This window comes from Mesorhizobium sp. J428, from assembly GCF_024699925.1.
Lineage (GTDB): Bacteria > Pseudomonadota > Alphaproteobacteria > Rhizobiales > Rhizobiaceae > Mesorhizobium_A.
Window position 1 is genome coordinate 4256528 of the sequence record NZ_JAJOMX010000001.1, and the last position, 56226, is coordinate 4312753.

48 protein-coding genes, 2 tRNA genes and 6 pseudogenes (1 of these 56 running past the window's edge) are annotated in these 56226 nt (G+C 64.6%); 24 read left to right on the forward strand and 32 right to left on the reverse strand.

Translation table 11 applies throughout. The annotated features are described in order from the left end of the window. The 3 genes and pseudogenes from pgsA to LRS09_RS21380 all read right to left on the reverse strand — a co-directional run. Nucleotides 1-437 (reverse strand): annotated as a pseudogene (gene pgsA, locus LRS09_RS21370) (CDP-diacylglycerol--glycerol-3-phosphate 3-phosphatidyltransferase); it reaches 155 nt to the left of the window's first position. A gap of 142 nt (nt 438-579) precedes the next feature. Then, nucleotides 580-2623: pseudogene (gene uvrC / locus LRS09_RS21375) on the reverse strand (excinuclease ABC subunit UvrC). Further along, nucleotides 2620-3384, reverse strand: a complete 765-nt coding sequence (locus tag LRS09_RS21380) for an SDR family oxidoreductase (protein WP_257808921.1) — start codon at nt 3382-3384, stop codon at nt 2620-2622. The pseudogene uvrC and the gene LRS09_RS21380 overlap by 4 nt, the downstream one beginning before the upstream one ends. Nucleotides 3385-3803: 419 nt before the next feature. On the opposite strand from LRS09_RS21380, the gene LRS09_RS21385 reads away from it, so the two are divergent. Beyond that, nucleotides 3804-4466, forward strand: coding sequence for an outer membrane protein (locus LRS09_RS21385; RefSeq protein WP_257808922.1), 663 nt, complete (start codon nt 3804-3806; stop codon nt 4464-4466). 78 nt (nt 4467-4544) lie between these two features. On the opposite strand, the gene LRS09_RS21390 is transcribed toward LRS09_RS21385, so the two are convergent. The 4 genes and pseudogenes from LRS09_RS21390 to LRS09_RS21405 form a co-directional block, all read right to left on the reverse strand. After that, nucleotides 4545-5141, reverse strand: a complete 597-nt coding sequence (locus LRS09_RS21390; RefSeq protein WP_257808923.1) for a glutathione S-transferase — start codon at nt 5139-5141, stop codon at nt 4545-4547. A gap of 79 nt (nt 5142-5220) precedes the next feature. Next, on the reverse strand, nt 5221-5904 hold the full coding sequence (locus LRS09_RS21395) for a ribonuclease (RefSeq protein WP_308240324.1): 684 nt from the start codon (nt 5902-5904) through the stop codon (nt 5221-5223). A gap of 50 nt (nt 5905-5954) precedes the next feature. Further along, nucleotides 5955-6380 carry a hypothetical protein gene (locus LRS09_RS21400; protein ID WP_257808924.1) on the reverse strand — a complete coding sequence of 142 codons (426 nt, stop codon included), beginning with the start codon at nt 6378-6380 and terminating at the stop codon, nt 5955-5957. A gap of 58 nt (nt 6381-6438) precedes the next feature. Next, nucleotides 6439-7304 (reverse strand): annotated as a pseudogene (locus LRS09_RS21405) (23S rRNA (adenine(2030)-N(6))-methyltransferase RlmJ). A 66-nt stretch (nt 7305-7370) separates the two neighbouring features. On the opposite strand from LRS09_RS21405, the gene LRS09_RS21410 reads away from it, so the two are divergent. Beyond that, complete coding sequence (locus LRS09_RS21410; RefSeq protein WP_257808925.1) at nt 7371-9500, forward strand: molybdopterin-dependent oxidoreductase; 2130 nt, start codon at nt 7371-7373, stop codon at nt 9498-9500. Between the two features lie 150 nt (nt 9501-9650). Here LRS09_RS21410 and purN read toward each other — a convergent pair whose 3' ends face one another. Together purN and purM are read right to left on the reverse strand one after the other, a co-directional pair. Beyond that, complete coding sequence (gene purN / locus LRS09_RS21415; RefSeq protein ID WP_257808926.1) at nt 9651-10352, reverse strand: phosphoribosylglycinamide formyltransferase; 702 nt, start codon at nt 10350-10352, stop codon at nt 9651-9653. After that, the gene (purM, locus tag LRS09_RS21420; RefSeq protein WP_257808927.1) at nt 10352-11416 is read right to left on the reverse strand and encodes a phosphoribosylformylglycinamidine cyclo-ligase; all 1065 of its coding nucleotides are present in this window, start codon (nt 11414-11416) and stop codon (nt 10352-10354) included. The genes purN and purM overlap by 1 nt, the downstream gene beginning before the upstream one ends. 176 nt (nt 11417-11592) lie before the next feature. Between purM and LRS09_RS21425 the strand changes: the two genes are divergently transcribed. The 3 genes and pseudogenes from LRS09_RS21425 (at nt 11593) to hdaA (ending at nt 14029) form a co-directional block, all read left to right on the forward strand. Next, nucleotides 11593-12147 (forward strand): CDP-alcohol phosphatidyltransferase family protein, encoded by a 555-nt coding sequence (locus tag LRS09_RS21425; protein WP_257808928.1) that lies wholly within the window; start codon nt 11593-11595, stop codon nt 12145-12147. Between the two features lie 34 nt (nt 12148-12181). Continuing rightward, a complete protein-coding gene (locus LRS09_RS21430; RefSeq protein WP_257808929.1) occupies nt 12182-13318 on the forward strand; it encodes an AI-2E family transporter in 1137 nt (378 codons plus the stop codon). Nucleotides 13319-13328: 10 nt separating this feature from the next. Further along, nucleotides 13329-14029, forward strand: a pseudogene (gene hdaA, locus LRS09_RS21435) (DnaA regulatory inactivator HdaA). A gap of 114 nt (nt 14030-14143) precedes the next feature. Here the strand turns inward: hdaA and LRS09_RS21440 are convergent. Next, nucleotides 14144-14713: a hypothetical protein gene (locus LRS09_RS21440; RefSeq protein WP_257808930.1), complete on the reverse strand. Its 570-nt coding sequence runs from the start codon at nt 14711-14713 to the stop codon at nt 14144-14146. 69 nt (nt 14714-14782) lie between these two features. Next, a tRNA-Pro gene (locus LRS09_RS21445) sits at nt 14783-14859 on the reverse strand. A 107-nt stretch (nt 14860-14966) separates the two neighbouring features. Here LRS09_RS21445 and LRS09_RS21450 point away from each other — a divergent pair. After that, nucleotides 14967-15272: an ETC complex I subunit gene (locus LRS09_RS21450; RefSeq protein WP_257808931.1), complete on the forward strand. Its 306-nt coding sequence runs from the start codon at nt 14967-14969 to the stop codon at nt 15270-15272. A 16-nt stretch (nt 15273-15288) separates the two neighbouring features. Next, nucleotides 15289-15365 (forward strand) — tRNA-Arg (locus LRS09_RS21455). 171 nt (nt 15366-15536) lie between these two features. On the opposite strand, the gene LRS09_RS21460 is transcribed toward LRS09_RS21455, so the two are convergent. Further along, nucleotides 15537-16706, reverse strand: a complete 1170-nt coding sequence (locus LRS09_RS21460; RefSeq protein WP_257808932.1) for a cystathionine beta-lyase — start codon at nt 16704-16706, stop codon at nt 15537-15539. 348 nt (nt 16707-17054) lie between these two features. Here LRS09_RS21460 and LRS09_RS21465 point away from each other — a divergent pair. The 5 genes and pseudogenes from LRS09_RS21465 (at nt 17055) to LRS09_RS21485 (ending at nt 22006) form a co-directional block, all read left to right on the forward strand. Continuing rightward, a pseudogene (locus tag LRS09_RS21465) lies at nt 17055-18085 on the forward strand (amino acid ABC transporter substrate-binding protein). Nucleotides 18086-18149: 64 nt separating this feature from the next. Then, nucleotides 18150-19340, forward strand: a complete 1191-nt coding sequence (locus LRS09_RS21470; RefSeq protein WP_257808934.1) for an amino acid ABC transporter permease — start codon at nt 18150-18152, stop codon at nt 19338-19340. A gap of 10 nt (nt 19341-19350) precedes the next feature. Continuing rightward, on the forward strand, nt 19351-20508 hold the full coding sequence (locus LRS09_RS21475) for an amino acid ABC transporter permease (RefSeq protein WP_257808935.1): 1158 nt from the start codon (nt 19351-19353) through the stop codon (nt 20506-20508). Between the two features lie 10 nt (nt 20509-20518). Then, nucleotides 20519-21322: an amino acid ABC transporter ATP-binding protein gene (locus tag LRS09_RS21480; RefSeq protein ID WP_308240325.1), complete on the forward strand. Its 804-nt coding sequence runs from the start codon at nt 20519-20521 to the stop codon at nt 21320-21322. 9 nt (nt 21323-21331) lie between these two features. Beyond that, nucleotides 21332-22006 carry a TIGR02117 family protein gene (locus tag LRS09_RS21485; protein ID WP_257808936.1) on the forward strand — a complete coding sequence of 225 codons (675 nt, stop codon included), beginning with the start codon at nt 21332-21334 and terminating at the stop codon, nt 22004-22006. On the opposite strand, the gene LRS09_RS21490 is transcribed toward LRS09_RS21485, so the two are convergent. Together LRS09_RS21490 and LRS09_RS21495 are read right to left on the reverse strand one after the other, a co-directional pair. Continuing rightward, nucleotides 21961-23250, reverse strand: a complete 1290-nt coding sequence (locus tag LRS09_RS21490; protein ID WP_257808937.1) for an FAD-dependent monooxygenase — start codon at nt 23248-23250, stop codon at nt 21961-21963. The two genes, LRS09_RS21485 and LRS09_RS21490, sit on opposite strands and share 46 nt — an antisense overlap. Before the next feature lie 10 nt (nt 23251-23260). Continuing rightward, complete coding sequence (locus LRS09_RS21495) at nt 23261-23506, reverse strand: zinc-finger domain-containing protein (protein ID WP_257808938.1); 246 nt, start codon at nt 23504-23506, stop codon at nt 23261-23263. 152 nt (nt 23507-23658) lie between these two features. On the opposite strand from LRS09_RS21495, the gene LRS09_RS21500 reads away from it, so the two are divergent. Together LRS09_RS21500 and ppx are read left to right on the forward strand one after the other, a co-directional pair. Beyond that, the gene (locus tag LRS09_RS21500; RefSeq protein WP_257808939.1) at nt 23659-25869 is read left to right on the forward strand and encodes an RNA degradosome polyphosphate kinase; all 2211 of its coding nucleotides are present in this window, start codon (nt 23659-23661) and stop codon (nt 25867-25869) included. After that, nucleotides 25866-27380, forward strand: a complete 1515-nt coding sequence (gene ppx, locus LRS09_RS21505; RefSeq protein ID WP_257808940.1) for an exopolyphosphatase — start codon at nt 25866-25868, stop codon at nt 27378-27380. The genes LRS09_RS21500 and ppx overlap by 4 nt, the downstream gene beginning before the upstream one ends. 3 nt (nt 27381-27383) lie before the next feature. On the opposite strand, the gene rnd is transcribed toward ppx, so the two are convergent. The 3 genes from rnd to LRS09_RS21520 form a co-directional block, all read right to left on the reverse strand. Then, nucleotides 27384-28541, reverse strand: coding sequence for a ribonuclease D (gene rnd, locus LRS09_RS21510; RefSeq protein ID WP_257808941.1), 1158 nt, complete (start codon nt 28539-28541; stop codon nt 27384-27386). A gap of 65 nt (nt 28542-28606) precedes the next feature. After that, entirely contained in the window at nt 28607-29848 is a 1242-nt protein-coding gene (locus LRS09_RS21515; RefSeq protein ID WP_257808942.1) for an MFS transporter, read from the reverse strand. A 101-nt stretch (nt 29849-29949) separates the two neighbouring features. Continuing rightward, on the reverse strand, nt 29950-30720 hold the full coding sequence (locus LRS09_RS21520) for an NAD(P)-binding domain-containing protein (RefSeq protein WP_257808943.1): 771 nt from the start codon (nt 30718-30720) through the stop codon (nt 29950-29952). Nucleotides 30721-31179: 459 nt separating this feature from the next. On the opposite strand from LRS09_RS21520, the gene aspS reads away from it, so the two are divergent. Next, the gene (aspS, locus tag LRS09_RS21525) at nt 31180-32967 is read left to right on the forward strand and encodes an aspartate--tRNA ligase (protein WP_257808944.1); all 1788 of its coding nucleotides are present in this window, start codon (nt 31180-31182) and stop codon (nt 32965-32967) included. Nucleotides 32968-33016: 49 nt separating this feature from the next. Here aspS and LRS09_RS21530 read toward each other — a convergent pair whose 3' ends face one another. Next, complete coding sequence (locus tag LRS09_RS21530) at nt 33017-33385, reverse strand: DsrE family protein (protein ID WP_257808945.1); 369 nt, start codon at nt 33383-33385, stop codon at nt 33017-33019. Nucleotides 33386-33562: 177 nt separating this feature from the next. Between LRS09_RS21530 and LRS09_RS21535 the strand changes: the two genes are divergently transcribed. Continuing rightward, on the forward strand, nt 33563-34435 hold the full coding sequence (locus LRS09_RS21535) for an AraC family transcriptional regulator (RefSeq protein ID WP_308240326.1): 873 nt from the start codon (nt 33563-33565) through the stop codon (nt 34433-34435). A 9-nt stretch (nt 34436-34444) separates the two neighbouring features. Here LRS09_RS21535 and LRS09_RS21540 read toward each other — a convergent pair. Further along, nucleotides 34445-36419, reverse strand: a pseudogene (locus LRS09_RS21540) (heavy metal translocating P-type ATPase). Nucleotides 36420-36550: 131 nt separating this feature from the next. Between LRS09_RS21540 and LRS09_RS21545 the strand changes: the two are divergent. Further along, nucleotides 36551-37840: an MgtC/SapB family protein gene (locus LRS09_RS21545; RefSeq protein ID WP_257808946.1), complete on the forward strand. Its 1290-nt coding sequence runs from the start codon at nt 36551-36553 to the stop codon at nt 37838-37840. A 12-nt stretch (nt 37841-37852) separates the two neighbouring features. Here the strand turns inward: LRS09_RS21545 and LRS09_RS21550 are convergent, their stop codons facing one another. Then, entirely contained in the window at nt 37853-38299 is a 447-nt protein-coding gene (locus LRS09_RS21550; RefSeq protein WP_257808947.1) for a MarR family winged helix-turn-helix transcriptional regulator, read from the reverse strand. 100 nt (nt 38300-38399) lie between these two features. On the opposite strand from LRS09_RS21550, the gene LRS09_RS21555 reads away from it, so the two are divergent. Further along, a complete protein-coding gene (locus LRS09_RS21555) occupies nt 38400-38828 on the forward strand; it encodes an organic hydroperoxide resistance protein (protein WP_257808948.1) in 429 nt (142 codons plus the stop codon). 203 nt (nt 38829-39031) lie between these two features. Here the strand turns inward: LRS09_RS21555 and LRS09_RS21560 are convergent, their stop codons facing one another. After that, the gene (locus LRS09_RS21560; RefSeq protein ID WP_257808949.1) at nt 39032-40231 is read right to left on the reverse strand and encodes a hypothetical protein; all 1200 of its coding nucleotides are present in this window, start codon (nt 40229-40231) and stop codon (nt 39032-39034) included. 198 nt (nt 40232-40429) lie between these two features. Here LRS09_RS21560 and parC point away from each other — a divergent pair, with 198 nt between their 5' ends. Next, nucleotides 40430-42709 (forward strand): DNA topoisomerase IV subunit A, encoded by a 2280-nt coding sequence (parC, locus tag LRS09_RS21565; RefSeq protein ID WP_257808950.1) that lies wholly within the window; start codon nt 40430-40432, stop codon nt 42707-42709. Here parC and LRS09_RS21570 read toward each other — a convergent pair. The 7 genes from LRS09_RS21570 to LRS09_RS21600 form a co-directional block, all read right to left on the reverse strand. Then, nucleotides 42706-43194, reverse strand: coding sequence for a Rid family hydrolase (locus tag LRS09_RS21570; RefSeq protein WP_257808951.1), 489 nt, complete (start codon nt 43192-43194; stop codon nt 42706-42708). The genes parC and LRS09_RS21570 overlap by 4 nt on opposite strands. Before the next feature lie 272 nt (nt 43195-43466). Beyond that, on the reverse strand, nt 43467-44360 hold the full coding sequence (locus tag LRS09_RS21575; protein WP_257808952.1) for a DMT family transporter: 894 nt from the start codon (nt 44358-44360) through the stop codon (nt 43467-43469). A gap of 30 nt (nt 44361-44390) precedes the next feature. Next, complete coding sequence (locus LRS09_RS21580) at nt 44391-45149, reverse strand: arginyltransferase (protein ID WP_257808953.1); 759 nt, start codon at nt 45147-45149, stop codon at nt 44391-44393. 115 nt (nt 45150-45264) lie between these two features. After that, nucleotides 45265-46389, reverse strand: a complete 1125-nt coding sequence (locus LRS09_RS21585; RefSeq protein ID WP_257808954.1) for a hypothetical protein — start codon at nt 46387-46389, stop codon at nt 45265-45267. After that, nucleotides 46386-47372: a hypothetical protein gene (locus LRS09_RS21590; protein ID WP_257808955.1), complete on the reverse strand. Its 987-nt coding sequence runs from the start codon at nt 47370-47372 to the stop codon at nt 46386-46388. The genes LRS09_RS21585 and LRS09_RS21590 overlap by 4 nt, the downstream gene beginning before the upstream one ends. 10 nt (nt 47373-47382) lie before the next feature. Next, a complete protein-coding gene (locus tag LRS09_RS21595) occupies nt 47383-48429 on the reverse strand; it encodes a zinc dependent phospholipase C family protein (protein ID WP_257808956.1) in 1047 nt (348 codons plus the stop codon). 107 nt (nt 48430-48536) lie between these two features. Beyond that, the gene (locus LRS09_RS21600) at nt 48537-49007 is read right to left on the reverse strand and encodes an RDD family protein (protein ID WP_257808957.1); all 471 of its coding nucleotides are present in this window, start codon (nt 49005-49007) and stop codon (nt 48537-48539) included. 156 nt (nt 49008-49163) lie between these two features. Here LRS09_RS21600 and sthA point away from each other — a divergent pair, with 156 nt between their 5' ends. From sthA to LRS09_RS21615, 4 genes are all read left to right on the forward strand, one after another. Next, entirely contained in the window at nt 49164-50555 is a 1392-nt protein-coding gene (gene sthA / locus LRS09_RS21605; RefSeq protein ID WP_257808958.1) for a Si-specific NAD(P)(+) transhydrogenase, read from the forward strand. A gap of 13 nt (nt 50556-50568) precedes the next feature. Beyond that, nucleotides 50569-51453 carry an NAD(P)-dependent oxidoreductase gene (locus LRS09_RS21610; RefSeq protein ID WP_257808959.1) on the forward strand — a complete coding sequence of 295 codons (885 nt, stop codon included), beginning with the start codon at nt 50569-50571 and terminating at the stop codon, nt 51451-51453. A gap of 76 nt (nt 51454-51529) precedes the next feature. Then, nucleotides 51530-51742, forward strand: coding sequence for a VOC family protein (locus LRS09_RS30410; protein WP_374684869.1), 213 nt, complete (start codon nt 51530-51532; stop codon nt 51740-51742). Further along, nucleotides 51705-51911, forward strand: coding sequence for a VOC family protein (locus LRS09_RS21615; RefSeq protein ID WP_257808960.1), 207 nt, complete (start codon nt 51705-51707; stop codon nt 51909-51911). Before LRS09_RS30410 ends, LRS09_RS21615 begins: the two co-directional genes overlap by 38 nt. A 4-nt stretch (nt 51912-51915) precedes the next feature. On the opposite strand, the gene LRS09_RS21620 is transcribed toward LRS09_RS21615, so the two are convergent. Further along, complete coding sequence (locus LRS09_RS21620) at nt 51916-52263, reverse strand: DUF423 domain-containing protein (protein ID WP_257808961.1); 348 nt, start codon at nt 52261-52263, stop codon at nt 51916-51918. A 3-nt stretch (nt 52264-52266) separates the two neighbouring features. Continuing rightward, nucleotides 52267-53481 carry a polyhydroxyalkanoate depolymerase gene (locus LRS09_RS21625; protein WP_257808963.1) on the reverse strand — a complete coding sequence of 405 codons (1215 nt, stop codon included), beginning with the start codon at nt 53479-53481 and terminating at the stop codon, nt 52267-52269. 105 nt (nt 53482-53586) lie between these two features. Between LRS09_RS21625 and LRS09_RS21630 the strand changes: the two genes are divergently transcribed. After that, nucleotides 53587-54240, forward strand: coding sequence for a glutathione S-transferase (locus LRS09_RS21630; protein ID WP_257810283.1), 654 nt, complete (start codon nt 53587-53589; stop codon nt 54238-54240). Between the two features lie 3 nt (nt 54241-54243). Here LRS09_RS21630 and hemB read toward each other — a convergent pair whose 3' ends face one another. Together hemB and LRS09_RS21640 are read right to left on the reverse strand one after the other, a co-directional pair. Further along, nucleotides 54244-55275 carry a porphobilinogen synthase gene (hemB, locus tag LRS09_RS21635; RefSeq protein WP_257808964.1) on the reverse strand — a complete coding sequence of 344 codons (1032 nt, stop codon included), beginning with the start codon at nt 55273-55275 and terminating at the stop codon, nt 54244-54246. Nucleotides 55276-55336: 61 nt separating this feature from the next. After that, nucleotides 55337-56215, reverse strand: coding sequence for a DUF2066 domain-containing protein (locus LRS09_RS21640; RefSeq protein WP_257808965.1), 879 nt, complete (start codon nt 56213-56215; stop codon nt 55337-55339). Nucleotides 56216-56226: the final 11 nt, after the last annotated feature.

Sequence of the window (56226 nt, forward strand, 5' to 3'; positions counted from 1 at the left end):
CCACCATCTGGATAGCCGTCTTCCACTTGGCGAGCCGGGTGACGGGCAGGCTGACCTTCAGTTCGGCGAGATATTCGCGCAGGCCCGAGACCAGGATCTCGCGGCACAGGATGACGATGGCCGCCCACAGCGACCAGCCGTGGATTGTCTCGACGGGATCGGCGGCAAGCAGCATGAGGCACGTGGAGACCAGGAGCTTGTCGGCGATCGGGTCGAGCATGCGGCCGATGTTCGACGTCTGTTTCCAGATGCGCGCGAGATAGCCGTCGAGATAGTCGGTGACGCTCGCCAGCACGAAGAGGAACAGGGCCAACCAGCGAGCGAAGTCGCTCGATCTCGAGTCGTCCCTCCAGATAGAAGCAGACGACGATCAGCGGCACCGCGAGGATGCGCCCGTAAGTCAGCAGATTCGGAATATTGTACGCCTTGCTAGCCATCCGCCGTCTTTTCGCTTCTCATCTCTGACTGTCAACAGATGCGGCCTCTTCCGGTCAACCGCAAGGGCCGGTTCCGCCGGCGCGCCGAACTATCGGTTGCGCCAGAGCCGATTCGCCCCTCCCGGCTCACTAATGGGATGAATCAGCCATTGTCGTGGAAGTGGTCGTAAATCTGTTTCGCGAGCGATTCCGACACACCCTCGACCGCCCTCAGATCGGCAAGTGCCGCGCGGCTTACGGCCTTGGCGGTGCCGAAGTGATGCAGCAGCGCGCGCTTGCGCGTTGGGCCGATGCCGGCGATCTCGTCGAGCGGGTTGCGCGTCATCTCCTTCTTGCGGCGCGCGCGGTGCGAGCCGATCGCAAAGCGATGCGCCTCGTCGCGCAGCCGCTGGATGAAGTAAAGCATCGGATCGCGCGGCGGCAGCATGAACGGGTCTCGTCCCCTGGCGAAGAAGCGCTCGCGCCCGGCGTCGCGATCAACGCCCTTGGCGACGCCCACCGCCGCCACTTTGTCGGAAATGCCGAGTTCGTCGAGGATCGCACGCACCGCCGACATCTGGCCCTGGCCACCGTCGATCAGGATCAGGTCCGGCCATGCAGGCATGGCATCGTCGTGCTCGGTCGGCGGCGTAGGTTCCTCGCCATGCTCTTTCACCAGCCGCGAGAAGCGCCGCTCCATCACCTCACGCATCATGCCGAAATCGTCGCCGGGCGTGATCGTCTCTGAGCGGATGTTGAACTTGCGGTACTGGTTCTTTGCGAAGCCCTCCGGCCCGGCGACGATCATCGCACCGACCGCATTGGTGCCCATGATGTGCGAGTTGTCGTAGACCTCTATGCGCCGCGGCGTATTGGCGAGGCCGAAGGTCTTGGCGAGGCCTTCGCAGCAGTGCGGCCTGGGTAGAGGTCTCGGCCAGCCGGCGGCCGAGCGCCTCGCGGGCGTTCTGGATGGCATGCGCCACAAGGTCCTTCTTCTCGCCGCGCGACGGCACGGAGATCGTCACCTTGCGGCCGGCCCGCGTGGCAAGCGCCTCGGCCAGGAGGTCCTGGTCCTCGACCGCGTGCGAGAGCAGAATCAGGCGCGGGCAGGGCTTGTCGTCGTAGAACTGTGCCAGGAACGCCCCCAGCACCTCGGCCGGCTCAAGCGCCGGATCGGCCTTGGGAAAATAGGCGCGGTTGCCCCAATTCTGGCCGGTGCGGAAGAAGAACACCTCGATGCAGCTCTGGCCGCCGTCCTGGTGAATGGCGAAGACGTCGGCCTCCTCGACAGATTGCGGGTTGATGCCCTGGTGTGACTGGACGTGCGAGAGAGCGGCGAGGCGGTCGCGGTAGATCGCGGCACGCTCGAAGTCGAGCTGCGCGGAGGCGTCCTGCATGGCGGCCGAGATTTCGCCCTTCACCTTCTGGCTGCGGCCGGAGAGGAAATCCGTCGCTTCCGAGACCAGCTCGGCATAGCCTTCGGCGGAGATTTCGCCGGTGCACGGACCGGAGCAGCGCTTGATCTGGTAGAGCAGGCACGGGCGCGTGCGGGTCTCAAACATGGAATCGGTGCAGCTTCTGAGCAGGAAGGCGCGCTGCAGCGCGTTGATGGTGCGGCCGACCGCTCCAGCAGAGGCGAAGGGGCCGAAATAGTCGCCCTTGCGCGAGCGCGCGCCGCGATGCTTGAAGATGCCCGGTGCCAGCCCGTCATTGGTGATCAGGATGTAGGGGAACGACTTGTCGTCCCGCATCAACACATTGAAGCGCGGCCGCAACCGCTTGATCAGATCCGCTTCGAGCAGAAGCGCTTCGATCTCGGTGCGGGTGACGACGAACTCCATCGACGCCGTCTCGCGCACCATCCGGCCGATGCGGTTGGTGTGGAAGCGACCCTGCGCGTAGTTGGTGACGCGCTTCTTGAGGCTGCGCGCCTTGCCGACGTAGAGCACGTCGCCGGCCTCGTTCATCATTCGGTAGACTCCGGGCGAATTGGGCAGGCGCTTCACCAGCGCCTGGATCAACTCCGCGCCGGCGAGACCTTCCGTATCGCGGCCGCCGCGGTCCCACAGCGCCGCCATCTCCGGCGCGGCGACATCCTCGACGATGGCGGCATCGTCGTCCTCCTGCTCGTCAGCGGCGAACAGGGCGACCTCATCGTCCGCGTCGGGCGCGGTCGGGTCTTCGATCTGGGCTTTGCGGGGACTCATTCCCTCATGCCTGTCACATCCGGCGTTTCCCACGCAAGATGCTGACCGCCGTCGATGGCGATCATTTGGCCGGTTACTGACATCGTCTCGAACAGGTAGCGCACCGTTGCGCCGAATTCGGGCAGCCTAGGCCCACGCTCGAGCAGCAGGCCGGCGATCTGCCGTTCGAAATCGCCGGGCTGCTGGCGGATGTTTGGCAGCGTCGGGCCCGGGCCGATGGCGTTGACGCGAATGCGTGGGGCGAGCGCCTGCGCCATGGTGCGCGTCGCGTCCCACAGCGCCGACTTCGACAGCGTATAGGAGAAGAACTGCGGATTCGGTCGCCAGACGCGTTCGTCGATGATGTTGACCACCAGCCCGGCCGTGTCGGGCGGCAGCGACTCAGCGAACCGTCGCGCCAGAAGCACCGGAGCCTTCACGTGCACGGCGAAATGCGCGTCCCACAGCTCCCAGCCGAAATTGCCGATCTCGTCGGGCTCGAAGATGGAGGCGCTGTTGACGAGGAGGCCCAGCGGGCCGACCTGCGCCGTGGCGCGGGCAACGAGGTCGTCGGCCTGGTCGGCCTTGGTGAGGTCGGCCGTGACCACGGCCGCCCTGCCGCCGTCACCAACAATATCAGCGGCGAGCGCCTCAGCCTCCGTGCGCGAGCGATTGCAGTGGATTGCCACGGCGAAGCCGTTCCTCGCCAGATCGCGGACGATCGCAGCGCCGATCCTGCGCGCGCCTCCGGTGACCAGCGCGACTCTTGGTTGATGAATCATGTAGGACGGTCCCCCGGGGCTACTTTTCGGAAATATATGGGGCGAAACGGAGGCCGCCAGTGCGGCCGCCGCCGGTTGCAGCCAATCCCTGACGCAGAAGGAGACAGCCGGATGGCGTTGCGTAAGCCGGCTCGATGATCTGGAAAATTAACCTAAAAATTTCAGTATCTTGCTAGGTGTTGTCCTAGCCGCGCGGCAGAGCGCATTCGGGGCCGGACGGCCTTCGGAATGACGCGTGTTGCCTTCGTGCAACGCCTTTTTCTCGCCGCACCGTCGCCCGCCAATGACCCGATTGGCGGTGCGGTCGCGCCGCATTTGGCTCCCATCTTCCGGCTCAGACCGAAGGGCGCTCCGTCTCCTCCCGATGGAACGTCGACCCTCGGCCAGCGTTTCGAGTTCCTGAGGCTAAGGAGACACCAATGAAAGCCAATCTCAAATTCGCCCGCCCGCTCGCCGCGGCAGCGGCTCTCGCCATCCTCGCATCGGCTCCGGCTTTCGCCGCCGACGCGATCATGGAGCAGGCTCCCGAGCCGGCGCCGGTCGACATCGTCCCGTCGGCTTCGACGGGTTGGGCCGGCCCCTACGCCGGTGTGCAGGCCGGTTACACCTTCGGCCGCGCCGACCTTCCGGGTGTGGGCCGTCATGACCATGACGGCTTCAACGGTGGCGCGTTCGCCGGTATACAGGGCCAGAACGGCAGCATCGTCTATGGCGTCGAGGGTGACGTCGGTTACAGCGGAGCCAAGGGCTCGAACGCCGGCATCGAAACCAAGTCCGGGGTAGAGGGCTCGCTGCGCGCCCGTCTCGGCTATGCCGTCAACGACCGTGTGCTGCTCTATGGCACCGGCGGCGGTGCTGCTGAAAACCTGAAGGCCAGCGACGCTTTCGGCTCCGACCGCAAGACGATGCTCGGCTATACGGTCGGCGCGGGTGCCGACGTGAAGGTCACCGAGCAGGTGTTCGTCCGTGGCGAGTATCGCTTCACGGACTACGGCAAGGAGACGTTCAATCTCGGTGGCGCCGCACAGGAGATCGATACCCACTCCAATAAGGTTCAGCTCGGTCTCGGCGTGAAGTTCTGAGACCAGCGCGTAGCCGCGTAACAGCAAAGGCCGGGGAGGCGACTCCCCGGCCTTTCTGTTTGATATATAGGGCCACTGCTAGCTCGGGATGTAGGCTGCGAGTTCGGGAAACTTTTCGTCGAACTTCTTCGCCCAGCGGACCAGCTTCGAGCGGCCTTTTTCCCACTGGCCGGCGAAACGCAGCGCGAGGTAGCCGATGAGGGCGCGCAGCGCGATGTGGCCAGCGGTGATCTTGGCCGGGATTTTCGGCGTGTTCGCGACCAGATGATCGAGCGAGCGCTCGACCTTCGACCACTGCCGTTCGAGCCAGGGCTGGTGAATCCTCTCTTCCGGGCGGAAGCGGCGCTCATAGACATGGGCGAGCAGGCAGTCGGCGATGCCGTCGGCGAGCGCTTCGAGCCGCTCGGCTTCCAGCCGTTTCGCGGCGTTGCGCGGAAACAGCGTATTGCCGGAGAGCCGGTTGAGGTATTGCGTGATGACACGGCTGTCGAACACTGCCTCGCCATCGTCGGTGATGAGCACCGGGATCTTGCCGAGCGGATTGGCGTCGATGAGCAGAGCCGGATCGGCATTCGTGTCGACCGTCACCGCCTCGCAGACGATGCCCGCATAAGCGGCCGCCATCCGGACCTTGGCGCTGTAGGGAGAGGCGGAGGAGTAGAGGATGCGCGGCATCTGTGTTCCCGGGTGAGGTTGAGGGCGGCGCGACACTATCCAGCCCCGGGCCGTCGCGGAAGCCCCGCCGCGCGCTGGTTCAGCCACCCCGGACAGGTGGCATCACGGCCTTGTCGAGACGGCAGTGGCGGCGGTCGATCTCGGGGCAGGCGCGGAACTCAAGGCCCTTGGTAAAGCAGATCCGGACCTCGCGCAGGTAGCGCCGATCGCAGGTGACGGCGACGCCGTCCGGCTTCAAACGGTCGTTGGCGGACAGGAACGACGCCTCGACCTCGTCGGGTCGGATGGTGCGGTAGGCGGAGAGCCGCTCGAACTCCTTCGGGATCTCAATCCGCGCGCGGGCAGCGCGCACGACGTCGAAATAGTCGCGCTGCGACAGGCCGGCGCAGGAGCCGTGCTTTCGCCACTGGTGACGGATCAGTCCGGCGGACGGCATCAGCGGCAGCATGCCGGAGACGATGCCGGGGGCGACGTCGCTCTCGCCCACCGGGCAGTCGGCCGGGTATCCGCGCTCGAACTGCGGCCACAGACCGTGGACAACGAAAGCATAGGGCCGGCCCGACGCACATTGCTGGCGGTTGGCGTCCGCGCCCTCTGCCTCGCAATAGCTCGGTGACCACGACAGCGACAGGACGTAGAAATCGAAGCCTTTTCCGGATTTTACGGGCGTCTGCGGATTCGATGCCGGAGCTGTCGGTGCAGGGCGGGCAATTGGCGTGTTCGGGGCGCTCGTAGGTTCTTCGCTGCAGGCAGCGAGAAGCACCGACAGGAGCAGGGCGGGAAGACCCGTCCGGCGAAGCGGAAGCAGGATCGTTACCTCAGCACCCGGCAGCGGCCGTTATAGACGTTCCAGCGATCGAAGCCCGAGACGCAGAATTCGACATTGTCGCCGATCGAAGCGAAGCCCATGCCTTCCTCGATGAGATACCAGATCGAGCGGGACTTGCCGTCGGACAGCTCCACGGTGGCGCCACAGTAGCGCCGCCCGATCGGCCATTGTTCCGAAGTCTGATTGTAGCGGTGCTGGTGAATGTCGTGGAACGCGACGATGCCGACATCGGGCAGGTTCGGCACATGCGTCACCTGATGCCGGAAGCGATGCGAGATCTTGCCGAGAAAACGCTGATCGGCGCACACACCCGGATCCGCGTAGTCGCGCACCATGTCCGCAGCCCTGGCCGTGCCGGATAGCGAGGCCAGTGCCACGACCATCGAGAGAAGCAATCCGAATCGCGCCATGGTACCCGCACTCCGCCTGTTTATCAGCGTCGGACACTCCTGCAACTTGCCTTCGCCGTCAACCGGGCTCGGCCTCTCCGGCAAGCCAATCGACCGACCAGGCGGCGCCGTCGTCCTGTGCCAGCACGTCGGCAAGCACGGGCAGAAGCAGCCTGAGCTCGTCCTCGATTAGATAGGGCGGATTGACGATGACCATGCCGGTGCCGTCGAGCCGAGGGTAATGGAGAGGCGCGCGGATGGTCAGCGTCGCGTCGAGGATGCGCGGGATTCCAAGCGTGGCGAGTTCTCCGCGGAAGCGCTGCACCTCCTGGCGGTCTTTCACCGGATACCAGAAGGCGTAGATCCCGCCCGGCCAGCGCCGGTGCGCCGTCCGCAGGCCGTCGAGGATACGGCCGAACTCGTCGTCGATCTCGAAGGGGGGTCGACCAGCACGAGGCCGCGCTTCTCCTTCGGGGGCACATGCGCGCCGAGCGCCAGCCAGCCATCGAGCTCGATGACGCGCGTGGCGAAATCGCCCGCGAAACGATTTTTCAGTTCGAAGGCCGCGTCGGGATGAAGCTCGATCGCCGTCAGCCTGTCCCGGCCGCGCAGCAGGCGGCGGACGAGCACCGGCGATCCCGGATAGACCGTGATTCCTCCGCCGGGATTGAGGTCGGCAATGCAGTCGAGATAGGGCCCAAGGAGGCCGCGGACGGCCGCTGGGAGATCACCCTGTCGCTCGACCAGCCTGCCGATGCCCGCCCGCCATTCGCCGGTCTTCTGCGCCCGTTCGGCCGTCAGATCGTAGAGGCCGCTGCCGGCATGCGTGTCGATGACGCGGAACGGCTTGTCCTTGCGCTTCAGATATTCGACGATGCGCACGACCAGCGCATGCTTGACCACATCCGCGAAATTGCCGGCATGATAGGCATGGTCGTAGTTCATGGATGTTCGGCCCGGAGCATGGAGGGGCCTCTACACCCGCCTTCGAAAAACCGCTAGGGAAGGGCCATGAACACGCACGCCACGTTCGGCCAAACGGCCACATCGAAGACGGGCATCGCCCATTCCGTCTGTCCGCACGATTGCCCCTCGGCCTGTGCGCTCGACGTCGAGATCGTCGGGCCGAACCGGATCGGCCGCGTGCACGGCGCGAAGGACAACACCTACACGGCAGGCGTGATCTGCGCCAAGGTCGCGCGCTATGCCGACAGGATCCACCATCCCGACCGGCTGATGAAGCCGCTGATCCGCGCCGGTGCCAAAGGCGATGGCGTATGGAGAGAGGCATCGTGGGACGCCGCGCTCGACCTGGTGGCGGAAGAACTCCTAAAGGCGGAGGCGAAGCACGGCAGCGAGACAGTTTGGCCTTATTTCTATGCCGGCACGATGGGCCATGTGCAGCGCGACGGCATCGACCGGTTGCGCAACGCCAAGAAATATTCGGGCTTCTTCGATTCGATCTGCACCAACCTCGCCTGGACCGGCTACACGATGGGGACGGGCCGATTGGCAGGCGCGGACCCGCGCGAAATCGCCAAGTCCGACTGCGTCGTGATCTGGGGCACCAACGCGGTCGTCACGCAGGTCAACGTGATGACGCACGCGGTAAAGGCCCGCAAGGAGCGCGGCGCCAAGATCGTCGCGATCGACATCTACGAGAATGCGACCGTGAAGCAGGCCGACATGGGGCTGGTTCTGAGGCCGGGAACGGACGGCGCACTTGCCTGCGCGGTGATGCACGTGCTGTTCCGCGACAACCTCGCCGACCGGGCCTATCTCGAAAAATACTCGGATGACCCCAAGGGTCTGGAAGAGCATCTGCGGACCCGGACACCCGAATGGGCAGCGACGATCACGGGACTGTCGGTGGAGGAGATCGAGGCCTTCGCAAAGCTCGTCGGCACGACGAAGCGCACCTTCTTCCGACTCGGCTATGGCTTCGCGCGCCAGCGCAACGGCGCGGCGAACATGCATGCCGCGCTGTCGGTCTCCGTGGTCGCTGGCCACTGGCAGTACGAGGGCGGCGGTGCGTTCCACTCCAACTCCGGCATCTTCAAGTTCGACAAGACGGTGCTGGAGGGACTGAAGTTCATCGACCCGAAGATCCGGCATCTCGATCACTCGCGCATCGGCCCGATCCTGGTCGGCGAGCCGGACGCGCTGTTCGGCGGCCCGCCGGTGACGGCCTTGCTGATCCAGAACACCAACCCCGTCAATGTCGCCCCGGAGCAACGCAAAGTGGTGCGGGGCTTCCTGCGCGATGACCTGTTCACCTGCGTGCACGAGCAGTTCATGACCGACACGGCGAAGCTCGCCGATGTCGTGCTGCCGGCGACGATGTTCCTGGAGCACGACGACATCTATACCGGCGGCGGCAACCAGCACATCACGCTGGGACCGAAGGCGATCGAGCCGCCGGAGACGGTGCGCACCAATCATTTCGTCATCGAGGAACTGGCGAAACGCCTCGGCGTGTCGCACATGCCGGGATTCGGCCTGACCGAGCGCGAGCATATCGACATCATCCTGGGCAAGCGCGGGCTGGGCGGATTCGACGCACTCAAGGAGGCACGTTGGGCCGACATGCAGCCGCCCTTCGAGCGCGCGCACTTTCTCGACGGCTTCGGCCATCGCGACGGCAAGTTCCATTTCCGCCCGGACTGGACGACCTATGCCGCGCCGAACAAGCCGCCGAAATCGATGGGCGTGTTCGGTGACGTGGCGCGGCTGCCGGTGTTTCCCGACCACGTCGACCTGATCGAGGTTGCGGACGAGACGCATCCGTTCCGACTGGCGACCTCGCCGGCGCGCAACTTCCTCAACTCGACCTTCGCCGAAACGCCAGTGTCGCGTCAGAAGGAAGGGCGCCCGGAACTGTTACTCAACCCCGAGGACGCCGAGGCGCTCGGTATCGCGGAAGGCAGCCGGGTCGAAGTGGGCAATGCGCGCGGCGAAGTCGTCCTGCACGCGAAGCTGTTCGACGGGATCAAGCGTGGCGTCGTCATCGCGGAAGGCATCTGGCCGAACTCGGCGCATGAGCGCGGCGAAGGGATCAACGTGCTCACCGGCGCGGACGCCGGCCCGCCTTACGGCGGAGCTGCGTTCCACGACAACAAGGTGTGGGTGCGGGCGTTGTAGCAGGGCGGGAAGGTCGCGTGAGCGGACGATGCGGCGATCAGCACGGATCCGCATATATGGTTGGTGGATCAAACAGTTCGAGCTCGACGGGCGCGCAGACTAAGCACGACTTCCAGCCGTTCGGTATCGGGTGCGTAATACTGCTTCCGCCTACGGCGTGAACCGCGCCAGGCTCTCGATGTCGGGCGTCTTCGGGCGCGGGGCGGGGGCGGAAACGAGGCGGCCGGCGCCCGTCTCCTCGCTGAACTCGGCGAAGACCGTGCGGCCGCCTTCCATCCTGGCCTTGCCCTCTGCGACGAGCGCGAGGCCGAGCGGATAGATGTGGTGCTCGGCGGCGAGCACGCGGGCGCCGAGCATCTCGGCATCGTCCGAGGCGAGCACAGGCACGGCCGCCTGTGCGATAATCGGGCCGTCGTCCATTTCAGGCGTCACGAAATGCACCGTGCAGCCGTGGATTCGCATGCCGGCCTTCAAGGCCTGCTCATGTGTGTCGAGGCCCTTGAACAACGGCAGGAGGGCAGGGTGGATGTTGATCATCCGTCCGCTCCATTTCGTCACGAAGCCGCTGGTCAGCAGGCGCAGATAGCCGGCGAGGCAGACGATTTCGGCTTTCATGCCGGCGAGTGCCTTGTCGAGCGCTGCGTCGTGATCTTCGCGCGAGATGCCCTTGGACGGGATGACCGAGGTCGACACGCCCTTGGCGGCGGCGATCGCGAGGCCCTTAGCGTCGGGGCGGTTCGAGATCACGCCGACGATCTCGGCCGGGAAGTCGGGCGAGGCGGCCGCGTTGATCAGCGCGGCCATGTTGGAGCCGCGGCCGGAGATCAGGATGGCGACGCGCTTCTTCGTCATTACAGCGCAATCCTCCCGCGATAAATGACCGGGTCGTCGCGCCGGGGCACGATACGGCCGATCGGCGTGACCGTCTCGCCCTCGCTCTGCAGCACGGCGGCGACCTGCGCGGCCTGGCCGGCGGCGACCACGATCACCATGCCGATGCCGCAGTTGAACGTGCGCATCATTTCGTTGGCCTCGACGCCGCCGGTCTTCGACAGCCAGTCGAACACGGGCTGTACGTCGATCGCGCCGAGGTCGAGTTCGGCCGCCCAGTCCTTCGGGAGCACCCGCGGGATGTTGTCCGGATAGCCGCCGCCGGTGATGTGGGCCAGCGCCTTGATGCCGTGCGTGCCGCGGATCGCGGCGAGGATCGGCTTCACATAGATTCGTGTGGGCTCCAGCAACGCCTCGCCAAGGCTGCGGGAAGGATCGAACGGCGCCGGATCAGTCCATTTAAGACCCGAGAGCGCGACGATCCTGCGCACCAGCGAAAAGCCGTTGGAATGAACGCCGGAGGAGGCGAGGCCGAGCAGCACATCGCCTTCCATGATGTCATCGGTGGGCAAGAGCGCGCCACGCTCGGCTGCCCCCACGGCGAAACCGGCGAGGTCGTAGTCGTCGCCGTGATACATGCCGGGCATCTCGGCGGTCTCGCCGCCGATCAGTGCGCAGCCGGCCATGCGGCAGCCATCGGCGATGCCCGAGACGATCGCAGCACCCTGGTCGGGGTCGAGCTTGCCGGTGGCGAAATAGTCGAGGAAGAACAGCGGCTCCGCGCCCTGTACGACGAGATCGTTGACGCACATGGCGACGAGGTCGATGCCGATCGTGTCGTGCTTGCCCGCCTCGATCGCGATGCGGAGCTTGGTGCCCACTCCGTCATTGGCGGCGACGAGGATAGGGTCGGTGAAGCCGGCCGCCTTGAGGTCGAACAGGCCGCCGAAGCCGCCGATCTCCCCGTCGGCACCGACACGGCGCGTCGAGCGCACGATCGGCTTGATCTTTTCGACCATTGCATTGCCAGCATCGATGTCCACGCCGGCCTGCGCATAGGTGAGGCTGTTCCTGCCCGCGGTCATGGGGTCTCCCGTCGACTTCCGAAGCGGCTATTCGCATGAACCCCGCCGTGTCGCAAGCAGCGTGCCGGACCCGTCCTGGGGAAAGCGCGACCCGACCCCGCCGACGCGACGCCTTGCGGCCGGCGACGCGACGGGCCATTTATCGGGTAGGCGGGCGATGGAGGAGGCTCGACGCATTGACGATCCCGAACATCATCACGATCCTGCGGCTCTTCCTGGTGCCGGCCGTCATCTGGGCGCTCATAGACCGGCAGGTCGGCTGGGCGCTCGGCCTGTTCGTGCTCGCCGGCGTTTCGGACGGGGTCGATGGTTTCATTGCGCGGCATTTCAACCAGCGCTCCAAGCTCGGCGCCTATCTCGACCCGGTAGCGGACAAATTGCTCCTGGTCTCGGTCTTCGTGGTGCTCGGCTACATGGGCGAACTGCCACTGTGGCTGGTGATTGCGGCGGTATCGCGGGATGGGCTGATCATCTCGGCCGTGATGCTGTCGACGGTGATGGGGCATCCTGTCGAAGTGAAGCCGCTCTACGTGTCGAAGGCGAACACCGCGGTGCAGATTCTGCTCGCCGCGCTGGTGCTCGCCGATCTCGCCTTCAGCCTCGGGCTGGGCATCGTGCGCGACGGCTTCGTGATCCTGTCCGGCCTCTTGACCGTGGCTTCCGCGGCGGCCTATCTCGTCGCTTGGCTCACGCATATGGGTGGTTATGCCGAAACGGATAAAACAGGCTGAACACCCGGCTGCGGACGCGGATTCGACGCCGCAGATGCCGGCTGCGGCGCAGCTCGTGGTGAACGAGGAGATCGCGGACGCGGTGCTGGCAGGCGCGTTCCGCCGTCAGGTCGCCTTCTGGGCCGGCGCCTTCGTGTTGCTGGTCGTCTTCCTCTATATGTTCTCCTCGATCCTGCTGCCTTTTGCGGCCGGAATGGTGCTGGCCTATTTTCTGGATCCTGTCGCGGACCGGCTGGAGGCCTGGTTCGGATCGCGGTTGGTGGCGGCGATCGTCATTCTGCTCGGCTTCATCATTGCGCTCGTGCTGGCACTGATGGTGATCGTGCCGATCCTGGCCACGCAGGGCGCGGACCTGATCGCCAGGATGCCGGAATATCTGGCGCGGCTCCAGGCGCTGATCACCAGCATCGACCCGGAATGGCTGAAGGAGCGCTTCGGGGTCGACGCGGGCAACCTGCGCAGTGCGCTGTCCTCACTTGTCTCCCAAGGCGCGGGCTTCGTCACCACGATCTTCGAATCGATCCTGAGTTCAGGCCTGGCCCTGGTGAACGTCGCCGGCCTGGTGGTCATCACCCCGGTCGTCGCCTTTTACATGCTGGTCGACTGGGATCGTATGGTCGCCACGGTGGACGGTTGGGTGCCACGCGACCATGTCGCGACTGTTCGTGCCATCGCCAACGACATCAACGCTTCGACCGCCGGCTTCGTGCGCGGGCAGGGCACGCTCTGCCTGGTCCTGGGCATCATGTATGCCGTGGGGCTGACCATCGCCGGGCTGAACTTCGGCCTGCTGATCGGCCTGTTCGCCGGGTTGATCTCTTTCATCCCCTACGTTGGTTCGCTCGTCGGGCTGGTCCTGGCGGTCGGCGTCGCTCTGGTGCAGTTCTGGCCGGACTGGGTCATGGTCGCGGCGGTGGCCGGCGTCTTCTTCCTCGGCCAGTTCATCGAAGGCAACATCCTGCAGCCGAAGCTGGTGGGCGACAGCGTCGGGCTGCATCCGGTATGGCTCATGTTCGCCCTGCTCGCCTTCGGCTCGCTGTTCGGCTTCGTCGGCCTGCTGATCGCGGTACCGGCGGCGGCCGCCGTCGCCGTCCTCGTTCGCTTCGCGCTCGGCCGCTACCTCGAGTCCCCGCTCTACCGGGGTCACGGGCCGGACGCGCCGCTGGCCTGAGGCGACGTAGATGCAGGACCAGCGCCCCCCCGCACAGATTCCGCTCGACCTCACGAGCGGCCCCGGCCTGTCCCGCGACGAACTCGTCGTTACAGGCGCGAACGCTGCGGCGACGGCGCTGGTCGACCGCTGGCCGGACTGGCCGACGCCCGTTGTGGTGTTGGCAGGGCCCGCGGGAGCCGGAAAGTCGCATCTCGCCGCGATCTGGTCGGAGACCGCGCAGGCGCACTCTGCCGAACCTGGCCGGATCGATCCCGATGTCATTTCCTTCGCCGCCTCCGGCGGCGCGGTGCTGATTGATGGTGTCGAGGGGGATGTCGACGAGACCGGTCTCTTCCATCTGATCAACGCCGCGCGGGAGGGGGAGGGCACGTTCTCCTGACCTCGCGCCGGTTTCCCGCCGCTTGGGGCGTTCGCCTGCCGGACCTTGCATCGCGGCTGAAAGCGGCGACGATCGTCGAGATCGAGGAGCCGGACGACCTGCTGCTGACGGCAGTGGTGACCAAACTGTTCGCCGACCGACAGGTGCAGGTCGAGCCGCATGTCGTGACCTATATCGTCAACCGCATCGAGCGGTCGCTCTCGACCGCCATGGGCGTGGTGGAGCGGCTCGACCAAGCCGCCCTTTCGCGCAAGACCCGGATCACGCGGGCTCTGGCGGCCGACATCATCGGTGCCGCCGACAGCGGGCAGGAAAAGCTGGATTTATGATCCCGGAACGAAAGCGAGCCGCCTCCAAGCATGGCATCGCGCATCGGCTCGAGCGTTCAGGCGGAAACGTTCTCCAACGGCACGTGAGGGCGACGATCCACGCCGTCGCCAGCCCTAGAGCTCGGGTTCCGGCGGCGGAGACCCGTCTTCAGGTGGTGGCATCTCTTGGGGAGGAGGTGGCACGTTCTGCGCGGGATCGATCACCTGGCCGCCGAGCCCGGCGGCGCCTTGGCCGCCTTCGCCCGTCTCCATCCAGGTGACGCCTCCGTTCGGCTGCATCGAGTTCATGCTGGGGTCCAACGGCGCTGATCCTTCTGGACTGCGTTCGGAAAGTACGAGCTTCGCCGGCCTGCCACCTTCATAGACGATGAGAAAGCCGTTCGCGGGCAGGATGGCCGCCAGGACGTCGCCAAGGTCGCCGCGAAAGCGGCCGTTCACGAGCTGGTCGTCACCGACCTGGCCGGTAACCTTGAAGCCGAAGCGCTGCGCCATCGCCGCCATGACCTCGCCCCGCTGCACCTCGGAGATCGTGACAGTCATGGCCTTGGGGTCGCCATTGATCGCCATCTCGGCCGAGGCATTCCGGCTGCCTGCAAGGAGCAGCGCCGCTGCGGCAAGCAGAGCGGCGCACGCCGCGTGGGCTTTCCACCCAGGTTCAGCGATTTGGCTGTCGCGCGCAAACATATCTCGTTCCCGGCACGCGACAGCTCTGGACCCGACCTTTGTCAGCATGATGGCATGCCGCTCGGCGGCTGGTCGGAGTGGCAGGATTCGAACCTGCGACCCCCTGATCCCAAATCAGGTGCGCTACCAGGCTGCGCTACACTCCGGACGGCCACTCCCGTAGTCGATCGCGCCCGCGAGGGCAAGGGCATCTGCTCTTGACGGGACGACGGCTCTGCGCGATGCAGCAGCGTTACGTGACGACGAGGCGCTCATGTCTGCGAGAATCTACAGCCCCGCGAAAACCGCGATGCAATCCGGCAAGGCCAAGACCGGCTATTGGGTGCTGGACTTCGATCCTGAACAGCCGCGCAAGATCGACCCTTTGATGGGCTACACCACGTCCGGCGACATGAAGAGCCAGATCCGGCTGACTTTCGAGACGAAGGAAGAAGCGATCGCCTATGCCGAGAAGCACGGCATCGACTACCGCGTACAGGAACCGAAGGACGCCAAGCGCCGGCAGATTTCCTATTCCGACAATTTCCGCTATGACCGCAAGGTGCCGTGGACGCACTAACGCTCGCACATTGCCCGGTCCCGTAGCTCAGCTGGATAGAGCACCGGCCTTCTAAGCCGATGGTCGCAGGTTCGAATCCTGCCGGGATCGCCATTTCTCCAGCAGTTCGAAACGACGATGCCTCGGATGTACCGCAGGCGTTCCGCAAGTTCTGCGGCTTAGACGAATCTCTCTTTACCGGTTCGTTTCAGGATCGCGAAGATCCTAAGCTTTCTGATCAGGCCGGTGGCGGAAAGCAAGATTTCCGCCGATGTGTCGTGCCGCTCAGGCGGTCGCTGCCGCCGCGAGGCCGCGGGAAAGGTCGGCCTTGAGATCCTCGACGTCTTCGAGGCCGATTTGCAGGCGTATGACCGGGCCTTCGTAGGGGCCTTTGGCGATGATCCTGTCACCAAGGAAGACCGGAACGGCGAGGCTTTCGTAGCCGCCCCAAGAATAGCCGAGCCCAAAAACCTTCAGAGCGTCGAGGAAGGCATGCGCCTGCTTCTCGCCGCCGCCCGCGAGAACGACCGAGAAGATACCGCTCGAACCAGAGAAATCGCGCTTCCAGAGCGCATGGCCCGGAAAGCTCTCGAGCGCGGGGTGCAACACACGCGCGACGCCGTCCCGCCCCTCGAGCCACCGGGCGATCTCGAGCGCGCTGTGCTGGTGATGCGCAAGCCGGACGCCCATCGTGCGCAGGCCGCGTAGCACCTGGTAGACGTCGTCAGGGCCGGGGCAGCAACCAAGCGTGTTGAAGGCCTCCGAAAGCTTCGGCCAGCAAGCCGTGTTCGCCGACACGGTTCCGAGCAGCACGTCGGAATGGCCGGCGGGATATTTTGTGGCGGCGTGGATTGAGATGTCGACACCATGGTCTAGTGGGCGCAGATAGAGCGGGGTCGCCCAAGTGTTGTCCATCATCACGAGGGCACCGCCCGCATGCGCGGCCTTGGCTATGGCTGGGATGTCCTGGATCTCGAACGTGTTCGAGCCGGGGGATTCGGTGAAGACGACCTTTGTGTTCGGCCTCATAAGGGCCGAGAGACCGGCTCCAACCAGCGGGTCGTAATATTCAACCTCGACGCCGAGGCGCTTGAGCATCGTATCGGCGAAATGCCGGGTCGGCCGGTAGACGGAATCAGTGATGAGCACGTGGTCGCCGGCCGCGACAAAGCCCAGCAGCGGCACGGTCACCGCCGCGAGGCCTGACGGCACGACGATCGTGCCGGCGGAGCCTTCGAGCTGGTCGATTGCCGTCGCGAGCGCGTCCGTTGTCGGGGTGCCCCGGGTGCCGTAGGTGTATTTCTGGCCGCGTGTCGCCATCGTGCGGGCGTCTGGAAACAGGACCGTGGAAGCGTGGACCACCGGCGGGTTGACGAAACCGTGGAAGTCGCGCGGGTCGTTGCCGATATGCGCCAGCGTCGTGTTGACGCCGAATCCGTCGATCTTGCCTGCCATGTCCGTGTGGTTCCCGATGTGAAACCCGCTGCATATAAGCTGCGCATCGCGAGCGCAATTAGATGGCAATGTGGCGCGCGGACGATCAGGCGGCAGCGCGTAGCTGCGGAAAAGGCAGAAGTCTCAAGGCATCTTCGATGAAAAAGTCTTGCGGAACATGCGCTCTGTCATAGGAGACTTGACCTCGCTGGAATAATCGCCTTCGATAAACTCCGTGAACGGGAAGGTGCGGGAAACGGACAGAAAATGGCGTTTCCGAAAGCGTGGGGAACGCAGCGCATCCTATCCATGGGAAGGCGTACGGGGCGGCACAGCCCTGCACCTATAACAAACAAGGGGTTCAGCATGATGACTAGCAAGATTCTCCTGGGACTCGCCGGCGCGGCTGTCTTCGCGCTGTCGGCAGCCGGTGCATCCGCCGCCACGCTCGATGACGTGAAGGCCCGCGGTGTGCTGAAATGCGGCGTCAACACCGGCCTCGCCGGCTTTGCCGCGCCGAACGACAAGGGCGAGTATTCCGGCTTCGACGTCGACTACTGCAAGGCGATCGCCGCGGCGATCTTCAACGATACCTCTAAAGTCGAATATACCGGGACGAGCGCCAAGGACCGTTTCGAAGTGCTGGCGAACGGCACCGTCGACATACTGGTGCGCAACACCACCTGGACGCTGAGCCGCGACACCTCGCTGAAGTTCAACTTCGCGGGCGTCAACTACTATGACGGCCAGGGCTTCATGATCAACACGAAGAAGGTGCCAGGGGTGAACTCGGCGCTGCAGCTCTCGGGCGCCGCGGTCTGCGTGCAGACAGGCACGACGACGGAGCTGAACCTCGCCGACTACTTCCGCGCCAACAAGATGGAATACAATCCGGTCGTCTTCGAGAAGCTCGAAGAGGTCAACGCGGCGGCGATTCCGGCCGTTGCGACGTCTACACGACCGACCAGTCCGGCCTCTACGCGATCCGCCTGCAGCTGAGCGCCCCCGGCGACCACATGGTGCTGCCCGAGATCATCTCGAAGGAGCCGCTTGGCCCGCTGGTGCGCCAAGGCGACGACCAATGGTTCGACCTCGTGAAGTGGGTCTCGAACGCGCTGGTTATCGCGGAAGAGCTCGGCATCACCCAGGCAAACGTCGAGGAGATGAAGGGCTCTGACAATCCCGAAATCAAGCGCGTGCTGGGCATGGAAGCCAACGCCAAGTTCGGCGCCGATCTCGGCCTCGGTGAGGACTGGGTGGTCAACATCGTCAAGGGCGTGGGCAATTACGGCGAGATTTTCGAGAAGAACATCGGCACTGAGAGCCCGCTCAAGATCCAGCGCGGCCTGAACGCTCTCTGGTCGAAGGGCGGCCTCCAGTACGCACCGCCCATCCGCTGACCTTCTGGCAGGCAGACCGGGGACGGCATCCGCCGCCCCCGGAACGTCGCAACAGGAGGCCGGTATGGCGAACGAACAGGTATTGCGCAGCGATGGTGCGCCACGGGTACCGTTAATCTACAATCCCGTCGTCCGCGGGATAGCCTTCCAGATCCTCGCCTTCGTCGCGCTGTTCGCGCTGATCGTGTGGATCGTCAACAACACGCAGGAAAACCTGCGCCGCATCGGCCGCACCATCTCGTTCGATTTCCTCAACGAGCGCGCCGGTTTCGATATCGGTCAGTCGCTCATCGCCTATACGGCGGATTCGAGCTATTCGACCGCGCTTGTCGTTGGCTTCCTGAACACGATCCTCATCGCCCTGGTGGGCATAGTCACCGCGACGCTGGTCGGCTTTCTGATCGGCATCGGCCGCCTGTCGCGCAACTGGCTGATCCGCAGCCTGTGCACGGTCTATGTCGAGGTATTCCGCAACATACCGCCGCTGCTCGTCATCTTCTTCTGGTATCTCGGCGTTCTGGCAATCCTGCCGCAGCCGCGCGACGCGTTTAACCTGCCGTTCGGTGCGCTGCTTTCCAATCGCGGCCTCACCATCCCCACGGTCGTTTGGGGACAGGGGGCATGGCTTGTCGGTGTTGCCTTCCTGGTCGCGATCGCGATGTGTTTTTTCGTCGCCAACCGCGCGAAGGCGCGGCAGATGGCGACCGGCCAACGCTTCCCGGTATTCTGGACCTCTGTTGGACTGCTGATCGGTCTGCCGCTGATCGCGCTCGCCGCGGCAGGCTTTCCGATCTCCTTCGACGTGCCGGTGCAGGGTGCCTTTCAGGCACGCGGCGGCATGATGATCGGGCCGGAATTTCTCGCGCTCTATCTGTCGCTGTCGCTCTATACCGCTTCGTTCATCGCCGAGATCGTGCGTGCGGGCATCAAGGGTGTCGGACGCGGCCAGACGGAGGCGGCGCATGCGCTCGGCCTGCGGCCCGGCACAACGACCCGGCTCGTCGTCATCCCGCAGGCGATGCGCATCATCGTTCCGCCGCTGACCAGCCAGTATCTCAACCTGACGAAGAACTCGTCGCTGGCGATCGCCGTCGGCTATCCGGACCTCGTCTCGGTCGGCGGAACGATCCTGAACAAGAGCGGCAATTCGATCCAGATCGTGGCGATCTGGATGGTGGTCTATCTCACCATCAGCCTTGCCATGTCGTTCTTCATGAACTGGTTCAATGCCCGCGTGCGGCTGGTCGAGCGCTGAGGAGGCCGTCATGCAGGAAAACCAGATCGCCTATGTGCGTCAGGACATGGAACTGCCCCAGGCCGCTCCCGCCGGCCAGAAGGGCATCGTTCACTGGGCACGCACCAACCTGTTCGCCACGCCCAGCGACACCGTGCTGACGCTGATTGCGCTCGCGGTTCTCGCCTGGTTCATGCCACCAGTGATTCGCTGGCTGTTCATCGACGCCCAGTGGACGGGCGACAACCGGAGCTTCTGCGCCACGGTCTCGCAGGGCGGCATCCAGCCTGACGGCTGGTCGGGCGCCTGCTGGAACTTCGTGGTGAACAAGTTCGGGCAGTTCATGTTCAACACCTACCCGATCGACGAACGCTGGCGGCCGACCCTGTGCGCCGTGCTGCTGGTGGCGCTTTTGGTGCCGTTCCTGATGCCGCGCGCGCCCTACAAGACCGCCAACGCCATCGCCCTCTTCGTCGTGCTGCCGATCATCGGATACATCCTTTTGCCCGGCGGCTGGTTCGGCCTGCGCTACGTGCCGACCCGCGAATGGGGCGGGTTCATGGTAACGATCATCCTGTCCTATGTTGGCATCGTGGTGTCGCTGCCGGTGGGCGTGCTGCTCGCGCTCGGTCGACGGTCCACCCTGCCGGTCATCAAGGCATTTTGCGTCGTCTTTATCGAGGTGGTGCGCGGCGTCCCGCTGATCACGGTTCTGTTCATGGCCACGAAGATGCTGCCGCTCTTCATGCCGAACAACGCCAAGATCGACGACTTTCTGTGCGTGCTGATCGGCGTGGCGGTCTTCGCATCCGCCTACATGGCCGAGGTGATCCGCGGCGGCCTGCAGGCGATCCCGAAGGGCCAGTTCGAGGGCGCGGATTCGCTCGGGCTGTCCTATCCGCAGAAGATGCGGCTCATCATCCTGCCGCAGGCGCTGAAGCTGGTGATCCCGGGCATCGTCAACACCTTCATCGGCCTCTTCAAGGACACCAGCCTGGTCTACATCGTCAACATGTTCGACCTGTTGGGCGCGGTGCGCCGCAACTTCTCCGATGCAAACTGGATCACGCCGCAGACGCCGCTCACGGGCCTCATCTTTGCGGGCTTCGTGTTCTGGATCTTCTGCTTCGGCATGTCGCGCTATTCGATCTACATGGAACGCCGGCTCGACACCGGCTACAGAAGATAGGGGAACCACCATGGCCACCGAGAACGCCGTTTCGGCAGAAGAACTCGAGGTCGACCGCTCCAAGATGCAGGTCTCCTCGACGGAAGTCGCCGTCGAGATCGTCGGCATGCACAAGTGGTATGGCGACTTCCACGTGCTCAAGGACATCAACCTCAAGGTCATGCGCGGCGAGCGCATCGTCATCTGCGGTCCGTCCGGCTCAGGCAAGTCGACCCTCATCCGCTGCATCAACCGGCTGGAGGAGCACCAGAAGGGCAAGATCGTCGTCGACGGCAAGGAACTGACCAACGACCTGAAGAAGATCGACGAGGTCCGGCGCGAGGTCGGGATGGTGTTCCAGCACTTCAACCTGTTTCCACACCTGACCATCCTGGAGAACTGCACCCTGGCGCCTATCTGGGTCCGCAAAATCCCAAAAAAGCAGGCCGAGGAGACGGCCATGCATTTCCTGCGCCGCGTGAAGATCCCCGAGCAGGCGAACAAGTATCCGGGACAGTTGTCGGGCGGCCAGCAACAGCGCGTAGCAATCGCCCGTTCACTCTGTATGAACCCGCGCATCATGCTGTTTGATGAGCCGACCTCGGCGCTCGATCCGGAAATGATCAAGGAAGTGCTGGAGACGATGGTTGGCCTCGCCGAAGAAGGGATGACAATGCTGTGCGTGACCCACGAAATGGGCTTCGCGCGCAAGGTCGCCAACCGTGTGATCTTCATGGACCAGGGCCAGATCGTCGAGCAGAACACACCGGCCGAGTTCTTCGACCATCCGCGCCACGAGCGGACGAAGCTGTTCCTCAGCCAGATCCTGCATTGACGCAGACAGATGTGGCGACGCGTCTTCGTCGCTCTATTGGTGGTATTGATCGTTGCGCCGCTTGCCGGTGCAATGGTGCCGCGGCCGCTGCTGCCGCAGGCATCCGCCGGCAGCGATAATTCTCGCCGCATCCTTGTCCTCTCGAATCCGATCCATACGGACATCGCGCTGCCGACGCACCCGGACGTGCTGGAACGGCTCGGATTTCTCGGCTCTTCCGGACTTCCAATCTACGACCCGGCGGCTGAATGGCTTGTCGTTGGATGGGGCGGTCGATCCTTCTATCTCGAGACTCCGACCTGGTCCGACCTGAAGCCGCTTCCGGTGTTGCGCGCGCTGACGGCGGACAGTTCAGCAATGCACGTCGCAGTCGCCGGCGCGATAAATCAGACCGCTGACGGCGTACTGGCGATCGACCTCAGCGAAGCCGAGTTCGCCGCCATGCTGAGCGCCATGCTGGAAGGGTTCGCAAAGGACGCCAGCGGCGAGCCGATCCTGATCGCGGGGCGCTCCTATGGCCCGTTCGATCGCTTCTACGAGGGGGTGGGCGCGTTCAACGCGGTTGTCGGGTGCAATACATGGACAAGCGCAGTGTTAAGGAGGGCCGGGCTCAGGACCGGCTTCTGGAATCCGCTGCCTCAGAGTCTCGTCTGGTCGCTTCGCGCTTTCAACGAACTGCCTTGACCAGGTGGCGCCTCCACCAGCGCCTTGTCCGCGTCCCAACCATAGAGCCAGTCAAGGTCAGCGGCGAGCTTCGCGGCAGGCAGAAGGCCGAGCACGAGGTCGCGGCCGAAGCCGATTGGGCCGCCGGCATGCCAGGCGAAGGCGTTGAATGCGCCGCGTCGGGCAACCGCGGCGACGCGCGGGCGGCGGATTTCCTCGTAGCGTCGCAGCGCGGCACCGATGTGGTCGGGCTCATCGGCGACCGTCGCAGCAAGCACATAGGCATCCTCGATCGCGGCGGCGGCACCCTGGGCGGCAAAAGGCGTCATCGCATGCGCCGCGTCGCCGATCAGCACCGCGCCGCCGGGATTGACCCAGGGAGAGTTCGGATCGACCGTGTGGATCGGCCAGACCGTCCAGGATGCGATCGCTTCCAGGAAGGCTATGAGCGACCCGGCAGCGCCATGCAAAGCCTGCATGAGAGGGCGGCCGTCGCTCGACCGCGACCATGAGATGTCGGGGCTCGCGCCGCGGGTGAAGGCGGCGAGATTGATCGCACTGCCGCCGCGGACCGGATAGGCAATCAAATGCGCGCGCGGATGCAGGAAGGCGCTGACGCTGTCGCGCCGAAGGTGCTCCGCCAACATGGCGACAGCGTCGCCGTCGGCGCGGATCGTCGCGCGCCACGCGATCCTGCCCGAAAAGGCGCTTGCGCCGACACCGCCAACAAGGCGGCGCAGGCCAGACCAGACGCCATCCGCCGCGACGAGCAGAAGCGCATCGACCTCCCGCAGGCCGCCCGCCTGCTCGACGGCGACCGTGACGCCGCGCGCATGGATCGCGGTGTCGACGACGGTGGAGCCCGTGGCGATCTCGATGTCCGGCATGTGCGAAGCGACCGCGTGGAGCGCGGCGTGGAGATCGGCCCGGTGGAGCACGAGATAGGGACTTTTCCAGCGCGCCGTCGCCCTTTCGCCGAGCGGGACACGCGCGATCTCGCGCAGATCCGCCGCGCGACGCAAGATGACAGCTTCCGGCCGGATGGAGGCGCCGCGCAGCCGGTCCAGCACGCCGAAGCGGGAGAGGATGCGTGTGGCGTTCGGGGAAAGCTGCAGCCCGGCGCCGACCTCCTGCAACTCGGCGGCGCGCTCGAAAAGCCTTACCGAAAATCCCCTGGACGCGAAGGCGATCGCCGCAGTCAGGCCGGCGATGCCGCCGCCTGCGATGACGACCTGCCGCGAGCGCGGCGTCGCGCCGGGGGCCATTGCCGTGGGATCAGGCCGCGCGCGGCACGTAGAGGCAGCCGGCCGGGCTGGTCTCGGTCTCTTTCAGCGTCGGATCGAGCCGGTAGAGTGTCGAGCAGTAGGGGCAGACCTTTTCGATGTCGTCGCCCATGTCGAGAAAGACATGCGGATGATCGAAGGGAGGATTGGCGCCGACGCACATGAACTCGGTGACGCCGATTGCGATCGTCGGGTATCCGGCGTCATTCTGGAAATGAGGGATGCCGTGGCCAGCCATCGCGATCTCCGTTCGGTTATTGAAGCCTTTGGCGCAACTCTTTGCGCTTTGCAAGGCGCGTGCAATCAAAGTGTCGCAAATGCCTGTCAGGAAAGAACAAAGCCGTCTACTGTGTGGGCGGCGCTGGAGAGGCACGCGTCTAGGGCAGGATGATGAACGAGATCACCGCGGTTTCACACGAATTCACCATCGCGCCGGAGGTGGCCGCGGCGACGGATGCCGGAGATCCCGACCGCTACGTCAATCGCGAATTCTCCTGGCTCCAGTTCAATCGCCGCGTGCTGGAGGAATCGCAGAACACCAGCCACCCGCTGCTGGAGCGAGTGCGCTTCCTGTCGATCTCGGCCGCCAACCTGGACGAGTTCTTCATGGTGCGCGTGGCTGGTCTGGCGGGACAGGTCCGCGAGGGGATCACGACCAAGAGCGCGGACGGACGCACGCCCGAGCAGCAGCTCGAGCAGCTCCTGCGCGAGGTGAGCCGCCTGCAGCACGACCAGCAGGTGAGCCTCTCACTGCTCTTCGGCCTGCTCGAAAACGCCCGCATCGAGGTGGTCCGCGGCGAAAACCTCAACAAGGAAGAGCGCGCCTGGCTGGAAGCGCATTTCCTGGAGACGATCTTCCCGGTGCTGACGCCGCTGTCGATCGATCCGGCGCATCCGTTCCCGTTCATCCCGAATCTCGGCTTCTCCATCGCGCTGCAGTTGAAGCACAAGCGCGAGCCGGAGACGATGATCGCGCTCCTGCGCCTGCCGACGGCGCTGCGCCGCTTCATCCGACTGCCGGACCATCGCGACTGCGTCCGCTTCGTGCGGCTGGAGGACGCGGTGTCGATGTTCATCGGCCAGCTCTTCCCGGGCTACGAGGTGCAGGGGTCCGGCACGTTCCGCCTCATCCGCGATTCCGATATCGAGATCGAGGAAGAGGCCGAGGACCTCGTCCGCTTCTTCGAGAGCGCGCTGAAGCGGCGGCGCCGCGGTTCGGTGATCCGCATCGAGTTCGACCACGAGATGCCGGAGCCCCTGCGCGATTTCGTCTCGACGGAACTCGGCGTGCCGGCCAATCGAGTCTCGATCATCGATGGGCTGCTGGCGGTCAACCAGATCTCGGAGATCGTGTCCGTCGCCCGCGACGATTTGAAGTTCAAGCCGTACAATCCTCGCTTCCCCGAGCGTATCCGCGAACATGGCGGTGATTGCTTCGCAGCGATCCGCGAGAAGGACATCGTCGTCCACCATCCGCACGAGTCGTTCGACGTGGTGGTGCAGTTCCTGCGCCAGGCAGCGTTCGATCCTGAGGTCGTCGCGATCAAGCAGACGCTCTACCGCACCTCGAACGACAGCCCGATCGTGCGCGCGCTGATCGACGCCGCCGAGGCGGGCAAGTCGGTGACGGCGCTGGTGGAGCTCAAGGCGCGCTTCGACGAGGAGGCCAACATCCGCTGGGCGCGCGACCTGGAGCGCGCGGGCGTGCAGGTCGTGTTCGGCTTCATGGAGCTGAAGACCCATGCCAAGATGTCGCTTGTGGTGCGCCGCGAGGACAACAAGCTGCGCAGCTATGTGCATCTCGGCACGGGCAACTACCACCCGATCACGGCGCGTATCTACACCGACCTGTCCTATTTCACCGTCGATCCGGTGATCGCGCGCGACGTGGCGCAGCTTTTCAACTTCATCACCGGCTATGCCGAGCCCGCCGAAGAGATGACGATCGCGGTCTCGCCCTTCACGCTGCGCAAGCGCATCCTCAAGCACATCGCCGACGAGATCGCGCATGCCAAGGCGGGCCGTCCGGCGCAGATCTGGATGAAGATGAACTCGCTGGTCGACCCGCAGGTGATCGACGCGCTGTACGAGGCGAGCCAGGCAGGCGTCGACATCGACCTGATCGTGCGCGGCATCTGCTGCCTGCGCCCGCAGGTGCCGGGCCTGTCGGACAACATCCGCGCCAAATCGATCATCGGCCGCTTCCTGGAGCACAGCCGAATCTACTGTTTCGGCAATGGCAAGGGCCTGCCGTCCAACGAGGCGATCATCTATATCGGCTCGGCCGACATGATGCCGCGCAACCTCGACCGGCGCGTCGAGCTGATCGTGCCGCTGACCAACCAGACTGTGCATGAACAGGTGCTTGGCCAGATCATGCTCGGAAACATCATGGACAACCAGCAAAGTTTCGAAGTATTGGCTGACGGCACCTCCCGGCGGGTCTTGCTTGAGGAGGGCGAGGAACCCTTCAACGCGCAGGAATATTTCATGACGAATCCGAGCCTGTCCGGCCGAGGTGACGCCCTGAAATCGCACGCTCCGAAGCGGATCGCGCAGCACAAGCGTCGCTCGAAGACGAAAGTGTCCGCGCCCGCATGATAGGCGCTTCCCAGGGGCGGTTGCAGGACCGCCGCCCGGTGTCGATCATCGACATTGGTTCGAACTCAATCCGCCTCGTCATCTATGAGGGGATCGCGCGCTCGCCGACGGTCCTTTTCAATGAAAAGATGCTCGCCGGCCTCGGCCGGGGGATCGTGTCGACTGGACGCCTTGATCCGGACGCGATGCTGCGTGCGATGGAGGAGTTCCGCCGGTTCCGGGCACTCTCCGAGCAGGCTGGTGCCGAGCAGCTCTACGTCATAGCCACCGCGGCCGCGCGCGAGGCGGTCAACGGGCCCGAATTCATCGAGCGCGCCGAAGACATCCTCGGCGTCGACATCCGGGTGCTGACCGGCAAGGAAGAGGCTTATTACTCTGCGCTTGGCGTGATTTCCGGCTTCCACCACGCTGACGGCATCGCCGGCGACCTCGGTGGCGGCAGCCTCGAAGTGGTCGACGTGAAGGGCGAGGAGATCGGCGGTGGGATCACCCTGCCGCTCGGCGGCCTGCGGCTCGACGACATGTCGAAGGGCTCGATCGAAGCGGCCACCAAGATCATCCGCAACGAGCTGAAGAAGGCGGAGGTGCTGAAGAGCGGGGAGGGACGCACCTTCTACTGCGTCGGCGGCACCTGGCGAAACCTGGCGCGGTTGCATATGGCGGCGACAAACTATCCGCTCTCGGTGATGCACCATTACGAGATGAGCGTCGAGGGCTCGATCAACTTCCTCAAACAGGTCGCGCGCGGCGAGATCGAAAAGATGAAGGGCATCGAGCGGGTCTCCAAGAGCCGCCGCGCCCTGCTCGCCTACGGCGCGGTGGTGCTGCAAGAGATCATCCGGGTGATGAAGCCCGGCCGGATCGTCGTCTCGGCGCTCGGAGTGCGCGAGGGCTTCCTCTATTCGCTGCTCTCTCCGACCGAGCAGAGGGCCGACCCGCTGATCTCGGCGTCAGAAGAGCTTGCCCTGCTGCGGGCGCGCTCGGTGACGCATGCGCACGAACTCGCCGAATGGACCAACCATTCCTTCGCCGCCTTCGGCATCGACGAGACCGAAGACGAGGCGCGCTATCGCCGCGCGGCCTGCCTGCTCGCCGACATCGGCTGGCGCGCACATCCCGAATATCGCGGCGTGCAATCGCTCAACATCATCGCGCACGCTTCCTTCATCGGCGTCGACCATCCGGGCCGCGTCTTCATCGCGCTGACCAATCTCTACCGCCACGAGGGGCTGATCGACGACGGTGCCGCACCCGAGATCATCCAGCTCGCTCCGCCGCGCTATGTCGAGCGGGCGCGTTTCCTTGGTGCCATGCTGCGCGTCGTCTATCTGCTCTCGGCCTCGATGCCGGGCATCATCCCGCGGTTGCGCTGGGAAAAAGGCGAGGACGGTTCGCTGACGCTGGTGGTGCCGAAGTCGCATGCCGACCTGATCGGGGAGCGGCCGATCGGCCGGCTGGCGCAGCTCGGCCGCATCACGAACAGGAGCCTGCGGATGGTCGCGGACGGCTAAGCGTCAGGCGCCGATCTCGAAGACGTTGATGCGCCGGTTCTGGAAGCGGATGCCGAGCTCGCCGCGGATCAGCCGCAGCGCCTTCTCGCCGAACACCTCGCGCCGCCAGCCGGTCAATGCCTCGACCTCTGCCTTCTCGCCCTCGGCGGCGATGCGGTCGATGTCGTCACCGCTGGCAATGATCTTTGGCGCCACCCCTTCCTTCTCGGCGATGATGCGTAGCAGAACCTTGAGGATTTCGGCCGCCGCATTGGCGCCCTCGCTCGGCTGCGCCTGACGGGGAACCTTGGGGAGGTCCTCCTTCGGGATCGCAAGCGCCGCATTGACGGCGGCGAGCAGGGCTGCCGCGCTCGACGAGCGCTCCCAGCCCTTGGGCGTAGTGCGCAGCCGTCCGAGAGCGGTGGCGTCGCGCGGTTGCTGCTGGGCGATCTCGTAAATCGCATCGTCCTTGAGCACGCGCCCGCGCGGCACGTTGCGCTCGCGCGCCTCGCGTTCGCGCCAGGCGGCAACGTGCTGCAGCACCGCCAACTCGATCGGCTTTCGCACGCGCATCTTGAGCCGCGTCCAGGCGTTTTCCGGATGCAGGTCGTAGGTGTCGCGAGAGGTCAGCACGTCCATCTCTTCCTTCACCCAGTTAGAGCGCTGACGCGCGTCCAGCCGGCCCTGCAGGTCGAGATAGACGTCGCGCAGCCAGGTGACGTCGGCCAGCGCATATTCAAGCTGTTTGTCGGACAGCGGCCGGTGGCGCCAGTCGGTGAAGCGCGAGGACTTGTCGAGCTGCGTGCCGGTGATGCGTTGCACGAGCTGGTCGTAGGAGACGCTGTCGCCGAAGCCGCAGACCATGGCAGCGATCTGTGTATCGAAGACCGGGTGCGGGATCAGGTCGCCGAGGTGGAAGATGATTTCTATGTCCTGGCGCGCTGCATGGAAGACCTTCAGCACCTTCTCGTCCGCCATCAGCTCGAAGAACGGCTTGAGGTCGATTCCGGGCGCCAGCGGGTCGATCAGCGCTGTGGTGTCCGGCGAGGCGATCTGGATGAGGCAGAGTTCCGGCCAGAAGGTGGTCTCGCGAATGAATTCGGTGTCGACGGTGACGAACTCGGACTTCGCCAGCTGCGCGATGGCGGTTTCGAGGTCGTTCTGCTTGGTGATGAGATGCATGGACAGGCTCTGGAAGGAAGGTGCCCCGTCCTTTCAGCCCGGGGCCGTTTCGTCAAGCATGGCGGTCAGTCCTCGTCCCTTTTGCGCCGCTGCGGCCGGCCGGCGAGGCGCGCAAAGATGGTCGAGGTGCGCAGCAGAGCGATGAAGCGGCCGCGACGCTCGGCCGGCACGCCGGACCTGGCCTGCATGCGGTAGAGCACGATGAAGATGAAGACCAGATAGACCGAGGCGTTGAACATGAAGAGGGCGTTCGGTCCGAAACTCTCCATCGTCCAGGAAGCGGCGACCGGACCGCCGATGGCGCCGACGGAGTAGAACAGCATCAGCGCCGCGTTGAGCATGACATATTCCGACGGGCCAGCGCGGTCGTTGGCATGGGCGGCGCAGAGCGAGAACATCGGCATTGCGAACGAACCGAAGACGAAGACGTAGACGAAATTAGCCAGCGGCGTCGTGCCGGCAAGGAAGGCCAGCGCCAGCGCCGCGATCATCGCGCCCGCAGAGGTGGTCAGGATAACCGACCGGCGGTCCCAGCGGTCGGAAAGATAGCCGAGCGGATATTGCACCAGCGCGCCGCCGATGATGCCGGCGCTGACGAAGGTGACGACGTCTGCCACCGACATGCCGATCTGCTCGGCATAGACCGGCGACAGCGTGCGGAAGGAACTGTTGGTCACGCCCACCGCAATGCAGCCGATCGCGGCGAGCGGCGAGATTGCCCAAGATCGCTTGAGATCGAGCTTCACGTTTTCAGGCGGCTTGGGGTTGGAGCGGTCGCCGAGGCAGACGGGCACAAGCGACAGGGTCGTCATGATCGACATCAGCGCGAAGATCGCGAAGCCCTCGATGCCGATTATGGGAATCAAGAACTGCGCGCCGGTGACCGAGCCGATATCGACGACCCGATAGATCGCCAGCACCCGGGCGCGGTTCTCGTTCGACACGCCGGCATGCAGCCAGGCCTCCATCACCGTAAACAGCCCGGCGAAGGCGAAGCCGTTGACGAAACGCACGCCAGCCCAGACGAACGGGTTGATGAACAGGATGAGGACCAGCGCGCCGACCGACGCGATTGCCGCCAGCGTGGCGAACGACCGCACATGGCCGATCTCCTTCATCATCGGCGTGATCGTGAAACAGCCGATGAGGAAGCCGGCGAAATAGGTGGTGCCGATAAAGCCGATCGTGGCCGGCGAAAAGCCCTCTTGCGCGCCACGCAGCGCGATCAGCGTGCCTTGCAGCCCGTTGCCGCCGAGCAAGATGCCGGCTGCGAGCAGAAGCGGGATAAGGGGCCGGATGGAGGACAAGGCGACTCGCGGTGACGTAACGTCCCTCTATATGTCCAGTAACATCGGCAGGCCATGCTCAGCCACGGCCGGGACATGGTCCAGAAGCGTCGTCGCAGCCGCTACTTCAGTTGGGTGCGAGAGAGTTGTTGCACAGCATCGAGCGCAAGGCCCGGTTCGGCGAACCAATTGCGCCCGGCGAGATAGTCGCGTGTGCGTTCGTTGAGGCCGCCCTTGGTTTCGTGCTCTCCGGCAAGCTCGGCCAGCGTCTTCGGCGAACGCAGCGCCGTCTCTGAGAGGCCGGAGAAGATGGAGCGGGTATAGAGATTGGCAGCTTCCGGCGCGACGCCGCGGCCTTCAAGCCATCCCGCCAGCGCGACCTGGAGGTCGAGGAACGAAGACATGAAGCCGCTGACGCCGCCCATGGCGACGAGCTCGGCTTCCGACGCCGGCAGGACAACATCCCCCATCCCGTCGATCAGGTCGAGGACGTCAGGCACGCGCGGATAATGGATCACTGGTCCTTTGCGCATGGCGATGGCCGGCAGCGGCAGCACCCGGCAAACGGTGGCGGTGGGCGCGATCGCTTCGAGTTCCGGAACTGACAGACCGGTCACGAAGGAGCAGAGGATTTGGCCGGGACGGAATTCTATCCCGCGCAGGGCCTTTTCGACCTGCGCTGGGCGCATCGCCAGGAAGACGATGTCGCTGTCGCGCGACACCTCCGCATTCGAGGCCGCACGGCTGACCGTCTCGAAGCGCGCTGCAAGCGCTTCGGACAGGTGCTCGGATCTAGGCGAGACCAGGATCGAGTTGCGACGACCACCGGCAACCAATCCTTCGATAAAGGCTGCGGTGATCGCGCCCGTCCCGATAAAACCGAGCGTCTTCATGCGCGGGCCTCCGCGCCAGTCAGTTTGGAGAGGGGGCGGCGGCAACGTTCGATCTTCGACAAGATGTTATGACGCTTGGCAAGAACGATGCCTTTGAAAACCCGGGCAAGCGCCATTCTCCACTCTCTCTATTGTCTGTCGATTGCCGTGCTGAAGTCCCGGCGTGGCCTATCACATAGGGCAGGGCATGCCCAGTTTATCCCTTGCTCATTGCTGCTGCTTCGCAGGCGCGCGAGACCCCGCGCTGTGAGGTGGGACCTGCGGCTCATACCACGTGGCGGGGATATTTGCTCATCGGCCGGCTCCGACCTTCGCCCGCTGGTCTCTTTCGCAGTGGCTGCGGCCCCGCTCCCTGAAGCGGCTTCGGCTTGACAAAACGCCCCTTTGATGCGCTTTTCCCGCGACTTTTCGGGCCGCTTCGGCGGGGCCGCGCCTCACTCCCTGGACTGGATTTTCGCCATGCATCGCTACCGCAGCCACACCTGCGCCGCCCTCCGCAAGTCGGATGTCGGCGGCACTGTCCGCCTTTCGGGCTGGGTGCATCGCGTGCGCGATCATGGTGGGCTGCTGTTCATCGACCTGCGTGACCATTACGGCATGACGCAGATCGTCGCCGACCCGGATTCGCCAGCCTTCAAGACTGCCGAGACCGTGCGCGGCGAATGGGTGATCCGTGTCGACGGCGAGGTGAAGGCACGCGCCGACGAGGTGGTGAACAAGAACCTGCCGACCGGCGAGATCGAGGTGTTCGCACGCGAGATCGAGGTCTTGTCGGCCGCGAAGGAATTGCCGCTGCCGGTGTTCGGCGAGCCGGACTATCCGGAGGACATTCGTCTCAAGTATCGCTTCCTCGACCTGCGCCGCGATACGCTGCACCGGAACATCGTTCAGCGCACGAAGATCATCGCCGAGATGCGCAAGCGCATGGGCGAGGCGGGTTTCACCGAATATTCGACGCCTATCCTCACTGCCTCGTCGCCGGAAGGCGCGCGCGACTTCCTCGTGCCGAGCCGCATCCATCCCGGCACCTTCTATGCGCTGCCGCAGGCGCCGCAGCAGTACAAGCAGCTGATCATGATGAGCGGCTTCGACCGCTATTTCCAGATCGCGCCCTGCTTCCGCGACGAGGATCCGCGCGCCGACCGCCTGCCGGGCGAGTTCTACCAGCTCGACCTGGAGATGAGCTTCGTCACGCAGGAAGACGTGTTCGAGACGATGGAGCCGGTGATGCGCGGGGTCTTCGAGACGTTCGCCGACGGCAAGCCGGTGACGCAGAAATTCCGCCGCATCGCCTATGACGACGCGATCCGCACCTATGGCACCGACAAGCCGGACCTGCGCAATCCGATCGAGATGCAGGATGTATCCGACCACTTCCGCGGCTCGGGCTTCAAGGTCTTCGCCGGCATCCTCGCCAATGACGCGAAGGCGCAGGTGTGGGCGATCCCGGCCAAGACGGGCGGCTCGCGCGCGTTTGCCGACCGCATGAACTCCTGGGCGCAGGGCGAAGGCCAGCCCGGCCTTGGCTATATCTTCTGGCGCATGGAAGGCGAAAAGCTGGAAGGCGCCGGGCCGATCGCGAAGAATATCGGCGAAGAGCGGACCGAGGCACTGCGCCAGCAGCTCGGCCTCGACGCCGGCGATGCGGTGTTCTTTGCCGCTGGCGATCCTGCGAAGTTTTACAAGTTCGCGGGTGATGCGCGCACGCGTGTCGGCGAGGAGCTCAACCTTGTCGACCGCGAGCGCTTCGAACTGTGCTGGATCGTCGATTTCCCGTTCTTCGAGTGGAACGAGGACGAGAAGAAGATCGACTTCGCCCACAACCCGTTCTCGATGCCGCAGGGCGGCATCGATGCGCTGAACGGGCAGGAGCCTCTCGGCATCAAGGCGTTCCAGTACGACATGGTTTGCAACGGTTTCGAGATCGCGTCGGGAGGCATCCGCAACCATCTGCCGGAGACGATGGTCAAGGCGTTCGAGATGGTCGGCCTCACGCGTGAAACGGTCGAGGAGCGCTTTGGCGGCCTCTACCGTGCCTTCCAATACGGCGCGCCGCCGCATGGCGGCATGGCGGCCGGCGTCGATCGCGTAGTCATGCTTCTCGTGGGCGCGAAGAACCTGCGCGAGATCACCATGTTCCCGATGAACCAGCAGGCTTACGACCTGCTGATGAACGCGCCGTCTGAAGTGTCGTCGGGCCAGCTCAACGAGCTAGGCCTCAGGGTAATGCCGAAGAAGAAGGACTGAGGGGCAGCCGGCCGACCACTCTGGAGCGCCGGCCGGGGCCCCGACGGCCTCAGAACGAGAGGGTCGCGGCACCCGCCTTGATTTCGGCGTGCATGACGCTGGCGCCGGCGATGATGACGCCGTCGATCAGATCGGACTGCTCGTATCCCCGAGACTTCACGCAGGGAGGACAGGCCCAGATCACGCCGCCGCGCGCGAGGAAGTCCTTGATAAGCGTTGCCAATGGATCGAGCGGCGGGACGTGCGTCATCGTCGCGCCGTTCCTGCGGACGAGGTCGATCGCGGAACTCGTCAGGAAGATGAAGACCTTCAGGCCCGCGGTGATGCCACCGTTGGCGATGGTGAAGGCCACCGAGGACAGCTCGGAATCGATGCCTCGGGTGACTAGCACCACGAGTTTGTCGGTCGTATCAGCCATGTTAATCTCCTTGCTTGAGAGCTGTGGACCGATCCTCGAACAAAGATGGCGGTGCGTCTTTGGCCGGAACGCCGAAAGCCTTGGCCGAAATCCCGAACGCGCCGGCAGGCGTGGGCGATCTTTTGTCCGAAGCGCTGCGCCGTGTGCGGATCACCGGCTCGATGCAGCATCTGCTTCATGCCGGAAGGCAATTGGGAGACCGACGCGACGCCGGCCTCCTACAAGCCGGCTGACTCGATCGGCTTCCATATCATGGCCAGGGGATCGTGCTGGTTGGAGTTCGAGGGCCGCGAGTCGATCCTTGAAGAAGGAGACATCGCTGCGTTTCCGTTCGGTACGCCGCATCGTCTGGGCGTCGGGACGGGTGGGCGGCTGATCGACCCGGGCGCCGACCTGCCGCCCAAGCCGTGGCGCGAGATTCCGATGCTGCGCTATCGCGAGCGCGGGGAGCCGGTGCGCATCCTGTGCGGCTACATACAGTGCGAAGCTGCCAACTTCGCACCGTTCCGCCAGGCGCTGCCGAAATACATCCATGTCCGCACCATTGGCTCGCAGGACGGAGACTGGCTGGCAGGAGCCATCGTGCAGATCGTTGCCGAGGTTGACAAACCACAGCGCGGCGGCACGTCCATGCTGGAGCGGTTGACGGAGGTTGCGTTCATGGAGGTGCTGCGCCGCCAATTTCTGCGTGACGACGGTGTGGAGACGGGCTGGCTGGCGGCGGTGCGCGATCCGATTCTGGGTCGCTGCCTCACTCTGCTCCATGGCGATCCGCGGCGGGATTGGACCGCCGAAACGCTGGCACGCGAGGCAGGCCTCTCGCGTAGCGCGCTTGCTGGCCGCTTCGCGGCCGTGCTCGGAACGTCGCCGATCCGTTATCTTCGCGACTGGCGCCTCTATCTGGCAAGCATCGACCTGAAGCTGATGGGCAAGCCGGTCGGCCTAGTCGCCCATGAGGCTGGATATGGCGCGGAGGCGGCCTTCAACCGCGCTTTTGCCCGGCGCTTCGGCATTCCGCCGGCCGAATGGCGCCGCGGCGCGGTGAAGTAAGGCTGATCGTCAGGCCGTGGCTTCCGACAGTTTGCCGGCGGGTTCGGCCTTCGCTTTGCCGCTCAGGTCGCGCCGGATCGGGTCGGTGAGCAGCCTGAGCCCGTTCAGCACCACGAGCACGGTGCCGCCCTCATGGCCGATGACAGCGATCGGCAGCGGCAGTTCAAAGAACAGCACGCCGGTAACGAGCACTGCCATCGCGCCCATGGCGAAGGTCAGGTTCTGGCGGATGAGCGCGCGCGGTACGGCGGGCGAGCCGATGGGCGTCGGCCAACCGCTCCATGTCCTCGGCAAGCAGCGCCACGTCGGCGGCCTGCAGAGCCACGTCCGAGCCGGCGGCGCCCATGGCGATGCCGACATCGGCGCGGGCAAGGGCAGCCGCATCGTTGACGCCGTCGCCGACGAACGCGATCTTGGCGGAGGCTGCGAGTTGCGCGACCTCATTCACCTTGTGCTCCGGCAGCATCTCCGCATGGATCTCCTCCGGCCTGAAGCCGAGTTCCCTGCCGATCCGGAGCGCGACCGGACGCCGGTCGCCGGTCATCATCACGATGGCACGGACACCATCCCGGCGCAGCATATCCACGGCCGCGCGCGAGCTGTCGCGCACCTCGTCGGCAACGGTGACGGCCCCGAGCGTGGTCGATCCGCGCCCGGCATAAATCACCGTCTGCGTGCCGTCGGCGAGCGCCTTCAGGGCAGGGTGGTCGATACCCGCTCCCATGCGCTCTGCCATCCGGAGGTTGCCGGCCCAAAGCTGCGTTCCATCGTGGCGGCCGACGATACCAGCGCTTGGAAGGGTCGTGACATCAGCGACGGGGAGCGGATCGAGGCCCCTTTCCGCCAGCTCGCTGCGCAAGGCCGCGGCGATGTGATGTTCGGACTGCGCTTCCAGCCCGCCCAGGAGGCGCAGGAAATCGTTGTTCGAACCATCCAGCGCGACCACGCCGGTGACGGCGGCGCGGCCCGTGGTCAGTGTGCCGGTCTTGTCGAAGGCGAAGGTGTCGACGGCGGCGAGTGTCTCCAGCGTAGCGCCGCCCTTGAACAGCACGCCGCCGCGCGCGGCCGCCGAAAGGGCGGAGAGAATCGCGGCGGGGACCGAGATGACGATCGCGCAGGGGCTTGCTGCAACCAGCAGCGTCGCAGCACGGTAGAGTGCGTCGTAGCGGCCGTAGCCCAGCCAGAGGAACGCGACGAAGGCGAGGATGGAACCGACCAGCACGGCCACTGTGTAGCGCTGGCCGAACCACGCGCTGAACCGCTCGGAGGGCGCCTTGGCCGCTTGCGCTTCCGTTACCAGCGCGATCATGCGCGCGACCGTGCTGTCGGCGACCGCCTTCGCCACGGTGACGTCGAGCACGCCGTCGAGATTGACCGTCGCCTCGAACACCTGCGCGCCGACCTGCTTGGCCACCGGCATGGATTCGCCGGTGATGTTGGATTCGTCGAGCGCGCCGCGACCCGCCAGGATGATGCCGTCAGCCGGGACCCGAGCGCCGGGGCGCAGCACGACCACGTCGCCGATAGTCAGTGCGGCCGACGGGATCTCCTCCACGGTGCCGTCCGGGCGCTTGCGCAGCGCCGTCTCCGGACGCAGCGCCATCAGCGCCTCGATCGCACGCCGGGCGCGGCCCAGCGCTCGTTCCTCCAGGGTCGAGGAAATGCTGAACAACGTCAGAAGCACGGCACCTTCGAGCGTAGCACCGACGACCGCCGCGGCGACGGCCGCGACGACCATCAGAAGGTCGATGTCGAGGACGCGCTCGCCGACCAGCTCGACCAGCGCACGCCACGCAGTCGGAATGCCGCCGGCTGCGAAGGCGAGGGCGGATCCTGCCAGAAGGAGCATCTCGCCGGTTTCGCCAGCAATGAGCCACTCGCCCGCCATGGCGACCAGAAGCCCGAGAACCGTCAGAGCCGTCAGCCAGACCGAAAGATCCTTGAGAATCGGACTCTGCACGTCGCCTGCTTCCTCGGTTGGCATGTCGGAACCGCGACAGTAGGCAGTCCGGCGCGCACAAGCCAGCCTGCTCGGACGCGACAGCGGGCCGCGCCCGGGGATGATGCTGGCGCGATCGCCGCGAAGGGCGTAATCGGGGCAGGGGAGGCCCGACCGTGCTTGCAATATTCAGTGCCGACACGACGATCGCGAGGCTGGCGCTTGCACTGGCAATCGGTCTGCTCGTCGGGCTGGAGCGCGGCTGGCGTGAGCGCGAAGAGCCCGCCGGGAGCCGCACGGCCGGTATCCGCACCTATGGCGCAACTGGGCTGCTGGGTGGGGCCATGGCCGCGCTCGCTTCGGCGCTGTCCGCGCCATCGATTCTCGTTGCAGGATTCATCGGCTTCGGAGCGATCTTCGGCTGGTTCAAATACAAGGAGGGCCAGCACGATCATGATTTCAGCGTAACCGGCGTCGTAGCGGCGCTGCTCGTCTTCGCGCTCGGCGCGCTCGCTGTGGTCGGGGACTATCGTGTCGCGGCGGCGGGCGGCGCGATCCTCGCCGGGTTGCTGGCAAGTCGAGAGACGCTGCACGGCGCACTGAAGAAGCTCACCTGGCTGGAACTGCGCTCGGCGATCGTGCTCGCGGTGATGACCGCCGTCGTCCTGCCGCTGTTGCCTGACCGCACCGTTGACCCTTGGGGCGGGTTCAATCCCTGGGAGGTCTGGTTCTTCACCGTGCTGACGGCGGCGATCTCCTTTATGGGCTACGTCGCCGTGCGCCTGCTCGGATCGGCGCGCGGCCTGCTCGTGAGCGGCCTCGCCGGAGCCGTCGTGTCCTCGACAGCCGTCACCGTCGCAATGGCGCGGACGGCGAGGAGCGCGGCAAGTGTCAGGCCGCTCGTCGGTGCATGCTGCCTCGCGGCTATGATCTCGATCTTGCGGGTGAGCGGCATCGTGGCGATCATCGAGCCTCGCGTGCTGCCGGCGATGATGCCGGAGGCCGTTGCCGCCGCCGTCTGCTTCGCGGCCTTCGGCCTCGTTTTCCTATTCCGCGGCAATGGCGACGCGGCTTCGGCGGAGACGCCCAAGAACCCGTTTGATCTGACGGCACTATTGCTGTTTGCGCTGCTGTTCGCCGTGGTCTCAACCGCGAGCGCCGCCGTCGTCGGACAGTTCGGCTCGAGCAGCCTCATCGCGACGTCGGCGCTGTCGGGAACGTTCGACGTCGACGTGTCGGTGTTGAGCGCGTTGCGGCTTTTCGACCAGGGGATCACGTCCGCCACAATCGGCCAGGCGGTGTTGGCGGCGCTCGCGGCCAATGCGATGGGCAGGCTGGGTCTTGCGATCGCTGCCGGACCGGCTTCCTTCTGGCTTCCCTATCTGGTCGCCACTCTCGTGGTGGCGGCAGTCGGCTTCGCGGTCTATCTCGCACCGATCGACAGGTTGCTGCCGATCCCGTCCTGACAGGCAGCAGGATCAGGCGTCGCTGGCCGAAGCATCCAGCCGGTCGCGCAGGTCGAGCAGTTCGGCACGCAGGCGGTCCGCCGTTTCGCGGGTGAGGCCCGTGCCTGTCGCGACGCTGAGCGGGACCGACATCGCTTTCTCGCGCAACGCACGCCCCTCGGGCGTGAGCATGATCTGCACCTGCCGCTCGTCGTCTTCATCGCGCCGGCGCCTCACCAGTCCGCGCGCCTCGAGCCGCTTGATGAGCGGCGTGATCGTGCCGGAATCAAGGAAGAGGCGGCTACCGAGCGTGTTGACGGTGATGTCGTCGCCCTCCCACAGCACGATCAGCACGAGATATTGCGGATAGGTAAGGCCGAGCGCGTCGAGCCTGGGCTTGTAGAAGCGCGTGAAGGCATGGCCGGTCGCGTAGATGGCGAAGCACAGCATGGAATCGAGCCGGATCGGTTCGGTGCTCATGGAAAACTCCCTCACGTCGTCGTGAAGCATATAGCGCAAAAATAGATTGTGCACAATTTAATTGTGCGATATCGATAGGCGGTCACCAAGGAGAAAGACAATGATCAAGCAAGCCCTCTACACCGCCCATGCGAGCACCACCGGCGGCCGCACCGGAACCAGCGCGACCGACGATGGCCGCCTTTCCATCACGCTCGACACGCCAAAGGCGCTGGGCGGAAATGACGGTCCGGGCACAAATCCCGAACAGCTTTTCGCGGCCGGATACTCGGCCTGCTTCCTCGGCGCGCTGAAGGCGGTCGGACGTGGCGAGAAGGTGAAGATTCCGGACGATACGACCATCGACGCATCCGTAAGCATCGGCGAGCGGACCGAGGGCCCTGGCTACGGCATCGCTGTCGCCATGACGGTCACGCTGCCGGGCTTCGAGCACGACAAGGCTGTCGAACTGGTCGCGAAGGCACACCAGGTCTGCCCCTATTCCAACGCGACGCGCGGCAATATCGAGGTCGAGTTTACGGTGGCGTAGCGGCCGAAGGGGGACGATGAGATGGCATAACCACGCCGCTCGTCGCCGTCGTCCCCCTCACCGCCGCGCCTCGTTCGGCGCCTCTCCCCTCTGGAGGAGGGGGTCGAGCGCCGACGCAGTTCTTCTCCCCTTGGGGAGAAGGTGGCCGCGAAGCAGCCGGATAAGGGATCTTTCGCGGATGCGCTGCTCGGGCGGACCGACGTCTACTCTTCCTCGGCGTCCTCGTTGGCGGTGACGGTGATGCCGAGCTCGTCAGGAATGTTCTGCGGCGCCGACATCGCGCTCATTCCGACTGACATGAACGGAACCGGCTGCGCGGGTTCGGCGCTGATTTCGATGCTCTTCGGATCCTGGATGAACTTAGCCACCTCGCCTGCCACCTGCTTGGCGAATTCCGGCTTCACATACTGACCGATAGCGGCCGGAATCATTGCCTCCGCCATCTTGGCAAGATCTGTCCTTTTCATCTTCTGCATGCCGCCAGCGAGATCGAGCGCGCGACCTGCGAGCGTGTTGTCATCGTAGCGGATCGAAGCGCCGCCGAAGGAGAGCTGCTGCATCAGGCCCATCGCCGCCATGCCGGCGGAGGCCTTCTGCTCCTCGGTTGCGTTGGCGAGGTTCTTCTGCATCTCGCGGGCGGCCTTGAGGAAGTCTTCGGTGTAGCCGGAGACGTCGATCGTGAAACCGACCGTGCCGGCATTGTCGACCGTGAAATCCATCTGTTCAAGCGACATGTTGCCATCGTCAAGCGTCCAGGATCCCGCCATCTCGAACGTGCCCTTGGGCTGGGTGAGGCCGAGCGCCGTGAGCATGGCCAGCGTCTGAGGGTCGCCTGTGCCGCTTAGATCGGCGCTGAATGCGTCGGCCGTGCCGGTGAATTCGTAGGATCTGCCGTCGTCGGCACGCTCCAGCGAGTAGTTCAGGCCCGACATGGTGAAGAGCTGCTTGCCGTCCTTTTCGACCTTGACCGTGTCGACGTCGAGCGAATCGAAAAAGCCGGACTGGCTGACGATGTCGGTCGATGTGGGCGACGGCAGCACCGCCCCCGAGATCGACAGACCGTCGAGCGTAACCGTGGCGCCTTCGCTGACAGTCGAATAGGTCGGCATGGACAGTGTCTCGACAACGTAGTCGCCATTGTCGGCTTCCTCGACGCCTTCGAAGGTAATGTCGCCGAGATTGGCCGGCGGGATCTCGGCATTGCCCTTCACGGTCGCGCCGCGCATCACGATCGCGCCGCCCATCTCCTCGACCGACGACCATGACAGTGTCGCGCCCTGGCCAGCGACCAATTCCTTGAAGCGGTTGGCGACGTCCTGCGGCTCGACGGCGTGCGCGGCCGAAAGTGCCGTAAGGGAAACCGAGGAAGCTAGAAGGAAAGTGGCAAACGACCGGGCAAGCATGGAAAACCTCCGTGATGGCTCGCAGACAGGATGGTCGAGCCGGATAGGGACGCGGGACAGTTGCGGCGGAGCGGGTCGAAATTGTGGCGCGCCGCTCCCGCAGCAGGCCCTGACGAATCGGAAACTCATAATCGCACCGCCCCGTCTTTGTCGAGAGCGGGTCTTGAAGCGAATCAGCGGCTCACTTAGTCCGAAACCATGGGAAAAAGCGTGAATCCGCCCGGATCCGACGGCGGCGACGACAATATAGAGAGCGTTGACCTGAAGAAGGCGCTGGAAGAGCGCTATCTCGCCTATGCGCTCTCCACGATCATGCATCGCGCCCTGCCGGACGTGCGCGACGGGCTGAAGCCGGTGCACCGACGCATCATGCATGCGATGCGGCTCTTGAGGCTGGAGCCCGGCCAGCGCTTCTCGAAGTCTGCAGCGATTGTCGGCGACGTGATGGGTAAGTTCCATCCGCACGGCGACCAGTCGATCTACGACGCGCTGGTGCGTCTCGCGCAGGATTTCGCCGTCCGCTATCCCTTGGTCGACGGGCAGGGCAATTTCGGAAATATCGACGGCGATAGCGCCGCCGCCATGCGCTACACCGAAGCGCGCATGACCGAGGCCGCGACCGAGCTGCTGGAGGGCATCACCGAGGATGCAGTCGACTTCCGCCCGACCTACAACGAGGAGAATGAGGAGCCGGTCGTCCTGCCGGGCGCTTTCCCGAACCTGCTCGCCAACGGCTCGTCCGGCATTGCCGTCGGAATGGCCACCTCGATCCCGCCGCACAACGCCTACGAACTCTGCAACGCGGCACTCTTGCTGATCTCACAGCCGGACGCGTCTGTCGCCGACCTGATGTCCAAGAGCCCGGAGGATGGGCTGATCCAGGGACCGGATTTCCCGACCGGCGGCGTCATCGTCGACAACCGCGCCTCGATTCTCGACGCCTACGAGACCGGGCGCGGTGGTTTCCGTGTCCGCGCACGCTGGACGCAGGAGGACCAGGGCAGGGGAACCTGGGTGATCGTCGTCACCGAAATCCCCTATCAGGTGCAGAAGTCGAAGCTGATCGAAAAGATCGCCGACCTGCTGATCAACCGCAAGCTGCCGCTGCTGGACGACGTGCGCGACGAAAGCACGGAGGATGTCCGCGTCGTGCTGGTGCCGAAGAGCCGCACTGTCGATCCGGCGCTCCTGATGGAGTCGCTCTTCAAGCTCAGCGAGCTTGAGGTGCGCATCCCGCTGAACATGAACGTGCTGACGCGCGGCAAGGTGCCGAACGTGCTGTCGCTCAAGAGCGCGCTGCAGGAATGGCTCGAGCACCGCAAGGAGGTGCTGGTGCGCCGCTCCAGACACCGCCTCGGCGAGATCGAGCGGCGGCTCGAGATTCTGGGCGGCTATCTCATCGCCTATCTGAACATCGACGAGGTGATCCGCATCATCCGCGAGGAGGATGAGCCGAAGGCCGTGATGATGGCGCGTTGGAGCCTCACCGACGTCCAGGCCGAGGCCATCCTCAACTTGCGCCTGCGCGCCCTGCGCAAGCTGGAGGAGTTCGAGATCCGCAAGGAGTTCGACGGGCTGACGGCGGAGAAGGGGCAGATCGAGGATCTGCTCGCGTCGCCTTCGAAGCAATGGAAGGCGGTGCGCTGGCAGGTCGAGCAGACGCGCGACCGCTACTCTCCCGAGAAGAATCCGGAGCTCGGGCCGCGCCGCACCACCTTTGCCGATGCGCCGGACCATGACGTGGCCGACATCCATCAGGCGATGATCGAGAAGGAGTCGGTGACGGTGGTCGTCTCGGAGAAGGGCTGGCTGCGCGCCATGAAGGGCCATCTCGCCGACTTCTCGACGCTCGCCTTCAAGGAGGGCGACAAGCTAAAGCTCGCCTTCCATGCGCAGACGACCGACAAGGTCATCCTCTTCACCACCGGCGGCAAGTTCTACACCATCGGCGCCGACCGGTTGCCGGGCGGCAGGGGACATGGCGAACCGGTGCGCATTATCGTCGACATGGAGAACGACCAGGACATCGTCACTGCCTTCGTCCACGATCCGCAGCGCAAGCTCCTGGTGGCAAGCCATGAGGGCTACGGCTTTATGGTGCCCGAGGCTGAGGTCGTTGCCAACACCCGCAAGGGCAAGCAGGTGATGAACGTCAAGACGCCTGACGAGGCCGCGCGCCTTGTCTTCGTCGAAGGCGACCATGTCGCGATCATCGGCGAGAATCGCAAGATGCTGGTTTTCCCGCTGGAGCAGGTGCCCGAAATGGCGCGTGGCAAGGGCGTTCGCTTGCAGCGCTACAAGGATGGTGGTGTGTCCGACATGAAGACCTTCGCGCTTGCCACGGGGCTTTCCTGGCAGGATTCCGCCGACAGGACCTTCAGCCGGTCGAAGGACGAACTCGCCGAGTGGATCGGCGACCGCGCGAGCGCGGGGCGCATGGTACCGAAGGGGTTCCCAAAGACTGGGAAGTTCGGCTAGCTCCCGGTCGGATCCACCGCCACCGCCCTCAACTCCACCAGTCCGCCCGGCACGATCAGTTCCGCGACCCCGACCGCCGTCCAGGCAGGGTAGGGCTCTTTAAGGTAGTGGGCCCAGACCTTCATGAAGGCTTCCATGTGGGCCGAGATGCCGACATGGTAGGAGGTGATCTCGACGATGTCGCTTAGGTCCGCGCCGCCTTCGCGCAGGATGTTGCGCAGCGTCTCGAAGGCGACGGCGAATTGGGCTTGCGGATCGCGCACGGCCTCCAGCGTCGCGAGACCCGCGTTGCCTGTTGCTGTGGTGGAGGAAGCGCCCGCAAAGGCCTGTGATGATTCGCTTCCCAGCCATGACGGGGTTTCGCCGCCGGGGCTGACGCCGACAATGCCGCAGACATGGATGAAACCGTTGGCAGCGACCGCGGGCGCATAGCGCCACTGCTCGTAGACGCCCTTTAGAGCTTCGGGAACGATGGTGCGGCGCATGCGGGCCTCCGGCAGCGTTTCATGCATCGTCGCTGGCGGACTGTGGCGACGATTCTCAAGAAACATCTCTGCCCCATCCGTTCGCATTTCGGAACATCGCTATCGACTGCCGAAAGCCGATTGGGTGTACAGCCGGCCCAACGCCAGCATCATGCTCGCGACGTTTCTGCATGTCTCTCCGACCGGGTCGTGCTTCAAAGGTCCCGATCTCGGTCCGTGGAATGCCGCGGCTGATCGATGCGAGACGGCTGCGCATCGAGGCCTGAGAGCTTCTAGAGCGGAAGCTGCTCTGGCAGGCCTCTCCGCCGCCGCCCGTCAAGAAGTTGCCAGAGCGAGTGTAGTACCAGCGCAACGACAAGGATCGCGCCGCCGAAAAGGCTGTTTGTCGTTGGCCGTTCCGAGAAGATCAGCCAGACCCAGACGGGCGCCAACACGGTCTCCAGCAGGTAGAACATCGCAACTTCGCCGCCTGGAATATAGCGCGGCGCGGTGCCGAGGCAGAAGAAGGCGAGCGGCATCATGATGACGCCGTTGAGGATGATCCACCAAGGCGCATCGATCCGGTAGCCGCCCTCGGCGACGAAGGCGAAGGCGATGATCGCCGGGAACAGCACGCCGACCAGCGGCGTGAACCCCATCTCGCTCTCACTCGCCCGCGTAACAGTGATCGCAGAGGCGATGAAGAAGGCCGAGGACAATGCCATGAAGTCGCCGAACAGATTGCCGGTGCCGATCGAGTCCCAGACGATGATGACGACGCCGACGATCATCGCCGCCATGGCGAGCATGGTGGCCGGACGCATCCGCTCCCCGAGGCACACCCAGGCGAGAAGCGCCGAGAACATCGGATTGAAGGCGAGGATAAAGACGACATTCGCGGTCGAGGTAGAATAGACGGAGGCGATGAAGGTGATCGAGCCGAGGCCGTAGAGCGTGGCAACTGCAAGGCCCGACAAGCCTGGAACGAGCGAGGGCACCTTGGGTGTGAAGGCGCGCCAGACGAGCCAGATCGTGATCGCCGCCAGGAATGTGGCTGCGCTGCGCACGCCAAGTATCGACCAGGCCTCGCCCTCTGACAGGCGGATGAGCGGGATGTCGGAGGTGAGGGCCAGTCCGCCGACGGCGGCGAGCGCGATACCTTTTGCTTGCTCGGAATGGATCGTCACTGGGGGCTCCGGTCAGTGGCCGGAGAGGCCTCAGTCGGAAGGGGCGACGTAGCGTTCCCAGCCCTTGGGACCCAGATGCTCCTGCGGCGTGAAGCGGACCTTATAGTCCATCTTGCGCGAGCCGTTGACCCAGTAGCCGAGATAGACATGGGGCAGGCCCATGGCGCGGGTGCGGGCAATATGGTCGAGGATCATGAAGGTGCCGAGCGACCGGTCGACGAGCTCGGGATTGTAGTAGGAATAGACCATCGAAACGCCGTCGGCCATCTTGTCGGTCAGCGCGACGGCGATCAGCTCGCCGTGGCCCTTTCCGGTGATGAAGGAATCCGGGCCGCGCTTGCGGTATTCGATGATTTTTGTGTCGACATGCGTATCCTCGACCATCATCGCATAATCGAGCACGGTCATGTCGGACATGCCGCCGCGACGGTGCCGTGAGTCCAGGTAGGAGCGGAACAGGGAATACTGCTCGGTCGACGGCTCTGCGTCGTGCATGGCGCCGATCAGGTCGGAGTTGCGCTGGATCACCTTGCGCATGTTGCGGGTGAGCGTGAACTCGTTGGCGAGGATGCGCACCGAGACGCAGGCACGGCAGCTTTCGCAGGCCGGCCGGTAGGCAATGTTCTGCGACCGGCGGAAGCCGCCCTGGGTGAGCAGGTCGTTCATCTCCGGAGCCCTGTCGCCGACGAGATGCGTGAAGACCTTCCGCTCGTACTGTCCGTCGAGATAGGGGCAGGGCGACGGCGCGGTGAGGAAGAACTGCGGCGACTGTGTTTGATGCTGCGTCATGGCGATCGAAAGCAAAGCATTTGCACACAGAGTTGTGCGACAAACGCCCCGAACGCAACAGAAAAACGCGCTGCCCGGCTATCAGGGCAGCGCGCATCTCATTCGTTCGATCGCCTCAGCCTCTAAGCACCAGCGTCACGCCGCCGACGGTCTCGCCGAGCGCCGAGGTGAGCGACAGGTGCGCCGCCGTGATCATGCCGGGCTTGAGGCCGAATTCGGCGGTCTTGAAGACAAGCGTGTCGCGGGTGGCGAAGGCGCCCATGTGACGCCGCTCCCGGAACAGGTCGCGGAACTGGCGGCGATGCGCCTTGCCGGCGGCGATCAGGTTCAGTGCGTCGGCAAGCCGGCCGGTCATTTCCTTCTGCTGACCGAGGTCGGGACCCTTGCCCGAACCGAACAGCGACACGCCGCCATCGCCAGGCTTGAGGGTAAGTTCGGTCTCTCCGCCGATGCGCTCGAACGTTGCCGTCCTGGCGAGCGTCGCGGCGAACTTCTCGCCGTCGATAAACTCGTTCTCGGCGAACAGCGGCAGTCCGGCCGTGGCGATTTCGCGCAGCGTCGCGGCACGGAAACTCAGCCGTCCCTCGAAATTGGGCTGCCGCACTATGTTGAAGGAGAAGGGCGCTGCTTGCGCGACGATGTTGATATTGAGCTGCGCGACATGCCGGTCGACCACGGGACTGAGATTGGTGTCGTCGACGGGAATGTCATAAGGCAGGAAAGAGAAGGCCCGCACGATCAGGCACTTGTGTCCGGCCTGACTGGAGGAGGGCAGGAAAGGGATGCGCGTGCGTGCCACGCCCAGCCCCGAAACCCAGGTAGATGAAATGCCGAGCGGCGTGGCGTAGCGCGTGTCGAAGCCGATCGTCGGATCGGTGAGGAAATATTCGACGTTCGCCGACGGCACCGGCAGGTCGCCGCGATTGTGGATTTCGCACTCGATCTCATAGGGGCTGCCAGCGCTGATCGTGTTTGGGTCCCCGCCGCCGACGGGACGCACCTTGATCGCAGGCGAGATCCAGAACGGGATGTTCGCAGGCATCGGCCTTGCGCCGAGGTCGCCGCCGTAAGACTTGATGAGCAGGAAGGAACTCGGCTCAAAGTCCGGAGGCGGCTTTCCTTCCTCCTTGCCTCCCTTGAAGGCCTCTTCGTAGACCTTGCGGGTCTGCTCGCGCAGTTCCTTGCCGCGCGCGTCGATTTCACGGATCGCCTTCTCGGCGTCGATGATCTGGCTGTTCATGTCGTTCCGCCTTTGCCGACGATCTGGAGTCTTACGGTCTGATCGTGCGCGTTGGCGACGTCTCCGTCGTCCTTCGGCTGCACCACGATGCGATCCGGCGTGTTGTCCTCGTCCCAGGGCTGCTTCCAGGCGAGGTAGCCGTAGCCGCGGTCGGAATCGAGGTTGAAGTCCGGTATCCGGCCGCCCCGCAGCCAGCGGGAATAGAGATCCTCGGTCAGCGTCAGTGCATTGCCGAGCGGCGCATCGTTCTTCTCGTGCACACCGCCCGAGATCAGCTTCTGCATGACCTCCTCATGATGCGCGGGATCGTGCTGGTAAGCCTCCAGCAGGTCGTCGATGACGCTGGGGTCCGTCTGCAGTGGTCCCCAGGCGTACCAGTCGCTGTGCTTGCCAAGATAAGTGTCGGGCGCGACGGGTGCAGGGTTGCGTTCACCGTGCGATGCGGCGCCGTCGGCCGATTGCAGCTTGAGCGGGTAGGTGAGGTGGATCTCGGGCGTCGCGAAAGTGGCGCTCTCATGCCAGCGTAGCAGTGGCATGTCGGCCTTGAGCGTCGCGGCGCTGCGGAAGGTCGAATCCTGGATCGACGGATCCTTGAACTGGTTGAACACCGGCTCGTTGATGCTCTCAGTCAGCGGCAGCGCCAGTCCGTTCAGGGCGACGCCCAGACGGAAATACTGGTAGGCGGCGTAGACCTGCTCATAGACGAGGCTAATCAGGTATTTGATGCCCGCGCCGGTGATGACGGTGAGCATACCGAGGATGAAGTCGACCAGCGCGAGAGCTGCGGCCACGGCGGCGATGAGCAGCGCGGCAAGGAAGGCAAGGATGCCGAGTATGCCGCCTGAGCCGGCTGTGTCCGCCGCGTCGGACAGGTAGTCGGCGATGCCCTCGGCGTTCTCCATCGCCTGCTCGTAGACATCGGCCACTTCACCGGAAAACGAGTAGGGTTTCGGCGCCGGTATGGTGCCGCTTTCCGTCGTCATCCGCCAGAACTTACCAGAGGCGGAACGAGACCTTTACATCGTCGGCGGTGAGGGCCCCGCCGAAATCCGGCCCGCCGGGTGCGCTTTCGTCGACCGCATGGGTCGAGTTGATCGTGCTGGCGATGAATTCGGCGAGCTCATCCGGGATCACGCCGTCGGGCGGCGGCAGCGGGTTTTCGGCGCCGACCGGCGTGACTATCCCGGCATATTTGAAGTTGTAGAGCGCATGGATCTGCGACCGGCCGAGATCCTTCAGCGCCGAGTTGGTGTAGAGGTGGTAGTTAAAGACGTCCTGGAAATTCTCCGCGACGCGGTGGCGCTGGCCGTGCGAGCGGTAAGGGCCGCCGCTGTTGAGATTGACATAGGCATGACCGACCGTGTCGGCGGCGACGTGCGTGAGGTGCCCGATCGCATAGAGATGCAGCGGAGAATCGAGCGCGCTCGAATTGAGCAGGGCCTGCGCATATTGCCCTGTCTTGCGGTAGTGCAAGGCATCGAAGTACCACCATTCCTCACCGTCGAAATCACCCCACTGGCCGGTCAGAATGTTCTTCGTCCGCACGCCGTCGCGATAGGGATGGCTCAACTGATTGAACGGGTTGATGAGGTCGGTGATGTAGGTCTTCGCAGCTTCCTGAAGCGAGGCCTTCAACCCTTCCAGGATCTGCTTCATTTCGCCGATCGTGCCCTCCAGCCAGGAGAGCGTGGCGGACGACTGGATCACCTGGTCCTTCGCGTCGCCGAGCGCATCGATGACCGCGATGACTTCGTCGGGCACCAGGCCGAGCAGGTCTTTCTTCACGCCGTCGATGAAATCCGAGAGGGCCAGCACCTTGTTGACGATGAAGTCGAGCGCTGGCGGCCAGTCGCGGGTGTTGAAGAAGAAGAAGTCCGGCCCTTGCGCGCCCAGGAACAGGTAGGCCTGGTTGAGCGGGTTGGCGAGCAGCGTCTGAAGCTTCTCGTAGTCCTCGTCGGAGAGTTCCCCAAGACCGCGCTTCTGCTCGATGAGGGCCTTAAGGCGCTCGGCGATCATATGGTGCATCGCCGTTCCCGGCATGAATGACCTCCTCGGGCACCGTATCCGGCGCCGGTATTACCGCCCCAAGGGGGAAGGTAACGTGGAAGGCCTGTCGGGAACGTGACGCAGTTAACACTGCGGCGGAATCAGACGTCGTCGCGAACCACGACGGTTCCAAGCAGCAGGTCGTGCACCGTACGCTTGCGGTCGAGGAAGAGCGTCGCCAGCAGGATCAGCGGCGACAGGATCGCATTGCCAGCCCAGAACAGAACCGTATGGACGATCGCGAGCAGGCCGTCGATAGGGCGGCCGTCGAGCCGTTCAAGATGGACGCCCATCATCCGCATGCCCACGGTCGCCTGGTTGCGCCCGCCGAGCGTCATCGCCACGTAGCCGAGTGCCACCAACGGCCCGAGGATACCGAAGAGCATCCAGCCGAGACCGAGGGTAAGGACACCGAAGAGGGCAACGACGATCGCCACGGGAATCATCAGAAGTCCGATCAGGATGTAGTCGATGACGAAGGCGAGCACGCGCTTGGTGCGCACGCCATCATAGGCTCGGACATCGTCCAGCCTGCTGCCGATAATCTCGCCGTCGAGAATGCGGGTGCTCATCGTCTTCCTTCTCTCGCGCGGCATGGTTGCCGCGTGAGTGACAGGTGGGAAATGTCACGCAGGATTCAAGGTTTGCGTGCGATCCTGCTTGAGTCGGTTCGGCGAACCTGTCTAACTTGTGCACTGCAGCAATCGACTCTCGCTCCGGGGACGGCGATGGATCAATTCGACATGCTGGTCATCGGCAGCGGCCCGTCGGGACGGCGCGCGGCCGTGCAGGCGGCCAAGCTCGGCAAATCCGTCCTTGTGGTGGACAAGGGAAGGCGGCTCGGCGGCGTGTCGGTGCACACCGGCACGATCCCCTCCAAGACCATCCGCGAGACGGTGATGAACCTCTCCGGCTTCCGCGAGCGCGGCTTTTACGGCCGCGGCTACCGCGTGAAGCAGGACATCTCGGTGCACGATATCGTCGACCGGCTGCACAAGACGCTGGACCACGAGGTCGAGGTGCTGCAGCACCAGTTCATGCGCAACATGGTGCGCAGTCTGGCCGCCACCGCCCGCTTCCTCGATCCGCGCCGCGTCGAACTGACCACCGACAAGGAAGAGCGCAGCGAGGTTGGCTTCGATTATGCCCTGATCGCCGTGGGGACAAAACCGTACCGGCCGGAGAGCGTGCCCTTCGATCGCAAGCGCATCTTCGACAGCGACGAAATCCTGGAGCTCGAACGCCTGCCGCGCAGCCTGACCGTGATCGGGGGAGGGGTGATCGGCGTCGAATATGCCACCATCTTCTCCGCGCTCGACGTGCCGGTGACGCTGGTCGAGCCGCGCAATTCGATCCTCGACTTTGTCGATCGCGAGATCGTCGACGACTTCATCCATCAAATGCGCGACCGCGGCATGACGGTGCGGCTGGGAAGCGCGGTGAAGGACATCGTGTCCAAGCCCGACTGCGCCGAGGTCACGCTCGCCGACGGGCGCGTGGTGCGGTCCGAGATCCTGCTCTACGCCGCCGGGCGGACCGGCAACGTCGCGAGCCTCGGCCTGGACACGATCGGCATCGAGCCGGACAATCGCGGCCGGCTGAAGGTCGACGCGCATACGCTGCAGACCGCGATCCCGCACATTTACGCCGCCGGCGACGTGATCGGCTTCCCGAGCCTGGCGTCTACCTCGATGGAGCAGGGCCGTGTCGCGGCCTGCCATGCCTTCGGCCTGCCGCTGCCGCCCGCGCCCGAGGCGTTTCCCTACGGCATCTACGCGGTGCCGGAAATCTCGACGGTCGGACTGTCGGAAGAAGAGGTGCGCGCTTCGGGTATCGCTTACGAATGCGGTGTCGCCCGCTTCCGCGAGACCTCGCGCGGCCATATCATGGGCGTCAATTCCGGCTTCCTGAAGCTGATCTTCGCGATCGGGAACCGCCGCCTGCTCGGCGCCCACATCGTCGGCGAGGGTGCAACGGAACTGATCCACATCGGCCAGGCGGTAATCAACCTCAAGGGCACGGTCGATTTCTTCGTCGAAAACACGTTCAACTATCCGACGCTGGCCGAGGCGTATAAGATCGCCGGCCTCGACGCCTGGAACCGGATGGGACGGGGCTAGCCCCGAATGCAGCATGAAACGCATCGTCTTCACCGGCGGGTCCGGCAAGGCCGGCCGCCATGTCGTGCCTTGGCTCAAGGCCCGGGGATATGACATTCTCAACGTCGACCTGAAGCTGCTCGACAGTCCGGGCGTGACGACGATCGAGGCGGATCTGACAGACAGCGGACAGGTTTTCAACGCGCTGTCGATGCATTTCGACTTCAAGGGGCTTGAGACTGGCAAAGGTCCGGCGCCGCTAGATGCGGTCGTCCACTTCGCCGCGGTCCCGCGCATCCTGCTCAAGCCCGACAACGAGACCTTCAGGGCGAACGTGACGAGCACCTACAACGTCATCGAGGCGGCGATGAAGCTCCGCATCCGCAAGGTGATCATCGCGTCCAGCGAGACGACCTACGGCGTCTGCTTCGCCGAGGGCGACAAGGACTATCACGCGTTTCCTCTTGAAGAGGACTATGACGTCGATCCGATGGATTCGTACGGCCTGTCGAAGGTGGTCAACGAGAAGACCGCACGCGCCTTTGCCATGCGCTTTTCCGCCGACGTCTATGCGCTTAGGATCGGCAACGTGATCGAGCCACACGAATACGGCATGTTCCGCGACTTCCTGAAGGAGCCGCTGTCGCGCAAGCGCAATGCCTGGAGCTATATAGACGCGCGCGATCTCGGCCAGATCGTGCATCTGTGCCTTCAGCAAGACGGGCTCGGTTATCAGGTCTTCAACGCGGTCAACGACACGATCACAGCCGAGGAGCCGACCGAGGCGTTCCTGAATCGCTGGTGCCCCGGAACGCCGATCACGCGGCCGATGGGTGAGCGCGAGGCGCCGATCTCCAACCGCAAGGCGCGCGAGGTGCTGGGTTTCCGCGAGGAGCACGACTGGCGGAACTACATCTGACTGGGTGCCGGATCGCGGTGAAACCCGTTCGCTTCCCAGGCGTTTCCAGCGGGCGGGGCCGACGGAGGACGCAAACATGCTCAGGGACAAGTCATCAAGTGCGATCGTCGCGGTTCGCGATATCGCGCCGGCCAAGACCTTCTATCGCGACGTCCTCGGTCTGCAATTGGCCAGGGAAGACATGGAAGACGTTCTGGTCTTTCGCACCGGGAGAACGTCGCTGGTAGTCTACGTGTCGGACGGGGCGGGGCATGAACCGTGCGAATGCGGTCGTGTGGGACGTCGGTGACGAGATCGACGACATCACCGCCGAGCTTAAACGCAAGGGCGTGACGTTCGAGCACTATCGAGACATGCCCGGTATCACACTCGATGGCGACGTCCACGTCTCGGGCAGCATGCGCATGGTCTGGTTCAAGGATCCGGACGGCAACATCCTTCACCTGAACAATATGTAAACTCTCACCGCTTGGCGCCGAAAACGCCTGCGAGCGCAACCGCTAGCCAGCCCGCGATCATCAGCGTGCCGCCGGTCGGTGCGGCCATCGGAAACAGGCGATCGCCGAGATAGTCCCGAGCCAGAAGGTCACCGGCAAAAACGAGCAGCCCGACGAGAACGATGAGTGCCGCGGCGCGCAGCATTTTGCCGGCAGCGAGGCCGGGCAGACCGACCGCCACCAGCAGCGGCGCGTGGAAGAGCAGGAAGTTCGCGGCGGTTCCGACATTGCCGCCCCCAGCATGTGCCGCCGCAGCCGAAAGCGCGACGCCAGCCGCACCGACGAGGCCGCCGGCGAGAAGGAAGGGGTTCAAAAGCTACTCCATCGCCAGGATCATGTTGCGCACGACGGGGTAGATTTCACGTTCCCAGCGCTTGCCGGAGAAGACCCCATAGTGGCCAACATTGGCCTGCAGGTGATGGCGTTTCAAGTGCGGCCGCAGCGATCGGCAGAGGTCGTGCGCGGCCGTCGTCTGGCCGAGCGCACAAATGTCGTCGCGGCCACCCTCGACAGTCAAAAGCGCGGTGTTGCGGATGGCGGCCGGATCGACCTTGCGCCCGCGCCACGTGAAATCGCCGGTGGCGAGCTCGGCCTTGTGGAACACGCGGTCGATCGTCTCGATGTAGAATTCCTCCGTCAGGTCGAGCACGGCGAAATACTCGTCGTAGAAGGTCTTGATCTTTTCCGCCTCTGCCGTCTCGCCGGCGGCGAGGTGGTCATAGAGCTTGCGGTGGGCCGTACGGTGGCGGTCCATGTTCATTGCCATGAAGGCGGTGAGCTGCAGGAAGCCTGGATAGACCCGCCGCCCGCCGCCCTTGTGCCGCCACGGCACGGTGGAGATCACGGAATGCTGGAACCAGGCGAGCGACTTTGCCACCGCGAATTCGTTGACCTCGGTCGGGCTCTCGCGCGGGTCGATCGGACCGGCCATCAGCGTCATCGAGCGCGGGGTTGCGGGATGCCTGTCCTCCGACATGATCGAGACGGCGGCGAGCGTTTGGACGCAGGGCTGGCAGACGGCGAGTACGTGGCCGCCAGGTCCGATCGTGTCGAGGAAACGGATCAGGTAGTCGATGTAGTCGTCGACGCCAAACTTGCCGTCCGAGAGCGGCACGTCACGGGCATTCGCCCAGTCGGTGATGTAGACGTCGTGATCGCGCAGCAGCGTCTCGACGGTGTTACGCAGCAGGGTCGGGAAGTGGCCGGAGAGCGGCGCGACGACCAGCACGCGCGGCTGGGCCGTGTCGATGTCCTTGGCGAAGTGGAGGAGCTTGCCGAAGGGCAGATCGAGCGTGATTTCCTCCGTCACCGGCACGTCGCGATTGCCGACGCGCACCGTGGTGATGTCGAAATCCGGCCGCGAATGCGACAGCTCGAAGCGGGACACCATCTCCAGGCCGGCGAGGAAGCGCGACTTGAAGCTTTCGCCTGCCGCCCAAAAGCTGGGCAGCGCCGACCGGCGCATCATCCGCGCCCATGTCCTGAATGGCGCGACCAGGTCGTCCTGGAACTGATAGGCATGGTAGAGCAAGGGCGTGTTTCTCCCGACGATGCCGCAGCGCAAAAAAGCTAGTGCAATTTGTGCTGCGTTGCGAGAGGATTGTTGCAGCATGAACGGATGCGGAAGACGGGTGGCATGACGCGGGCGACACTGACGATTTCCTCGAAGAACTATTCGTCCTGGTCGCTGCGTGGCTGGTTGCTGTGCAAGATGTCTGGGATCGATTTCGAGGAGAAGCTGGTCGAGATCACCGACGACCAGCGACAGGAACTGCTGCTGCTGAGCCCCTCGGTGCTCGTACCGCGCCTGACCGACGGCGAGGTGACTGTCTGGGACACGCTGGCGATCGCGGAATACCTGAACGAAACGAAGCCGAAGGCCGGGCTCCTGCCCAAGGATAAGGTGGCGCGCGCGCATTGTCGCTCGGTGTCGGGCGAGATGCATTCCGGCTTCTACAACCTGCGTTCGGCCTTGCCGATGAACCTCAAGGCCAGGCACGAGACGTTCAAGATATTCTCCGGCGCCAGGCCGGACGTCGAACGCATCCGTTCAATCTGGAAGGAGTGCCTCGACACCTATGGCGGGCCGTTTTTGTTTGGCGAGAAGCCGACCGTGGCGGACGCAATGTATGCGCCCGTTTGCACCCGCTTCCGTACCTATGCGGTCGAGTTGGAACCAGCGCTGCAGAATTATTGCGAAACGGTGTTCGCCTGGGCACTCATGAAGGAATGGACCGAGGGCGCGCTAGCCGAGCCCGACGAGATCATCGAGCTCGAGGTCGAGTTCTGAACTTCAACCCTTGAGCAGCGCCGCCACCTGCGGCGCGAAATAGGTGAGGATGCCGTCACAGCCGGCGCGCTTGAATGCCAGCAGCGATTCCAGCATCGCCCGCTCCCCGTCGATCCAGCCGTTTGCCGCGGCCGCGCGGATCATCGAATATTCGCCGGACACTTGGTAAGCGAAGGTCGGCACGCGGAACTCGTCCTTCAGCCGGCGGATGATGTCGAGATAGGGCAGGCCGGGCTTGACCATCAGCATGTCGGCACCCTCGGCGAGGTCCTGCTCCGCCTCGCGGACGGCCTCGTCCGAATTGGCATGGTCGATGTAGTAGGTCTTCTTGTCGCCCTTGAGCAGGCCGGCGGTGCCGACAGCCTCGCGATAGGGGCCGTAAAAGGCGGAGGCGAATTTCGTTGCATAAGACATGATGGCGACGTCCTGGAAGCCGTTGGCATCCAGCGCCTCGCGGATCGCGCCGATGCGGCCGTCCATCATGTCGGAAGGCGCGATGATGTCGGCGCCGGCAACGGCCTGGCCGACGGCGGCGGCGGCGACCTGCGCCACTGTCTCGTCGTTGACGATGATGCCCTCGCGCAGGATGCCGTCATGCCCGTGGCTGGTGAACGGGTCGAGCGCGGCGTCGGTGATGACGCCGATCTCCGGCACCGCCGCCTTGATGGCGCGGGTCGCCTTATTGATGATGTTGTCGGGGTCGAGGATGTGCGAGCCGGTTTGGTCGCGCAGCGACATCTCGACATTGGGGAACGTGGCGATGGCGGGGATGCCGAGCCTCGCAGCACCCTCCGCTTCCTTAACAGCGAGGTCGAGGGACATGCGGTATACGCCGGGCATCGCCGCGATCTCCTCGCGGCGGTTGTTACCTTCGATGACGAAGATCGGCCAGATCAGGTCGTCGACCGTCAGGCGATTCTCCTGCACCAGCCGGCGCGACCAGTCGGCCTTGCGCATGCGCCGCATGCGGCGCGAGCCGGTGATCTCGTCCACGCTGCGGTGACCGGGGGAGAGTGTCCTGGTGTGCGTGTTCATCGCGCGCCCCTTTCTGGTGTCGCGTCTCTAGCATGCCCCGTGCGTCGGCATCAAACCGACATCATGGCACACCGTGGCCGGACAGTATCTGCGCCGCGCCCCGCAGGGCCACACGGAACGCCTCGTCAAAACTCACCCCGGTGGCGGACCAGTCTTGCACCCCCTTTTCGTTCAGCATCCGGAAACTGGCGATCCAGCCCAGCGACTCGTCGCTCCATCGCAGCGTGATCGCCAGCGGCACATCGCCCGCGGCAGCCCCCCGCAGCGCCTCCAACTGTTTGGGGGAGGGTAGTTCGCCGCCGACTTCGGGCCGGGCTGCCGCACGGGGCAATGAGACGTCGAGCGCCAGAGGGCTTGCTGCGAGTTCGAGCGAGTCGCGCATATATGGGGTTTCAGGACCGTCGGATGTCAGGACGAAGGCATTGTCGCCGCGCACCACATGCACGAAGGCGGCGATGCGCGGCCGCGGCAACGGCCAGGGATTGGAACCGAGCTGCGCCAGAAGATCGTCGACATGCTTCGGATCGAAGATGCAGGTCAGATCGTGCGGGCGAGCATAGGTACCTTGCTCATCGTGGATCGGTACGCCTTCCAGCCGATCCCGGTAGCGGAACGAGGCGACATGCCCTTGAGCCTGCTCGATGATTGCGCTCATCGCCGCATTGTGCAGCAGCCGCTGGTCGCCGGAAACGCGCACCAGCATTTTCGGCACGCACTCGCGCAAGCCGATGAGCCGGTTCTCCTCGCTCGTGCCGGTGACGACGACCGTGGAACTGTAGAGGTTGAGCTCCTGGGCCAGGGCCACGCCCGATGCGGCGCCGGCGAGGAACGTTGCAAGAAGCAGTCTGCGGATCACTGGAACGCCTTCTGCAAAGCCGATGCTCTTCGCGCGCCATTGACGCGCTTCGGATGACAATCCTAGACCGAGATGCGCATGCATTGAAGCTTACC

What these genes read in the sequence shown, in the direction of transcription:
- LRS09_RS21600 (WP_257808957.1), bottom strand. Translation starts at nt 49,007, where the DNA reads ATGAGCACCCGCATTCTCGACGGCGAGATTATCGGCAGCAGGCTGGAC.
- LRS09_RS21390 (WP_257808923.1), bottom strand. Translation starts at nt 5,141, where the DNA reads ATGCCGCGCATCCTCTACTCCTCCGCCTCTCCCTACAGCGCCAAGGTC.
- LRS09_RS21460 (WP_257808932.1), bottom strand. Translation starts at nt 16,706, where the DNA reads ATGGCAGGCAAGATCGACGGATTCGGCGTCAACACGACGCTGGCGCAT.
- LRS09_RS21555 (WP_257808948.1), top strand. Translation starts at nt 38,400, where the DNA reads ATGATCAAGCAAGCCCTCTACACCGCCCATGCGAGCACCACCGGCGGC.
- LRS09_RS30410 (WP_374684869.1), top strand. Translation starts at nt 51,530, where the DNA reads ATGCTCAGGGACAAGTCATCAAGTGCGATCGTCGCGGTTCGCGATATC.
- hemB (WP_257808964.1), bottom strand. Translation starts at nt 55,275, where the DNA reads ATGAACACGCACACCAGGACACTCTCCCCCGGTCACCGCAGCGTGGAC.
- parC (WP_257808950.1), top strand. Translation starts at nt 40,430, where the DNA reads ATGGGAAAAAGCGTGAATCCGCCCGGATCCGACGGCGGCGACGACAAT.
- LRS09_RS21450 (WP_257808931.1), top strand. Translation starts at nt 14,967, where the DNA reads ATGTCTGCGAGAATCTACAGCCCCGCGAAAACCGCGATGCAATCCGGC.
- LRS09_RS21500 (WP_257808939.1), top strand. Translation starts at nt 23,659, where the DNA reads ATGAACGAGATCACCGCGGTTTCACACGAATTCACCATCGCGCCGGAG.
- LRS09_RS21495 (WP_257808938.1), bottom strand. Translation starts at nt 23,506, where the DNA reads ATGGCTGGCCACGGCATCCCTCATTTCCAGAATGACGCCGGATACCCG.
- purN (WP_257808926.1), bottom strand. Translation starts at nt 10,352, where the DNA reads ATGACGAAGAAGCGCGTCGCCATCCTGATCTCCGGCCGCGGCTCCAAC.
- purM (WP_257808927.1), bottom strand. Translation starts at nt 11,416, where the DNA reads ATGACCGCGGGCAGGAACAGCCTCACCTATGCGCAGGCCGGCGTGGAC.
- LRS09_RS21490 (WP_257808937.1), bottom strand. Translation starts at nt 23,250, where the DNA reads ATGGCCCCCGGCGCGACGCCGCGCTCGCGGCAGGTCGTCATCGCAGGC.
- LRS09_RS21480 (WP_308240325.1), top strand. Translation starts at nt 20,519, where the DNA reads ATGGCCACCGAGAACGCCGTTTCGGCAGAAGAACTCGAGGTCGACCGC.
- aspS (WP_257808944.1), top strand. Translation starts at nt 31,180, where the DNA reads ATGCATCGCTACCGCAGCCACACCTGCGCCGCCCTCCGCAAGTCGGAT.
- LRS09_RS21595 (WP_257808956.1), bottom strand. Translation starts at nt 48,429, where the DNA reads ATGCCGGGAACGGCGATGCACCATATGATCGCCGAGCGCCTTAAGGCC.
- LRS09_RS21610 (WP_257808959.1), top strand. Translation starts at nt 50,569, where the DNA reads ATGAAACGCATCGTCTTCACCGGCGGGTCCGGCAAGGCCGGCCGCCAT.
- LRS09_RS21470 (WP_257808934.1), top strand. Translation starts at nt 18,150, where the DNA reads ATGGCGAACGAACAGGTATTGCGCAGCGATGGTGCGCCACGGGTACCG.
- LRS09_RS21440 (WP_257808930.1), bottom strand. Translation starts at nt 14,713, where the DNA reads ATGTTTGCGCGCGACAGCCAAATCGCTGAACCTGGGTGGAAAGCCCAC.
- LRS09_RS21485 (WP_257808936.1), top strand. Translation starts at nt 21,332, where the DNA reads ATGTGGCGACGCGTCTTCGTCGCTCTATTGGTGGTATTGATCGTTGCG.
- LRS09_RS21640 (WP_257808965.1), bottom strand. Translation starts at nt 56,215, where the DNA reads ATGCATGCGCATCTCGGTCTAGGATTGTCATCCGAAGCGCGTCAATGG.
- LRS09_RS21520 (WP_257808943.1), bottom strand. Translation starts at nt 30,720, where the DNA reads ATGAAGACGCTCGGTTTTATCGGGACGGGCGCGATCACCGCAGCCTTT.
- LRS09_RS21430 (WP_257808929.1), top strand. Translation starts at nt 12,182, where the DNA reads ATGCCGGCTGCGGCGCAGCTCGTGGTGAACGAGGAGATCGCGGACGCG.
- LRS09_RS21535 (WP_308240326.1), top strand. Translation starts at nt 33,563, where the DNA reads ATGCCGGAAGGCAATTGGGAGACCGACGCGACGCCGGCCTCCTACAAG.
- LRS09_RS21400 (WP_257808924.1), bottom strand. Translation starts at nt 6,380, where the DNA reads ATGGCGCGATTCGGATTGCTTCTCTCGATGGTCGTGGCACTGGCCTCG.
- ppx (WP_257808940.1), top strand. Translation starts at nt 25,866, where the DNA reads ATGATAGGCGCTTCCCAGGGGCGGTTGCAGGACCGCCGCCCGGTGTCG.
- LRS09_RS21380 (WP_257808921.1), bottom strand. Translation starts at nt 3,384, where the DNA reads ATGATTCATCAACCAAGAGTCGCGCTGGTCACCGGAGGCGCGCGCAGG.
- LRS09_RS21585 (WP_257808954.1), bottom strand. Translation starts at nt 46,389, where the DNA reads ATGAACAGCCAGATCATCGACGCCGAGAAGGCGATCCGTGAAATCGAC.
- LRS09_RS21580 (WP_257808953.1), bottom strand. Translation starts at nt 45,149, where the DNA reads ATGACGCAGCATCAAACACAGTCGCCGCAGTTCTTCCTCACCGCGCCG.
- LRS09_RS21410 (WP_257808925.1), top strand. Translation starts at nt 7,371, where the DNA reads ATGAACACGCACGCCACGTTCGGCCAAACGGCCACATCGAAGACGGGC.
- sthA (WP_257808958.1), top strand. Translation starts at nt 49,164, where the DNA reads ATGGATCAATTCGACATGCTGGTCATCGGCAGCGGCCCGTCGGGACGG.
- LRS09_RS21530 (WP_257808945.1), bottom strand. Translation starts at nt 33,385, where the DNA reads ATGGCTGATACGACCGACAAACTCGTGGTGCTAGTCACCCGAGGCATC.
- LRS09_RS21630 (WP_257810283.1), top strand. Translation starts at nt 53,587, where the DNA reads ATGACGCGGGCGACACTGACGATTTCCTCGAAGAACTATTCGTCCTGG.
- LRS09_RS21475 (WP_257808935.1), top strand. Translation starts at nt 19,351, where the DNA reads ATGCAGGAAAACCAGATCGCCTATGTGCGTCAGGACATGGAACTGCCC.
- LRS09_RS21590 (WP_257808955.1), bottom strand. Translation starts at nt 47,372, where the DNA reads ATGACGACGGAAAGCGGCACCATACCGGCGCCGAAACCCTACTCGTTT.
- rnd (WP_257808941.1), bottom strand. Translation starts at nt 28,541, where the DNA reads ATGCATCTCATCACCAAGCAGAACGACCTCGAAACCGCCATCGCGCAG.
- LRS09_RS21560 (WP_257808949.1), bottom strand. Translation starts at nt 40,231, where the DNA reads ATGCTTGCCCGGTCGTTTGCCACTTTCCTTCTAGCTTCCTCGGTTTCC.
- LRS09_RS21385 (WP_257808922.1), top strand. Translation starts at nt 3,804, where the DNA reads ATGAAAGCCAATCTCAAATTCGCCCGCCCGCTCGCCGCGGCAGCGGCT.
- LRS09_RS21570 (WP_257808951.1), bottom strand. Translation starts at nt 43,194, where the DNA reads ATGCGCCGCACCATCGTTCCCGAAGCTCTAAAGGGCGTCTACGAGCAG.
- LRS09_RS21550 (WP_257808947.1), bottom strand. Translation starts at nt 38,299, where the DNA reads ATGAGCACCGAACCGATCCGGCTCGATTCCATGCTGTGCTTCGCCATC.
- LRS09_RS21615 (WP_257808960.1), top strand. Translation starts at nt 51,705, where the DNA reads ATGAACCGTGCGAATGCGGTCGTGTGGGACGTCGGTGACGAGATCGAC.